The sequence below is a fragment of the Dactylosporangium sp. NPDC006015 genome (genome assembly GCF_040614215.1).
GTDB classification, from domain to species: domain Bacteria; phylum Actinomycetota; class Actinomycetes; order Mycobacteriales; family Micromonosporaceae; genus Dactylosporangium; species Dactylosporangium maewongense.
In genome coordinates this window covers 1-55,075 of the sequence record NZ_JBEXUD010000020.1, presented here as the reverse complement: position 1 = coordinate 55,075, position 55,075 = coordinate 1, and the positions used below count along the sequence as shown (strand labels likewise).

General features: G+C 71.9%; 57 protein-coding genes, 4 tRNA genes and 1 pseudogene (1 of these 62 cut by a window edge). 36 read left to right on the top strand and 26 right to left on the bottom strand.

Annotated elements, in window-relative coordinates:
- Window positions 1-717, bottom strand: the 5' portion of a protein-coding gene (locus tag ABZ321_RS31265; protein ID WP_354897957.1) for an SDR family oxidoreductase. 48 nt of this gene lie to the left of the window's left edge; 717 of the gene's 765 nt are visible here — the first part of the coding sequence; it begins with the start codon at window positions 715-717; its stop codon lies beyond the left edge, outside the window.
- 5 nt (window positions 718-722) lie between these two features.
- Window positions 723-1,211 (bottom strand): carbonic anhydrase, encoded by a 489-nt coding sequence (locus tag ABZ321_RS31260; RefSeq protein WP_344504002.1) that lies wholly within the window; start codon window positions 1,209-1,211, stop codon window positions 723-725.
- Window positions 1,212-1,305: 94 nt separating this feature from the next.
- Here ABZ321_RS31260 and ABZ321_RS31255 point away from each other — a divergent pair, with 94 nt between their 5' ends.
- Window positions 1,306-2,439 carry a geranylgeranyl reductase family protein gene (locus ABZ321_RS31255; RefSeq protein ID WP_344504003.1) on the top strand — a complete coding sequence of 378 codons (1,134 nt, stop codon included), beginning with the start codon at window positions 1,306-1,308 and terminating at the stop codon, window positions 2,437-2,439.
- 4 nt (window positions 2,440-2,443) lie between these two features.
- Window positions 2,444-2,893 (top strand): YdeI/OmpD-associated family protein, encoded by a 450-nt coding sequence (locus ABZ321_RS31250; protein WP_354897953.1) that lies wholly within the window; start codon window positions 2,444-2,446, stop codon window positions 2,891-2,893.
- Here ABZ321_RS31250 and ABZ321_RS31245 read toward each other — a convergent pair.
- Both ABZ321_RS31245 and ABZ321_RS31240 read right to left on the bottom strand, forming a co-directional pair.
- The gene (locus tag ABZ321_RS31245) at window positions 2,874-3,665 is read right to left on the bottom strand and encodes an isocitrate lyase/phosphoenolpyruvate mutase family protein (RefSeq protein WP_354897951.1); all 792 of its coding nucleotides are present in this window, start codon (window positions 3,663-3,665) and stop codon (window positions 2,874-2,876) included. The genes ABZ321_RS31250 and ABZ321_RS31245 overlap by 20 nt on opposite strands.
- Before the next feature lie 184 nt (window positions 3,666-3,849).
- Entirely contained in the window at window positions 3,850-4,260 is a 411-nt protein-coding gene (locus ABZ321_RS31240; protein WP_354897948.1) for a hypothetical protein, read from the bottom strand.
- Between the two features lie 223 nt (window positions 4,261-4,483).
- Here ABZ321_RS31240 and ABZ321_RS31235 point away from each other — a divergent pair, with 223 nt between their 5' ends.
- On the top strand, window positions 4,484-4,840 hold the full coding sequence (locus tag ABZ321_RS31235) for a hypothetical protein (protein ID WP_354897945.1): 357 nt from the start codon (window positions 4,484-4,486) through the stop codon (window positions 4,838-4,840).
- Here ABZ321_RS31235 and ABZ321_RS31230 read toward each other — a convergent pair.
- Window positions 4,837-5,256 carry a nitroreductase/quinone reductase family protein gene (locus ABZ321_RS31230; RefSeq protein ID WP_354897942.1) on the bottom strand — a complete coding sequence of 140 codons (420 nt, stop codon included), beginning with the start codon at window positions 5,254-5,256 and terminating at the stop codon, window positions 4,837-4,839. The genes ABZ321_RS31235 and ABZ321_RS31230 overlap by 4 nt on opposite strands.
- 138 nt (window positions 5,257-5,394) lie before the next feature.
- On the bottom strand, window positions 5,395-7,113 hold the full coding sequence (locus ABZ321_RS31225) for a RecQ family ATP-dependent DNA helicase (RefSeq protein WP_354897939.1): 1,719 nt from the start codon (window positions 7,111-7,113) through the stop codon (window positions 5,395-5,397).
- 200 nt (window positions 7,114-7,313) lie between these two features.
- Here ABZ321_RS31225 and ABZ321_RS31220 point away from each other — a divergent pair, with 200 nt between their 5' ends.
- Window positions 7,314-8,201 carry a sigma-70 family RNA polymerase sigma factor gene (locus tag ABZ321_RS31220; RefSeq protein ID WP_344503261.1) on the top strand — a complete coding sequence of 296 codons (888 nt, stop codon included), beginning with the start codon at window positions 7,314-7,316 and terminating at the stop codon, window positions 8,199-8,201.
- Between the two features lie 21 nt (window positions 8,202-8,222).
- Window positions 8,223-8,963 (top strand): peroxide stress protein YaaA, encoded by a 741-nt coding sequence (locus ABZ321_RS31215; protein ID WP_354897935.1) that lies wholly within the window; start codon window positions 8,223-8,225, stop codon window positions 8,961-8,963.
- Here ABZ321_RS31215 and ABZ321_RS31210 read toward each other — a convergent pair.
- A complete protein-coding gene (locus ABZ321_RS31210) occupies window positions 8,944-9,495 on the bottom strand; it encodes an HD domain-containing protein (protein ID WP_354898106.1) in 552 nt (183 codons plus the stop codon). The two genes, ABZ321_RS31215 and ABZ321_RS31210, sit on opposite strands and share 20 nt — an antisense overlap.
- Window positions 9,496-9,531: 36 nt before the next feature.
- On the opposite strand from ABZ321_RS31210, the gene ABZ321_RS31205 reads away from it, so the two are divergent.
- The gene (locus ABZ321_RS31205; RefSeq protein WP_344503263.1) at window positions 9,532-10,008 is read left to right on the top strand and encodes a DUF1707 domain-containing protein; all 477 of its coding nucleotides are present in this window, start codon (window positions 9,532-9,534) and stop codon (window positions 10,006-10,008) included.
- 9 nt (window positions 10,009-10,017) lie between these two features.
- Here ABZ321_RS31205 and ABZ321_RS31200 read toward each other — a convergent pair whose 3' ends face one another.
- The 4 genes from ABZ321_RS31200 to ABZ321_RS31185 all read right to left on the bottom strand — a co-directional run bounded on the left by ABZ321_RS31200 (window position 10,018) and on the right by ABZ321_RS31185 (window position 14,141).
- Window positions 10,018-10,680 carry a response regulator transcription factor gene (locus tag ABZ321_RS31200; RefSeq protein ID WP_344503264.1) on the bottom strand — a complete coding sequence of 221 codons (663 nt, stop codon included), beginning with the start codon at window positions 10,678-10,680 and terminating at the stop codon, window positions 10,018-10,020.
- Window positions 10,677-11,846 carry an ATP-binding protein gene (locus ABZ321_RS31195; RefSeq protein WP_344503265.1) on the bottom strand — a complete coding sequence of 390 codons (1,170 nt, stop codon included), beginning with the start codon at window positions 11,844-11,846 and terminating at the stop codon, window positions 10,677-10,679. The genes ABZ321_RS31200 and ABZ321_RS31195 overlap by 4 nt, the downstream gene beginning before the upstream one ends.
- A gap of 123 nt (window positions 11,847-11,969) precedes the next feature.
- Window positions 11,970-12,518 (bottom strand): hypothetical protein, encoded by a 549-nt coding sequence (locus ABZ321_RS31190; RefSeq protein WP_354897931.1) that lies wholly within the window; start codon window positions 12,516-12,518, stop codon window positions 11,970-11,972.
- A gap of 108 nt (window positions 12,519-12,626) precedes the next feature.
- Window positions 12,627-14,141 carry a DUF1996 domain-containing protein gene (locus ABZ321_RS31185; protein ID WP_354897928.1) on the bottom strand — a complete coding sequence of 505 codons (1,515 nt, stop codon included), beginning with the start codon at window positions 14,139-14,141 and terminating at the stop codon, window positions 12,627-12,629.
- 234 nt (window positions 14,142-14,375) lie between these two features.
- Here ABZ321_RS31185 and ABZ321_RS31180 point away from each other — a divergent pair, with 234 nt between their 5' ends.
- Window positions 14,376-15,218: a formyltransferase family protein gene (locus ABZ321_RS31180; protein WP_354897925.1), complete on the top strand. Its 843-nt coding sequence runs from the start codon at window positions 14,376-14,378 to the stop codon at window positions 15,216-15,218.
- On the opposite strand, the gene ABZ321_RS31175 is transcribed toward ABZ321_RS31180, so the two are convergent.
- From ABZ321_RS31175 to ABZ321_RS31155, 5 genes are all read right to left on the bottom strand, one after another.
- Entirely contained in the window at window positions 15,215-17,443 is a 2,229-nt protein-coding gene (locus tag ABZ321_RS31175) for a tetratricopeptide repeat protein (protein ID WP_354897922.1), read from the bottom strand. The two genes, ABZ321_RS31180 and ABZ321_RS31175, sit on opposite strands and share 4 nt — an antisense overlap.
- A gap of 187 nt (window positions 17,444-17,630) precedes the next feature.
- A complete protein-coding gene (locus ABZ321_RS31170) occupies window positions 17,631-18,239 on the bottom strand; it encodes a DUF6879 family protein (protein ID WP_354897919.1) in 609 nt (202 codons plus the stop codon).
- A complete protein-coding gene (locus ABZ321_RS31165; RefSeq protein WP_354897916.1) occupies window positions 18,232-18,666 on the bottom strand; it encodes a hypothetical protein in 435 nt (144 codons plus the stop codon). Before ABZ321_RS31165 ends, ABZ321_RS31170 begins: the two co-directional genes overlap by 8 nt.
- 127 nt (window positions 18,667-18,793) lie before the next feature.
- Window positions 18,794-19,099, bottom strand: a complete 306-nt coding sequence (locus ABZ321_RS31160) for a hypothetical protein (RefSeq protein WP_354897913.1) — start codon at window positions 19,097-19,099, stop codon at window positions 18,794-18,796.
- Between the two features lie 786 nt (window positions 19,100-19,885).
- Complete coding sequence (locus tag ABZ321_RS31155) at window positions 19,886-20,413, bottom strand: DUF4259 domain-containing protein (protein ID WP_354897910.1); 528 nt, start codon at window positions 20,411-20,413, stop codon at window positions 19,886-19,888.
- 423 nt (window positions 20,414-20,836) lie between these two features.
- Here ABZ321_RS31155 and ABZ321_RS31150 point away from each other — a divergent pair, with 423 nt between their 5' ends.
- Both ABZ321_RS31150 and ABZ321_RS31145 read left to right on the top strand, forming a co-directional pair.
- Window positions 20,837-21,346: a sigma-70 family RNA polymerase sigma factor gene (locus tag ABZ321_RS31150; RefSeq protein ID WP_344503270.1), complete on the top strand. Its 510-nt coding sequence runs from the start codon at window positions 20,837-20,839 to the stop codon at window positions 21,344-21,346.
- On the top strand, window positions 21,343-22,068 hold the full coding sequence (locus tag ABZ321_RS31145; RefSeq protein WP_354897907.1) for a zf-HC2 domain-containing protein: 726 nt from the start codon (window positions 21,343-21,345) through the stop codon (window positions 22,066-22,068). Before ABZ321_RS31150 ends, ABZ321_RS31145 begins: the two co-directional genes overlap by 4 nt.
- Before the next feature lie 154 nt (window positions 22,069-22,222).
- Here ABZ321_RS31145 and ABZ321_RS31140 read toward each other — a convergent pair whose 3' ends face one another.
- Entirely contained in the window at window positions 22,223-22,846 is a 624-nt protein-coding gene (locus ABZ321_RS31140) for a (2Fe-2S)-binding protein (protein ID WP_354897904.1), read from the bottom strand.
- Window positions 22,847-22,937: 91 nt separating this feature from the next.
- On the opposite strand from ABZ321_RS31140, the gene ABZ321_RS31135 reads away from it, so the two are divergent.
- Both ABZ321_RS31135 and ABZ321_RS31130 read left to right on the top strand, forming a co-directional pair.
- Window positions 22,938-23,540 (top strand): TetR/AcrR family transcriptional regulator, encoded by a 603-nt coding sequence (locus tag ABZ321_RS31135; protein WP_354897901.1) that lies wholly within the window; start codon window positions 22,938-22,940, stop codon window positions 23,538-23,540.
- Window positions 23,541-23,579: 39 nt separating this feature from the next.
- Window positions 23,580-23,996, top strand: coding sequence for a GntR family transcriptional regulator (locus tag ABZ321_RS31130; RefSeq protein ID WP_344503274.1), 417 nt, complete (start codon window positions 23,580-23,582; stop codon window positions 23,994-23,996).
- Between the two features lie 10 nt (window positions 23,997-24,006).
- On the opposite strand, the gene ABZ321_RS31125 is transcribed toward ABZ321_RS31130, so the two are convergent.
- Genes ABZ321_RS31125 through ABZ321_RS31115 form a run of 3 tightly spaced genes read right to left on the bottom strand, consistent with a single transcriptional unit; the run spans window position 24,007 to window position 27,174 of the window.
- The gene (locus ABZ321_RS31125) at window positions 24,007-25,701 is read right to left on the bottom strand and encodes an Hsp70 family protein (RefSeq protein WP_354897898.1); all 1,695 of its coding nucleotides are present in this window, start codon (window positions 25,699-25,701) and stop codon (window positions 24,007-24,009) included.
- Window positions 25,702-25,738: 37 nt separating this feature from the next.
- The gene (locus tag ABZ321_RS31120) at window positions 25,739-26,548 is read right to left on the bottom strand and encodes a protein phosphatase 2C domain-containing protein (protein ID WP_344503277.1); all 810 of its coding nucleotides are present in this window, start codon (window positions 26,546-26,548) and stop codon (window positions 25,739-25,741) included.
- On the bottom strand, window positions 26,545-27,174 hold the full coding sequence (locus ABZ321_RS31115) for a hypothetical protein (protein WP_344503278.1): 630 nt from the start codon (window positions 27,172-27,174) through the stop codon (window positions 26,545-26,547). The genes ABZ321_RS31120 and ABZ321_RS31115 overlap by 4 nt, the downstream gene beginning before the upstream one ends.
- A gap of 200 nt (window positions 27,175-27,374) precedes the next feature.
- On the opposite strand from ABZ321_RS31115, the gene ABZ321_RS31110 reads away from it, so the two are divergent.
- Window positions 27,375-29,072 (top strand): hypothetical protein, encoded by a 1,698-nt coding sequence (locus tag ABZ321_RS31110; protein ID WP_354897894.1) that lies wholly within the window; start codon window positions 27,375-27,377, stop codon window positions 29,070-29,072.
- A 56-nt stretch (window positions 29,073-29,128) separates the two neighbouring features.
- Here the strand turns inward: ABZ321_RS31110 and ABZ321_RS31105 are convergent.
- Window positions 29,129-29,204: transfer RNA gene (locus ABZ321_RS31105), tRNA-Gly, on the bottom strand.
- An 83-nt stretch (window positions 29,205-29,287) separates the two neighbouring features.
- Between ABZ321_RS31105 and ABZ321_RS31100 the strand changes: the two genes are divergently transcribed.
- From ABZ321_RS31100 to ABZ321_RS31085, 4 genes are all read left to right on the top strand, one after another.
- A complete protein-coding gene (locus ABZ321_RS31100; protein WP_354898103.1) occupies window positions 29,288-30,334 on the top strand; it encodes a CapA family protein in 1,047 nt (348 codons plus the stop codon).
- A 100-nt stretch (window positions 30,335-30,434) separates the two neighbouring features.
- A tRNA-Gly gene (locus ABZ321_RS31095) sits at window positions 30,435-30,507 on the top strand.
- A gap of 17 nt (window positions 30,508-30,524) precedes the next feature.
- A tRNA-Cys gene (locus ABZ321_RS31090) sits at window positions 30,525-30,595 on the top strand.
- 36 nt (window positions 30,596-30,631) lie between these two features.
- Window positions 30,632-30,706 (top strand) — tRNA-Val (locus tag ABZ321_RS31085).
- Window positions 30,707-30,877: 171 nt separating this feature from the next.
- Here the strand turns inward: ABZ321_RS31085 and ABZ321_RS31080 are convergent.
- From ABZ321_RS31080 to ABZ321_RS31065, 4 genes are all read right to left on the bottom strand, one after another.
- Entirely contained in the window at window positions 30,878-31,990 is a 1,113-nt protein-coding gene (locus tag ABZ321_RS31080; RefSeq protein WP_354897891.1) for a site-specific integrase, read from the bottom strand.
- A 116-nt stretch (window positions 31,991-32,106) separates the two neighbouring features.
- Complete coding sequence (locus ABZ321_RS31075; RefSeq protein WP_354897888.1) at window positions 32,107-32,331, bottom strand: helix-turn-helix domain-containing protein; 225 nt, start codon at window positions 32,329-32,331, stop codon at window positions 32,107-32,109.
- Complete coding sequence (locus ABZ321_RS31070) at window positions 32,328-33,296, bottom strand: DNA methyltransferase (protein ID WP_354897885.1); 969 nt, start codon at window positions 33,294-33,296, stop codon at window positions 32,328-32,330. The genes ABZ321_RS31075 and ABZ321_RS31070 overlap by 4 nt, the downstream gene beginning before the upstream one ends.
- Window positions 33,289-34,029: a hypothetical protein gene (locus ABZ321_RS31065; protein ID WP_354897882.1), complete on the bottom strand. Its 741-nt coding sequence runs from the start codon at window positions 34,027-34,029 to the stop codon at window positions 33,289-33,291. The genes ABZ321_RS31070 and ABZ321_RS31065 overlap by 8 nt, the downstream gene beginning before the upstream one ends.
- Before the next feature lie 667 nt (window positions 34,030-34,696).
- Here ABZ321_RS31065 and ABZ321_RS31060 point away from each other — a divergent pair.
- The 17 genes from ABZ321_RS31060 to ABZ321_RS30980 all read left to right on the top strand — a co-directional run bounded on the left by ABZ321_RS31060 (window position 34,697) and on the right by ABZ321_RS30980 (window position 52,780).
- Window positions 34,697-35,527, top strand: coding sequence for a hypothetical protein (locus ABZ321_RS31060; RefSeq protein ID WP_354897879.1), 831 nt, complete (start codon window positions 34,697-34,699; stop codon window positions 35,525-35,527).
- Window positions 35,528-35,812: 285 nt separating this feature from the next.
- Entirely contained in the window at window positions 35,813-36,256 is a 444-nt protein-coding gene (locus ABZ321_RS31055; RefSeq protein WP_354897877.1) for a hypothetical protein, read from the top strand.
- Window positions 36,257-36,258: 2 nt separating this feature from the next.
- Window positions 36,259-38,496 (top strand): hypothetical protein, encoded by a 2,238-nt coding sequence (locus ABZ321_RS31050; RefSeq protein WP_354897875.1) that lies wholly within the window; start codon window positions 36,259-36,261, stop codon window positions 38,494-38,496.
- Between the two features lie 6 nt (window positions 38,497-38,502).
- The gene (locus tag ABZ321_RS31045; RefSeq protein WP_354897872.1) at window positions 38,503-39,462 is read left to right on the top strand and encodes a PrgI family protein; all 960 of its coding nucleotides are present in this window, start codon (window positions 38,503-38,505) and stop codon (window positions 39,460-39,462) included.
- The gene (locus tag ABZ321_RS31040; RefSeq protein WP_354897869.1) at window positions 39,459-41,231 is read left to right on the top strand and encodes a DUF87 domain-containing protein; all 1,773 of its coding nucleotides are present in this window, start codon (window positions 39,459-39,461) and stop codon (window positions 41,229-41,231) included. The genes ABZ321_RS31045 and ABZ321_RS31040 overlap by 4 nt, the downstream gene beginning before the upstream one ends.
- A gap of 31 nt (window positions 41,232-41,262) precedes the next feature.
- Window positions 41,263-42,657 (top strand): hypothetical protein, encoded by a 1,395-nt coding sequence (locus ABZ321_RS31035; RefSeq protein WP_354897866.1) that lies wholly within the window; start codon window positions 41,263-41,265, stop codon window positions 42,655-42,657.
- Window positions 42,654-44,267 (top strand): type IV secretory system conjugative DNA transfer family protein, encoded by a 1,614-nt coding sequence (locus tag ABZ321_RS31030; protein ID WP_354897863.1) that lies wholly within the window; start codon window positions 42,654-42,656, stop codon window positions 44,265-44,267. Before ABZ321_RS31035 ends, ABZ321_RS31030 begins: the two co-directional genes overlap by 4 nt.
- Window positions 44,268-44,290: 23 nt before the next feature.
- On the top strand, window positions 44,291-45,145 hold the full coding sequence (locus ABZ321_RS31025; protein ID WP_354898100.1) for a replication-relaxation family protein: 855 nt from the start codon (window positions 44,291-44,293) through the stop codon (window positions 45,143-45,145).
- Window positions 45,133-45,819, top strand: coding sequence for a C40 family peptidase (locus tag ABZ321_RS31020; protein WP_354897861.1), 687 nt, complete (start codon window positions 45,133-45,135; stop codon window positions 45,817-45,819). The genes ABZ321_RS31025 and ABZ321_RS31020 overlap by 13 nt, the downstream gene beginning before the upstream one ends.
- Before the next feature lie 500 nt (window positions 45,820-46,319).
- A complete protein-coding gene (locus ABZ321_RS31015; RefSeq protein WP_354897858.1) occupies window positions 46,320-47,687 on the top strand; it encodes a helix-turn-helix domain-containing protein in 1,368 nt (455 codons plus the stop codon).
- Between the two features lie 88 nt (window positions 47,688-47,775).
- Window positions 47,776-48,492, top strand: coding sequence for a hypothetical protein (locus ABZ321_RS31010; RefSeq protein ID WP_354897855.1), 717 nt, complete (start codon window positions 47,776-47,778; stop codon window positions 48,490-48,492).
- Complete coding sequence (locus ABZ321_RS31005; RefSeq protein WP_354897852.1) at window positions 48,489-49,049, top strand: hypothetical protein; 561 nt, start codon at window positions 48,489-48,491, stop codon at window positions 49,047-49,049. Before ABZ321_RS31010 ends, ABZ321_RS31005 begins: the two co-directional genes overlap by 4 nt.
- 211 nt (window positions 49,050-49,260) lie before the next feature.
- Window positions 49,261-49,599 (top strand): hypothetical protein, encoded by a 339-nt coding sequence (locus ABZ321_RS31000; protein ID WP_354897849.1) that lies wholly within the window; start codon window positions 49,261-49,263, stop codon window positions 49,597-49,599.
- The gene (locus ABZ321_RS30995) at window positions 49,596-50,225 is read left to right on the top strand and encodes a hypothetical protein (RefSeq protein WP_354897846.1); all 630 of its coding nucleotides are present in this window, start codon (window positions 49,596-49,598) and stop codon (window positions 50,223-50,225) included. Before ABZ321_RS31000 ends, ABZ321_RS30995 begins: the two co-directional genes overlap by 4 nt.
- 277 nt (window positions 50,226-50,502) lie before the next feature.
- The gene (locus tag ABZ321_RS30990) at window positions 50,503-51,492 is read left to right on the top strand and encodes a DUF932 domain-containing protein (RefSeq protein ID WP_354897844.1); all 990 of its coding nucleotides are present in this window, start codon (window positions 50,503-50,505) and stop codon (window positions 51,490-51,492) included.
- 280 nt (window positions 51,493-51,772) lie between these two features.
- Entirely contained in the window at window positions 51,773-52,312 is a 540-nt protein-coding gene (locus ABZ321_RS30985; protein WP_354897841.1) for a hypothetical protein, read from the top strand.
- A gap of 69 nt (window positions 52,313-52,381) precedes the next feature.
- Window positions 52,382-52,780, top strand: a complete 399-nt coding sequence (locus ABZ321_RS30980; protein WP_354897838.1) for a hypothetical protein — start codon at window positions 52,382-52,384, stop codon at window positions 52,778-52,780.
- Here ABZ321_RS30980 and ABZ321_RS30975 read toward each other — a convergent pair.
- Entirely contained in the window at window positions 52,743-52,997 is a 255-nt protein-coding gene (locus tag ABZ321_RS30975; RefSeq protein WP_354897835.1) for a hypothetical protein, read from the bottom strand. The genes ABZ321_RS30980 and ABZ321_RS30975 overlap by 38 nt on opposite strands.
- A gap of 352 nt (window positions 52,998-53,349) precedes the next feature.
- Here ABZ321_RS30975 and ABZ321_RS30970 point away from each other — a divergent pair.
- The 3 genes and pseudogenes from ABZ321_RS30970 to ABZ321_RS30960 all read left to right on the top strand — a co-directional run.
- A pseudogene (locus tag ABZ321_RS30970) lies at window positions 53,350-53,691 on the top strand (hypothetical protein); the annotation flags it as partial.
- 49 nt (window positions 53,692-53,740) lie between these two features.
- Complete coding sequence (locus ABZ321_RS30965) at window positions 53,741-54,112, top strand: hypothetical protein (protein ID WP_354897832.1); 372 nt, start codon at window positions 53,741-53,743, stop codon at window positions 54,110-54,112.
- 209 nt (window positions 54,113-54,321) lie between these two features.
- Complete coding sequence (locus ABZ321_RS30960) at window positions 54,322-54,987, top strand: hypothetical protein (protein ID WP_354897829.1); 666 nt, start codon at window positions 54,322-54,324, stop codon at window positions 54,985-54,987.
- The last annotated feature ends 88 nt before the right edge of the window (window positions 54,988-55,075 follow it).

The window sequence follows — 55,075 nt, the reverse complement described above, 5'->3', positions numbered from 1 at the left end:
CGGGACGACCGCGCCGGAGATGAACGACGCGGCAGGTGAGAGCAGGAACGCGACCGCCTCGGCGGCCTCGGCCGCGTCGCCGGCGCGGCCGATCGGGTGCAGGTGGGCGAGCTGGTCCACGATGCGGGCGGCCTCGTCCGGTGGGCGGGCGGACAGGAAGGCCGCCGACCGTTCGGTCCCGATCGACCCGAGGGCGACGGCGTTGACCCGGATGCCGTGCGGGCCGTGGTCGACGGCGAGGGCGCGGGTCAGGCCCTCGATCGCGGCCTTGGCGGTGGTGTACGGCAGGGCGCCGCGCACGGCCCGCTGCGCCTGGTGCGAGGAGACGTTGACGATCGCGCCCCCGTGGCCCGCCGCGCGGAAGCGCCGCACGGCGGTGGCGCTGCCCGTCACGGCGGGTGCGAGGTTCGCCATGATCAGGGCGAGCACCTCGCCGGCCGGTACGGCATCCACCCAGGCGTCGCGGAAGACCGCGGCGTTGTTGACCCAGCCCGCGAGCGGGCCCCGCGCCTCGGCGAGGTCGGCGGCGCGCTCGGTGACGTCCTCGTCCCCGGCGTCACCGGTGACCCCCTCGACCCGCCCGCCCGGCGTGATCCAGGTCAGGGCATCCGCGTCGCGCTCCAGCACGACGACGGTCGTGCCGGGGTCGCGGAGCAGCCGCTCGGCGACGGCGCGGCCGACACCGCGGCCGCCGCCCGTCACGACGTAGGACCGCACCGGCGTCAGCGGACTTCTTCGATTTTGGCGCTGGCGACGTCGAAGATGAAGCCGCGCACGTCCTCGCGGTGCGGCAGCCAGGCGCACTGGCGGACCGTCTCGATCGAGGAGCGCATCGTCTCGTGCAGATCGGTGAAGCCGGGCACGTCCCAGCCCGGCGCCCGGCCCGTCTCGGCGGTGAGCGTCGCGCGGAACTCGTCGTCGTCGAAGTCCTGCATGCCGCACTCGGTGTGGTGGATCAGCACGACCTCGCGGGTGCCGAGCCGGCGCTGGCTGATCGCGAGCGAGCGCAGCACCTCCTCCGTCGGCAGGCCGCCGGCGTTGCGGATCAGGTGCGCGTCCCCGATCTCCAGGCCCAGCGCACCGAAGAGGTCCAGGCGCGAGTCCATGCAGGTGATGACGGTCAGCCGCAGCTTCGGACGCACCGGCCGGGGGCCGGGGAACGTGATCGCGTACTGCTCGTTGGCGTGGATGAGGTGGTCGATCGCCGACATTCCGCCAGTCAAACAGATCGGTCACTCATTCGGATGACGTCTGCGTCACACGAGGCCAATCTCACCTGTGAACCCCGACCTCTAGTCTGCTCGGGTGAGTGAACCCAACAGCGCAGCAAGCTGGGACGTGGTTGTCGTGGGCGGCGGGCCCGCCGGGCTGTCGGCGGCGCACGCGGCGGCGACCGCCGGCGCCCGGACGCTCGTCCTGGAGAAGGCGGTGCACCCCCGGTACAAGACCTGCGGTGGCGGGCTGATCGGCTTCACCGTCCAGTCGGTCGAGGACCGCATCGACATCCCCGCCGACGACCACATCACGCGGGTCGAGTTCACCCACGACGGGCGGCGCGCGTTCGCCCGGTCCGCGCGGCGCGGCCCGCTGCTGCAGATGGTCCGCCGGCCCAGGTTCGACGACGCGCTGCGGCTCGCCGCGGAGAAGGCCGGCGCGGTTGTGCGGCAGTCGGCGACGGCCCGGTCCCTGGAACAGACCGGCGACGCGGTCGTGGTCCGGCTCGCCGACGGCTCGACCGTCACCGGCCGCACCGCCATCGGCGCTGACGGGTCGTCGGGGATCACGGCGCGGCACGCCGGCGTCGAGTACGGCCAGGTCGACCTCGGCCTGGAGGTGGAGCTGCCCGTCGGCGCCGACGTCGCCGCGAAGTGGAAGGGGCGGCTGCTGATCGACTGGGGTCCGCTGCCCGGCTCCTACGCGTGGGTGTTCCCGAAGGACGACCTGCTCACCGTCGGCGTGATCGCGTCCCGCGGGCAGGGCGAGCGGACCAAGCGGTACCTGCGCGACTTCGTGACCCGGCTCGGCCTCGACGGCATCGAGCCCGTGCACGACTCCGGCCACCTGACCCGCTGCCGCACCGCCACGTCCCCGCTGCGCACCGGCCGCGTCCTCGTCGCCGGCGACGCGGCCGGTCTGCTCGAGCCGTGGACCCGCGAAGGGATCAGCTTCGCCGTGCGCTCCGGCGCCCTGGCCGGCGCGGCCGCGGCCGCCGGTGACCTCGACGCCTACGTCACCGCCGTCGAGCAGCGGCTCGCCCCGGCGATGACGGCCGGGCGGCGGCTGCTGGACACGTTCAGCCGCCGGCCCGGGCTCTTCCACGCGATGCTGCGCACCCCGCCGGGGTGGCGGATGTTCGAGCGGTTCTGCCTCGGGGAGATGTCGTTCGAACGTACCGTCGAGCGCCTGCCCGTCAGAACGGCGCTGAAGCTGCTCCAATGAGGGCATGAGGTTTCGCGCGACGCTGGTCCTCGGCGGGAGGACCGCCACGGGCATGACGGTCCCCGCCGAGGTCGTCGAGTCGTTCGGGCAGGGCAGGAAGCCCCAGGTGCTCGTCACGATCAACGGCTACACGTACCGCAGCACCGTCGCCGTCCGCGACGGGCAGTTCATGGTGCCCGTCTCCGCCGAGGTCCGCGCCGGGGCGGGCGTCGAGGCCGGCGACGAGATCGACGTCGACCTGGAGCCGGACACCGCGCCCCGCACCGTCGTGGTGCCGGCCGATCTCGCCGCCGCCCTGGCCGGGGATCCGACCGCGAAGGCGAGGTTCGAGGCACTTTCGTACAGTGGCCAACGCCAGCACGTGCTCGCCCTCGACGGCGCGAAGACGGACGCGACCCGGCAGCGCCGGCTGGAGAAGATTCTCGCGGCGCTGGTCAGCCCATCAGACGGTTGAGCTCCGAGTATTCGATGGCGCCGTCGAGGCTGGTGTACGTGCCGGTGGTGAACGCCTCCTCGGCGGCGCGACGGGCGACGGCGTACGCCGCCTCCGCCACCCACGAGCCGAGGCTGACCCGCGCCACGCCCAGCTTGCCGAGCTCCGCGACCGTCGGCGCGCCCGGCCCGACCAGGATGTTCAGCGGCGCCGGGATCGCGGCGGCGAGCCTGCCGATGGTGTCGGTGTCCACCACGCCCGGCACGAAGATCCCGCTCGCGCCGGCGTCGAGATAGGCGCGTGCCCGTTCGATCGTCTGCTCGAGGTCGTCGGTGCCGCGGAGGTACGTGTCGATGCGGGCGTTGATGTAGACGTCGGGTGCGGCGGCCCGGGCGGCGGCGATCCGCGCCACCTGGCCGGCCACCTCACGCAGGCCGGGCCGCTCCCCGCGGACGGTGTCCTCCAGGTTCACGCCGACCGCGCCGGCGTCCGCGACCCCGCGCAGCGTCTCCGCCACCTCGTCCGGGGTGGCGCCGAAGCCCGACTCGACGTCCGCGGTCACCGGCACGTCCACCGCGGCGACGACCCGGCGCAGGTGCGCGAGCATCGCGTCGCGGGTCAGCGCGTCACCGTCGGGCACGCCGAGCGTCCAGGCGACCCCGGCGGACGTGGTCGCCACCGCCCGGGCACCGGCGGCGGCGACGACCCGCGCCGAGGCGGCGTCCCAGGCGTTGACGAGCACGAGCGGGTCGGCGGGGTCGTGCAGGGAGCGGAACAGCGCTGCGTTGGTCATGCCCGCCATCCTGCCCGGCCCCGCACCCGGCCCGCACACCCGCCGGGCGGGCCGGACGCCGGCCCGCACACCCGCCGGGCGGGCCGGACGCCGGCTCGCACAGCCGCCAGACGGGCCGGACGCAGAACGCCGGCCCGCGGAAGGTCCGCGGGCCGGCGCCGGAGAACAGCGACAGCAGAGAAGATCAGCCGGCGGCGATCGACGGCGGGGTGTCGGTGTCGATGACGGTGGCCTCGCTGAAGGCGGAGTCGAGCTGCGCCCGGATCGCGTCGAGCTGGTGGAACTCGCTGGAGGACGCCGACTCGGAGCCCTCGGCGGCGAAGACGTGGTCCGTCTCGGCGGCGGAGTGGTCGTAGGAGGTGAAGTCCGACTCCTGGTACGTCGCGCCGCTCGCGTCGGTGTACGACACCTGGTGGCCCTGGTCGAACGAGGTCGACTCGGCCGACGCGTGGTCCTGCTCGTAGACGCCGAACTGCGAGTCGTAGTTGTTCTGGCTCGCGTCGACCTGGTGCAGCTGGTCCAGCGACTCGTGGTTCTCGCCCGCCTCGACGTGGCCGTATTCCGCGCCGGTGTCGCCGCCGTCGTACTCGCTCATGGTGGGTCCTCTCGGTATTGCGATGGGGGTGTTTGCGATTCGGTGTTCGGTGTCGCAGATGACGCTAAGGCGCCGTCGGGGGCGTCGAATCCTGGAAACGTGCCAGCCGTTCAACTGCCGTGGAACCGAGCGTATACCGTGCTCAGCGGCCTGGACTATCCTTCAAACGACAGTTGCGGGCCTGCCGGACACCCGACAGGACGCGCCCGCCATACTGCGTGCCGTGCGCAAACACTGCTGCGACGGAATGCGGGCCCAACTGGCGCTGGCCGAGTCCGAGGCCGGCGAGGACGACCCGGATGTGGTCGTCGTCCATGACGCGAGGTTCGACGAATACGGGCTGCCCGTCCGCGACGGCGGCACGTCGATGGTCGTGATCGGGTACTGCCCGTGGTGCGGCGGGCGGCTGCCGGAATCGCGGCGGGACGCGTGGTTCGACGCGGTCGAGGTGCGCGGCCTCGACCCGTGGGAGGACGAGCTGCCCGAGGAGTTCCGCGACGACTCCTGGTGGACGGGCGGGGAAGCGACGGGGACCGACCGGGAGTTCGTCGAGCCCGAGAAGGTGATCAGCCCCGCCTAGTACGAGGGGCGGACCAGCTCGACGACCGGGATCCTGCGGTCGACGCCGTTCTGGTGGTCGGTGAAGAACGGATACCGCTCGCAGATCCTGGTCCACAGCACGGGCCGGTCCTCGTCGGCGACGGGGCGGGCGGTGGCGGCGTACTCCTCGCCTTCCGCCTCGACGGTGACGGCCGGCTCGGCGACCAGGTTGCGGAACCAGTCCGGGTCGTTGACGGCGCCCGCGTTGGAGGCGATGACGTACATCTTGTCGTCGATCCGGATGAACATCATCGGGCTGGTGTGCGGCGCGCCGGACCTGCGGCCCGAGGTGGTGAGCAGCAGCAGCGGCCGGTCACCCAGCCGCCGCCCTGAGGCCCGGAACTCGGCGATGAGCTCGCGGTTGTACGCACGCTGGTCGACGGGCAGCTCGGTCATGCGACCAGCCTAAGCGGTGCCCGGCGGCGGCGCCCGCCAACCGCGGCCGACGCCGCGACGGTGCCGCGACGGTGCCGCGCCGTGGCGCCCGGCAACCGCGGCCGCCGTGGCGCCCGCCGACCAAGGCGGGCGCCGGGGTCACGCGGGCTCCAGCAGCTTCGACTTCTGCACGATCGGCACCGACAGCGTCTTGTAGCCGACCTCCTCGAACAGGATCACGACCCGGTCCTGCTCGTAGGCCATCACGGTGCCGGTGCCCCACGCGGTGTGCCGGACCTCGCTGGAGACGGGGAACGGCCGGCCGGAGTCGACGACCGTGACCTCGTCCGCCGCCACCGCCACGGCGGGGCGCCGGAACAGCCGCCGGTACCACGGCACGCGCGGCACCACGGGATCCACGACGACGGTGCCGTTGGCGCAGTTGTCGCAGTGCCCGCAGGCGCGCTCGGCCTGCTCGCCGAAGTACGCGAGCAGCGCGTTGCCGCGGCAGTTGGCGCTCTCCGCGTACTGGCGCATCATGTCGATCCGGGACCGCCGCAGCGTCTGGTGGCGTTCGAACTGCGCGAGCGCGAGCCGCGACGCCTCCGCCGGCGTGGGCGCGTAGCGGGGCGTGCCGAGCTTGTTGCCGGGCAGGACCTCGACCGCGCCGACCTGCTCGAGCAGGCTCAGCAGCGACGTCACCTTGCGCGCCGGCAGGCCGCTGCGGGTGGCGAGCGCGGTCCGGCTCACCGACCCTTCCCGCAGGGCGGCGGCGAGCTGGGTGAGCTCGTGGCCGTCGGGCGCGCCGGAGGCGAAGAACCGTTGCAGCGACACGTCCTCGGGCCGGAAGAACAGCACCGTGCGCGACGCCGCGCCGTCCCGGCCGGCGCGGCCGATCTCCTGCAGGTAGCTGTCGGGGGAGTCGGGCAGCGCCACGTGGTGCACCCAGCGGATGTTGGGCTTGTCGACGCCCATCCCGAAGGCGCTGGTCGCGACCATGACCGGGATCTTGTCGGCCATGAAGTCGGTGTACCGGCGGTTGCGTTCGCCGGCGGCGAGCCCGGCGTGGAACGCGACCGCCTCGACGCCGTGCTCGGTGAGCCGGGTCGCGTACTGCTCGGCGATCGCCCGCGTCGGCGCGTACACGATCCCGGGGTGCGGCTCCTTGCGGACCTGCGCGAGGAGCCGCTGCCAGCGCTGCTCGTCGCTGGTGCAGTGCACCGCCGACAGCTCCAGGTTGGCCCGGTCGAGGCCGGCGACGTGCGTGAACGGGTCCTGCAGCCCGAGCGTCTCGGTGATGTCCGCCCGTACGGGTGGCGACGCGGTCGCGGTCAGCGCCACGATCACCGGGCGGTGCCGCCCGTCGCCGAGCTCCCGGATGAGGTGGCCGAGCTGCAGGTAGTCGGGGCGGAAGTCGTAGCCCCACGCGGAGACGCAGTGCGCCTCGTCGACGGCGACCAGGCTCGGCCGCAGCGCCTTGACCTCCGCCAGGCGCGCCGGGTTGCCGAGCTGCTCCGGCGTGATGAACAGGAACCTGGCCGTCCCGGCCCGCAGCGCCTCGAGCGCGGCCTGCTGCTGGTTGGGCGTCTCGGCCGAGCTGATCCTGACCGCCTGCCCGGCGACCCGGCGGTTCAGTCCGGCGATCTGGTCCTGCTGCAACGCGAGGAGTGGTGAGATGACGACAGTGGGCCCGGGCAGCAGCATCGCCGGAACCTGGTAGATAGCTGATTTTCCGCCACCAGTGGGTAACACCACGAGCGCGTCCCGCCGCTTGAGCAGGGCGCGCATCGGCGGAAGCTGTCCTGCGCGCAACTGGTCCCAGCCGAAGTGCTGGCGGGCGGCGCGGCGTAGGCGGGGTGCGAGCGGCACAAGATTCATCGCGGGCGACTGTACCGGTGTTCGAATGCATCGGCGCGCTGAGCGAGTTGTCGCGACACGCCGAATCTGAGCACTCTCACCGTCTCGCAACCAAAAGGCACCCGAAAGTGACGGTGTCAGCACCCTTCGTAGTCGAAAGTTCTTCGTGTCAGCAGGTGGACCGCCTGCACGGGGTTCACCACAGACACGAGGGGGAACCGATGACAGCGACCCTTGAGGGTGCCACGCTCAAGGTCCAGTTGGAAGGCCGCGAGCTCGAGGACCTGATCCGCGAGCACCTGCCACTCGTCGGGCATCTGGTGCGCCAGACGCTCGGACGCCTACCCGCCCACGTCAGCCGCGAGGACCTCGTCTCCGCGGGCATGGCGGCCCTGGCCGGCGCCGCGAAGGCGTTCGACCCGAGCAGGGGCATCCCGTTCGGCAGCTTCGCCACGACCCGAATCCGCGGCGCGATCCTCGACGAGCTGCGCGGACTGGACTGGGCGAGCCGATCCGTGCGGGCCAGGGCCAGGCAGGCGGACGCGATGCAACAGGAGCTGACCGCGGCGCTCGGACGCACCCCGACCAACCACGAGCTGGCGGAGGCGCTCGGCGTCAGCGTCGACGAGCTCCAGGCGATCGACGACGACGTGCAGCGGGCGGCGGTGCTGTCGCTGCAGGGCTTCGCGGCCGGCAGCGCCGAGGACATGGTGCCGGAGCGGGCCGCCGGCCCGGAGGACCTGATCCTGCACCGCGAGCGGATCGGCTACCTGCACAACGCCGTCGAGGCGCTGCCGGAGCGGCTCGGGAAGGTCGTGAAGGGGTACTTCTTCCAGGAGCGGCCCATGATGGAGATCGCCCACGACCTGGGCGTCACCGAGTCGCGGGTGTCGCAGCTGCGCGCCGAGGCGCTCATGCTGCTGCGCGACGGCCTCAACACGCACCTCGACCCGGATCTGGTCTCGATCAGCGACAAACCGACGGGCTGCGTCGCCCGCCGCCGCGAGGCGTACCACGACAAGATCGCCAATGCCGGCAACCTCAACAGCCGGCTGGCCCAGACCAACCACCACGGCATGCCGTTCGTCCAGTCGGGCCGGCACGCGTAAGGACGGCTGTACCCTCGGGCGGTGCTGATCCTGCTGCCACCGTCCGAGGGCAAGGCCGCCGCCCCGCGGCGCGGCGCGGCCCTGGATCTCGACCGGCTGTCGCTGCCCGCGCTGTCCGACGCCCGCACCACCGTGGTCGACGACCTGGTGAAGCTCAGCGGCGACCCGGCGCTCGCCCTCACCACGCTCGGGCTGACCCCGGGCCTGGCCGACGAGGCCGCCCGCAACGAGGCGCTGCGCACCGCGCCGACCCTCCCGGCCGCCGCGCTGTACACCGGCGTCCTCTACGACGCGCTCGGCCTCGCGTCGCTGACCGGGCCCGCGCTGGCCCGGGCCCGCAAGCAGCTGCTCATCTTCTCCGGGCTGTGGGGCGCGGTCCGCCCGGCCGACCGGATCCCGTCGTACCGCTGCTCGATCGGCGTCCGCCTGCCGACCGCCGGGCCCCTCGCCGCCCACTGGCGCACGGCGCTGCCCCCGGTCCTCGACGAGCTCGCCGGCGACGCCCTCGTGCTGGACCTGCGCTCCTCCGCGTACGCCTCGACGTGGACCCCGCACAACGGCGTCACGGTCCGCGTCCTGCACGGCGGCAAGGTCGTCAGCCACTTCAACAAGGCCACCAAGGGCCGGATCGTCCGCGCGCTGGTGCTGGCGGGCGCCCGGCCGCGCACCCCGGCCGCCCTCGCGACGGCGCTACGGGAGCTCGGGTACACCGTCGACGCCCGCACCCCGCGCGAGCTGGACGTCACGGTCGAAGCGCTGTGAGGTCGGGCTCGCCGTACCGGGCGACCATCGCGTCGAAGCACACCACCTTGTCCACGCCGAACCGCGCGACGTCACGCCGGTAGCCGTCGGCGGTCACGAACCTCGGCGGGCTGCTCTTCGTGTGGAACTTGTCCGCGTACATGACGAGCCGCTCCTCCTCGCTCACCGCGACGTAGTCGCCGGGCGGGATCGGCAGCGCCTGCCGGGCCACGTCGGCGCGGGTGATCCCGACCCCCGTGTGGCACGAGCAGAACCGGCACAGGGCCTCCGGCAGCCCCTCCTCGCGCAGCAGCTCGTGCCCGAGGACGCCGTGCCTGATGTACGGGTCGCCGCGCAGCCGGTAGACGCCGATGTCGTGCGCCAGACAACCGGCCTTGACCAGGGCGGGGTCCACGCCGGCCGTCCTCGGCAGCAGCTGCTCGGCGATGCGCCACACGGTCACGCAGTGCGCCCACACCAGGTCGAACGTGTCCCGGTCCGGCGCGTGCCGCTCGTGCAGCGCGCGGATCTCATCCTCGGAAGGCACCCACATACCGCCTGATGCCGCCATCCCGGTCACCCTCCGTTGTTGTCCGACCGCAGTACGGTCGATGACATGTACCCGTCGCCGTCGTTCCGGGCGTCCGACGCCGACCGTGAGGCCGTCGTGGCGCACCTGGGCACCTGCCTGTCCGAGGGCCGGCTCAGCCTGTCCGAGTTCGACGCGCTCACGCGCCACACGTACGCCGCCCGCACCTGGGGCGAGCTGCTGCGGATCGTCCGCGACCTGCCCCCGCTGCCGGCGCCTGCCCAGCCGAAGGCCGACCCGCAGCCGGTGGCGCCGGTGCTCGCCCTCGTCTTCGGCATCTTCTCGCTTCCCGCGGCCGCCTGCGGCCCGGTCGGTGTGATCGCCGGGATCGTCGCCGTCGTGCTCGGCGTCGTCGCCCTGCTCGGTGCCGGCGGCGCGGGCAACCGGCGCGGCCTCGCCATCGCCGGCGTCCTCTGCGGCACCTTCGGCATCCTGTTCTCCATCGCCATGGTCATCCTGTACGCCACGGTCGACTGACGGCGCCGGCTACGGGTCGGGGGTCGTCCAGCGTACGACGGCCTCGGTGCGGCTGCGGACGTGCAGCTTGGCGAAGACGTGGTTCAGGTGGTTCTTCACGGTCTTCTCGGTGAGCAGCAGCTGCCGGGCGATCGCCGCGTTGGACAGGCCCCGGCACAGCAGGCCCATCACGTCCTCCTCGCGGTCGGTGAGCCCGAACCGGGACCGGCCGTCGCGGCGCCGGTGCTGGTCGCGGCCCACCGAGGCGACCACGGACGCGGCCACCGACGCCGCCACCGGGGACAGCCAGCCGCGCCCCCGGGCGACCTCGTGCACGGCGCGCAGCAGCTCCGCGGGGCTGAACTCGCCGTGCACGAGGTAGCCGCGGGCGCCCTGGTGCAGCATCCCGCGGATCAGGTCGGGGTGGTCGTCGCTGGTCAGCACCAGCACGGCGGAGTGCTGGGCGAGGACGCCGATCACCGACAGCCCGTCGGCGACCGGCATCCGGTGGTCGAGCAGGGTGACGGCGGGGCGCAGCCGGCGGGCCGCGGCCAGCGCCTCGCGGCCGTTGGCGGCCTCACCGAGGACGCGCAGGCCGTCGTCGCCGTCGAGGATGCCGCGGACGGCGGCGCGCACGATCGGGTTGTCGTCGACGACCAGAATCCCGACCGGGACCCCGACGGGAAATGTCATGCGGCACCCAGCGGTACATGGACGGCGACGACGCTGCCGCGGCCCGGGGCGGAGTCGAGGTGCAGGCGGCCGCCCGCCATCCGGGCCCGCTCCGCCATGCCGACGATGCCGAAGTGGCTCGCGGACTGCAGCCGGGACAGGTCGTCGGGGACGGTGAACCCGACCCCGTCGTCGCTGATCTCCAGCAGCGCGCCCCGCCGGACCGGCGCCAGGCGGACGACGACGTGCCGCGCGGACGCGTGCCGGGCTACGTTGGCGAGGGCCTCCCGCAGGATCCGGATCAGCTCGTACGCCACCATGATCGGCGGCTGGACGGAGCCGAGCTCGGTCCGCACCGGGATGCCGGACGTGGCGCTCCACGCGGCGCACACCTCCGCCACGCTCGTGGTGAGATCCTGGTCGGGCACGTCGAAGCGCATCTCCCGCAGCAGCTCGCGGGCCTGCCGGGCGGCCGCGGTCGCGCCCGCGGCGACGGTGGTGGCGAGGTGCTCGGCGAGCGCCGGCTGCCGGCGCAGCGACGACGGCAGCGCCAGCGCCGCCAGGGACACCCCGCGCAGCGTCTTGGCCACCGAGTCGTGCAGCTCGCGGGCGAGCCGGGCCCGCTCCGACGCGGCCGCCGAGCGCTGCGCGGCCACCAGGAGGCTGGTCGACAGCTCCAGGTGGCGGGCCAGGGCGTTGGTCGCGACGACCGCGCCGAGCCCGGCAAGGGCGCCGGCCATCGGGAACGCGACGACGAACGCGGCGATCTCCGCCGGCGGGTCGCTGCGGCGTAGCACCTCGGCGGTGACCGCGAAGCTGAGCGCGGCGTGGCCGACCCACACCGGCAGCGCCCGCATGCCGAGCACGACCCCGGCGAGCCCGCCGGCGCCGGCGGCGTAACAGAAGTACGCGATGCCGCCGCGGCTCACCGCCAGGACCGTGAACACCAGGGCGAGGTCGGCGGCGACGACCACGACCGGCCGGGCGACCAGCCCCGGCCACCGGGCCAGGACGCCGAGCTGGGCGGCGGTGGCGACGGCGACGAGCGTGAGGACCGCGATCACCGGGCCCGGGTCGTCGACGAGCAGCAGTCCGGCGGCGGCCGCGCTCATCGTCGCCGCGGCCCGCGCGATGAGCACCGCCCGGGTCAACGCCGCAGCGGCGATCTCCCGGCCCGCCGATTGCATCACTGGACACCCGCCTGTGCTGGAAGCGATCGCGACAGCGAACGCTACCCGCCGTGCCGCGGCCGCCGAACCCCCGGCAAGGCGCCTAAGCCGGATTTCAGCCCATGTTGATCAGCCGATAAGTCAGGTGATCGTCACGACGTCGATGTCCGGCGCGGGCGTGTCGTCGTTGAAGAGCGTCAGCCGCAGCTCCCCGGCCGGCAGGTCGGCGGTGAACTGGAACGACCGCGGGACCGTCCACGCCGGGCCGGTCACCTGGAACGTGCGCGGCGCCGCCCCGTTCACCCGGACCTTCACCGCGCGCGGGCCGTCCACCTCGTACCCGACCGTGACCGTCCGCGACCCCGCCGTGGGCAGGACGGCACGCACCTCCAGCACGCAGGTGAAGCACAGGTAACGGACCCGGGCGCCACCGTGGCAGGTGCCGCACGCGGTGACGGCGGCGCCGCCGGTCAGCCGGTTGCCCGGGTCCTCGGCCTCCACGACGATCGGGGCGAAGCTCGCCGGCGCGCTGCCGGGCACGGCCGCCGAACCCCGTACAGGAGGCGCTGAAACGACAGGCTTCCCGCCGTCGGTGTCCCGGTCCGGGGCGATCAGCGGCGGCACGAGCACCGTCGCCGCGGCCATCCCGGCCGCGACCACCGTCACACCCAGCCACTGCCGCCGGCTCAACCGCACTCCTTCACCCGTCCCGGACGGACCCTACGGCACATGTCTGGACAGACGGCGGCGCCGCCGTCCTCTGCCTTGGACGGCGGCGCCGGGTGCCCTGTGGGGGGGTCAGGGCAGCAGGTAGTTCTCGTTCAGCACGTACGGGGCCGGCTGCTGGTCGTCGCGGCCGTCGTGGCCCCGCGGGTCGCACTGCCGGGCCGCCACGATGCACCCGTCGACCATCGCGGCCAGGGTCCGCTCGTCCCACGCGTTCATGAAGTCGTAGTGGAACGTGGGGCCGGCGCCGCTGGCGAAGCGCACCTTCGACATGTCACCGTTGACCGGCCAGGCCATCTTGAACTCCAGCTTCGGCACCGCGACCGGGTGGCTGTCGGGGCAGACCCAGCCCGACGCGGTGTGGCTGTCCACCGGGTACACGATGTGGCTCTGGTGGTCCGGCGAGTCCAGGTGCCGCCCGTCCCAGCAGCTGGGTGCCTGGTACCGGATGTTGAGCTTCACGTCCCGCGCCGACGAGCAGGTCAGCGGGATGTTCTTGTTCTTGTAGCTGTTGCCGCACTCGAAGCCTTCCTCGGTCGCGGCGAGGAACTTGTCGGCGTCGGTGTTCTTCGCGTTGCCGACCACGAACCGCAGCCCCTTCGGGAACGGCCGGACGCTGCGGTAGTCGGTCACGCCGGCCTTGTAGTAGATGACCTGCAGGCCTTCGGGGTTGACCGGGGTGTCGCCGTTGAACAGCGTCGGCATCCAGTACGCGGACAGGTCGCCCTTGGCCTTGCAGGTCGTCTGGCCCTTCGCCAGCGACTCGATGGTCGTGCCGGCGTTCGTGGTGGTGTTGCCCATGAACGTGTGCAGGTGCGAGGCTCCGGGCAGGCCCGGGAACACGATCGGGTCGTCGCCGAGGTTGGTCCGGCTGACCGAGCAGTTCGCCTGGAACTCGTGGAACCCGCCCTTGTTCGGCGGCACCTCGTGCGACGCCTTCACGTTCGTCACCGGGTTGGGCGCGTCGATCCAGCCGGTGCCGCCGGTGCCCCCGTTGCCCCCGTTGCCCCCGGGGCTCACCGGGGGGCTGGTCGGGGGTGCCGTCGTCGGCGGGTTCACGGTCGCGGTGGCCGGGGCCGAGCCCGACCCGTACACCTGGAACTCCCACAGCGAGAAGCCGTATCCGCTGGACCGTTTGGTCCCGAACATCCGCACGTAGCGCGCGAGGCCGCTCGCCGCGAGGCTCTGCACACCTCCGGTGCCGGTCGTCGTGGCGTACGTCGTGCGCCAGCTCGCCCCGTCGACGGACACCTGCACCTCGAACGCCGTCGCGTAGGCCCGCTCCCAGGTGAGCACCACCTTGCCGATGGCCACCGGAGCGCCGAGATCGACCTGGATCCACTGCGGGTCGCTGAACGCGCTGGACCACCGGGTCTTCGGATCACCGTCGAACGCGGCCTTCGCCGGATAGCCCTGCCCCTCCAGCGACGAGGCCGTCGCCGGCTTCCCCTGCGACAGCGGCGTGTCGCCCGCGCTCGCCAGGTGCAGCGGCCCGGTCGCGAACCAGCCGAGGAACCCGGCCAGCGCGACCGCGATACCAGCCAGGACGAACAGCCGCGACCGCGGCGCGCGTCGAAGGGATGTCATGCACGTCTCCTGCGTCGGCCCGGGGCACCGCCGCCCGGCACCCACCGGCCAGGACGCTAACGGCGCACCCGCCCCCGCGCCTGGGCCCAAAGACCCAGACGGGACCCAGCCCCCTGGGCCGGCAACTGACCGCCGCCTGACATCAACCACAACGGATCAGCGCTGACCGCCTCCTACGCCACCAGCGCGGACACGACCGCCCGATATGGTGAACCGATGCCCCAACCTATGCGCGTGGTGCTCGCCGCCAGCGGGGCTGAGCAGTTCGACCTGCTGCGCGACACGTGCCTGGCGGCGGGCCATGAACCGGTTGCATACGTGGTATCGAGGTCGATGCGTCCCCGTTCATCAGTTGACGCGTGGATGGCTGAATCGCTTTCAAAGATCGTGACCCAACTGCCGGACGACATTGACCTTCTGGTGCCGGCGAGCGGCGATGGACTGGCCCGTCAACTCGTCGGTTACCGGCCGGATCTGGTGGTTGTGCACGGCTTCAACTGGCGGCTGCCCGTGCGAGTACTGGAGATGGCGACATATGGGGCGATCAATGCCCATCCGTCGCTGTTGCCGAAGTATCGTGGACCTGCGCCGGTGTTGGCGGCGATCCGTGCGGGGGACCCGAGCATCGGATTGACGGTGCATCGGATGGATGAGGGGTTCGACACCGGCCCGACCCTCGTGCAACGTGATGGAATCGTCCTTGATGAGTGGGTCACGCCGGCGCTGCTGTGGTCGCGTCTGGGACCTGTGCTGGCGGAGGCGCTCACGGAATCCCTCACGATGATTGCCGATGGGGCGCCCGGCAAGCCGCAGGGTGACGCCGGAGCGAGCTACGCCGGGTTCATCGAGCCGGAGTTCTCCAACATCGACTGGGGCCGTACCGCCGCGCAGATTCACCACCAGGTGCGGATGTTCGCGTACATGGGACGGGCGCCGGTCGGAGTGGTCGACGGTGTACGCCTGCGCGTGGTTCGCACTTCGCTGGCTGAGGCCGACGGGCTGCGCATGGAGTGCGCCGACACGCCGATCTGGATCGTCGAGTCCGCCCCGGAGGCGGATCGGCCGTCCCGGGCTTAACCCTGCAACCGGTCGCGCAGCGCCGTCGCAGCAGGGTCATGGAAGTGCTCCAACAACACCAGGGCTTCTGCGCGGCGGGCCACCGCACCCTCAGTGTCGCCAAGTCGCTGGCTGGCGTCGGCCCAGGACGCGAGCGTGCACGCATGGTGCCATCGGCTCCGCATGTCGCGCTGGGCAGCTGCGGCGACGGTGTAGAAGTCGACCGCCTCTTCCAACCGGCCGAGATCCTGGTACACATCACCCGCGGCGGCAATGGCGATGGATTCACGCATCCGGTCGCCGACGCGTCGCTGGAGTGTGGCGGAGCGCTGGTACGACTCCAGTGCCAGGCCGGGTTCGCCGGCGGCGCGTTGGATGTGGCCGAGCTCGACGAGCCAGTGCCCGAGCCACATCTGGTTGTCAGCATTCTCGGCGATGGCGATCGCGGCGCCGATGTTGACGTGGGCGCCGACGAGATCGCCGGTCTCCCGTTGCAGCCGGCTTAGGAGATACAGGGCGTTGCCCTCGCCGAAACGATCGCCGGACCGGCGCAGCGTCTCCAGCGCGTCCTCCAGCGGGAGGGCGGCCTCGGTGTGCCGATGCAGTTCCAGAAGCGCTTGGGCTCGGTTGGCGTCGAGGTTCCCGATCCAGTATCCGTCGTCGAGGTCGGCGGCGATGTGTCGTCCCTCAACGAAGGCCGCCACAGCGGCGTCGAGGTGCCGGTCACCCAGCGCGACCAGCCCAAGCGCGTTGTGGGACATCGCCTCACCGCGACGGTCGCCGAGGTGTTGCCTGATCTCCAGCGCCGACCGGTGGCTCGTCGCGGCGTCGTCGAGGCGGCCGGACTGTAAGCACGCGGCGCCGAGATTCGCGTGCGTCCACGCCTGACCGGCAAGGTCACCGGCCGCGATGGCGCTGGTGAGGCCGATGCGGCCAGTGACGAGCCAGTCGTCGAAGGCGTTCTGCAGAGCGCAGATCCGGCCAAGGACCACGGCGAGCCGCCACGCGAGTGGGTGCAGATCCGCGTCGGCGGCCGCGCGGGTCGCGGCAGCGAGGTTGTCGCATTCGGTGGTGTACCAATGCTGCGCGGCATTGGGCGTCGCCAACATCGGCAGCAGCGGGTCGGCTTCGGCTGGGACGGAATGGAGCAGCGCGCTGGTGTCGAACCCGGTCAGGTGGCGCAGTACAGCGGCCGCCGCTTGTAGGTACCAGCTGACGATTCGCCGCAGCGCGGCTCCCTGCTCCGTCTGGTCTTCGGTGTCGCGAGCCTGGTCGTGGGCATAGGCGCGCAGCAGATCGTGAAACTCGTACCGGCCTGGTGCACGCTGGTCGAGCAGGTGCGCGCCGACGAGGACGTCGAGGTGTCGGCGGGCGGTGCGCAGATCGTGTCTGCCGAGCGCGGCCGCGGCTTCGGCGCTGAACTGGTTGCCCGGATGCAGGCCCAGTAACCGGAACAGGCGGGCGGCAGATTCGGGCAATGCCCGGTATGACCAGGCGAAGACCGTGCGTACGGCATCGCTGTCGTCAGTGTCGCCGGGGGTGAGCGCCTCCCACAGAGCTGACTCGTCGCGGAGATCGGCGATCAGCTCATCGAGGCGCATCATTGGCCGGCTCGCCGCGCGTTCGGCGGCGACACGCAGCGCGAGGGGCAGACGCGCGCAAAGCCGTGCCAGTTCGACGAGTTCGTGGCGCCGGTCGTCGGTACGGTAGCGGCCGGTCATGATGCCCAGTAAATCAACGGCATCGTCCTCGTGCAGCACGTTGAGTCCGATGCGGACGGCGCCGTCGCGGGCGACAAGTGCGGACATTCGGTCCCGGCTGGTAACGACCGTAAGACAGGTGTTTGTACCAGGCAACAACGGGCGCACCTGGGCAGAAGTCGCGGCGTTGTCGAGGACGATCAGGACACGCCGGGCGGCGACCACCGACCGATACAGGGCCGCTCGGTCGTCAACCTCAGAAGGGATCGCCGCCGAGGGGACGCCCAGGTCACGCAGGAACCGGGCGAGGACCTGACCGCCTACGACGGGCAATCCCGGGTCGTAGCCACGCAGGTTGACGTACAGCTGGCCGTCCGGGAACAAATGCCGGACGGAGTGCGACCACCGCAGTGCCAGAGACGTCTTGCCGACCCCTGCGGTACCGGTAATGACCGCGATAACCATCGCGTGGGATTCGTGCCGTTCAGCGGTGAGCGCCTCGTCGAGCGTGGCCAGTTCGATGCGCCGATTGACGAACGCGGACACGTCACCGGGCAGCTGTGACGGGATGACCGCAAAGCCCTCTGGCCCAGGGTGGCGGACGTGTCCGCCGCCGTGAATGTGACCGGGCTGCACGATGGCGCCTGAAGATTGATCGGCATTCAGTCGGTGGAGATGACCTGGTGGCTCCGCTGAAGGACCCGGGGATGTGGCAGTCATGCAACGACGGGGGTCAGGGTGTCGGTGGGGGCAATGGGGAGATCTCCCTTTCGAAGAATGAGGCCAGGGGTTCGCCCTCGGCATAGAGTGTTTGAGTAAGCCGCCGGCAGCGATCGACCAGGCCGCGGTCGCGGAATCTGCGGCCCGCGCACAGGACTCCGTGCTCGTCGTAGACGGGCTGGTACAGCATCGTCGAGCCGAGCGTGGCGAACTCCGGCAACAATCCGTCTGATTCCAGTTCAGCGATCTTGTCGGGGCCGATGACCCGGATCAACGCGCCGGTCCGCTCACGGGCGTGCAGCAGGTGCAGTTCCCACTGCAGGTACGGGATGATCGGCTGCTCAACGACCCGGACCCGATAGGTGGCGAAGCCGTGTGCGGCAATCTTTCGGTAGTAGTCGGCGAAGTCGTCGCGACGAGCATCCAGCAGCCGCAGCGCCTCGCTCCAGTTGCCGTCGGCGAACGCTTGCCAGCTGTCATCGCCCGGTTCGCGAAAGTGCTGTTGGCGTTCCAGCTTCCAGAAATCCCCCTCTTTGATCGACCAAAAGTCCCGATCGAAAGCGGAGAAGTAGTCGCCTAGCGGCAACAGCTCGCTGTTGACGCCATCAAGAAGGTCAGACATCTGGGATGTCGGTACGCGCGGCCAGCATTGTGCGGCGTGGGATGATCACTACCCGCTCACCCGGTCCGACAGTTGCATCGGCAGGCAACAGTGGTCGGTAGTGGTCAGTCAGGTCACGGCCGACAATCGCAATGTCGCCGTTGTCGAGTTCCCAGATGTCGGGGCAGCCGTTGTCCCCACCGGTCGCGTCCAACTCTTCGGGGGACCTGCCCCAGCGACGCAAGAATCTTGCCGCGGTATCCGGCTCCCAGCCGACGCCCACAGCCACCTCCGAGGATTCGCCAGAACGGCATTGACCTTCGGTAATGCTACTAGCCGCTCGCTGTACGCGGAACGATAGGACATGGACCCATAGATAAGGATCTGGACGCCCGTCGCCCTGGTGGAACGCAGTGGTCTTGTCATAGCGGGTGGCGACGGGTCGCATCGCGGTGATTGTGGCGGACCGTCGAAGACCGGTGGGCGACCACCGCGGCTGCCTCGCCGGCGGTGGTTGGCCCGCTGGTCGGTGCGTTCAGGGATGCTCATGCGGAGACCAGTGACGCTGTGCAGCGTCAGACCTGATGCCACTCCACCCCGAAGGTCGGGTCCGGCTCCGGCAGCCACTTGCCGTACATGCACGGCACTGCACCGTCCATGGCGCCGGCGACGTCCTCGAGCAGGTGCGCGGTGCTGGCCCACACCGGTTCGTCGTGGTTCTCCTCGCCGGAGCAGTAGCCGACGCCGCCTCGACGTGGGTCGTCCCGGAGGTCTACGTACAGGTAGACGCCGCAGTGGTCCTTGGCGATCGTGAGGAACAGGTCGAGGTAGGCCAGCGACGGCTCCCCGGCGGGACCGTCAGAGGCCGTGCTCTCGCCCACCCTGCGCCAACCGTCCAGGCGCATCCGCCTGTCGCGCAGGGCCCCGGTGGTCGAACGTGGCGTGCACCCGGAGGCAGGCACAGGAGCGTGCCGCTGATGCCGTCGGCCAGCAGCCACCACCGCCTGAGATCGTCGGGAAGCGGCACCCCAAGGCCCGCTCGACGGCCTCGACCGCCCGCGGACCGGCCGGAGCCCCGATGGCATCGACGTGCTCCGCCGCGTTGGCCGACAGCCACCGCACGATGCGTGCCCAGGAGCGCTCCACGCTCGCCACCACGGTCGCATTCTGCGCCACACCCCACCCACCGCGAGGTGCTCCTCATGGTCACCGTGGCATCGGCGCCTTCCCGGAGTCGGCCTGCATGAACGTCACGTTGACGCCGCTCGTGTACTGCGCCCTGCCGGGTCACCATCACAGGCGCGCTCATCCATACGCGTCGTCGCGGCGGATCGACGCTGCCAGCCGCAAGCGGGACCAGTCGCACTGGCGGACGTGCGTCGCGCCGCGGTGGTCAGGCTCGTCCTGCGGTCGCTCGGCGGGAAGGTCTCGTCGGGCCCGTCCTGAAACCCGAGGTACGGACCCAGGTCAACGCACTGGTGCTCATCCTGTTTACCCTGCTCAGAGCGTTGGCGCCGGTCGGTCTCCGTGGGCGTTCTCGGGATCAATCTGCAAGATCGTCTCCCAGACTTCTCCCAGAGTCGGGCAGGGGTGGCATCTGCCGACGCGACCCGAACGACCGCCTGGGAGTCGCCACCACCTTGCCGGCCGACGAGGAACGTCCGGTGTCAGTCACCGGCACGCTCAAGGACGGACCGGATGGGTGCAAGCACGCCGACGAGTTCCTCGAAACGGCTGTTCTCTTCCCAGAGCGAGCGCCACTCGGAGTTCTCGGCGACGACTCGGTCCAATGCGCGCAATGCGAGGGGCGGAAGATCGGTCGGTACGTCGAACCCGCCATCTGCGGTGATGAAGTCGGCACCCAACGACGCCGTCGTCGGTCCGCCAGGCAGTTGCGACGCGAGAATTGCGGCTGCCGCGATGGCCTCGACTGCGAAGTCGCTGTCAAGGTACGCGACGGACCTGGCGCAGTCCGGTGCGGCGGCCGGCCGCAGCCTCCCGCTCCGTCGGCAATGGCAGCAAGGTCTGACGCACGTTCGTAACCGTGCTCGACGTTGCCCCGGTCCCTCGCGGTGAGGATGGCCGGGGCTTCGGTGTGCCCGCTGGACCTCGCGCAGCCGGGGTCGCCGCGCCGGGAGCGAAGCGGCAAGGTGCGGCGTGCCCCGAGCGGCGCGCAGCGGCCCGTCAGGCGACATCTTCTCCCTTGACTCGACGCCGGATCGCGAACAAGTCAATGACGGCATGCACCTGCACGATCGACAGTGTGCTGTGGCGGCTTGTGTGGTGCCGAACGGTGGGACGCAATGAACGGGACGATGGAACCGACTGACTTTGCCTGACGATCGGTGGACGGCGGACGACTGTGCGCGCTTTCTCGGTGTCACTCGGAGCACCTGGGCTGCATACGTGACGCGGCAGCAGGCGCCGCAGCCTGAGCGGAAGTTCGGGAGGTCGTCGACGTCGCCGCGCTGGGCGACGATGAGCGCGAGGCCGGCAAGAGCCAGCACCCGCCAGCCTCCCGGGGCGGCCTTGAGGCGGAATGCGGCAGGTGGTTGAACCCGCAACCGTTTGGTGGTGTACACCTCTCAAGGACCGGCGCGGACGAGGGGAGTACCCGGTTGACCAGGGACGAGGAGCTGATGACCGCGCTGTACACCGAGCATTACGGTGTGCTGCTCGGCTTCGTGTCACGGTACGAGCGCGACCGCCACCGTGCCGAGGACCTCGTCCAGGAGACGCTGCTGCGGGCGTGGAAGCACATCGGGAGGATCGACGTCAGCCGGGACACCACGCGGGCGTACCTGCTGACGATCGCCCGCAACGTAGTCAGCAACGCGTGGCGGGCCGACCAGCGCCGGCCCCGGCTCGTCGACGACCCCGACGCGATCGCCGCGGTCGCCGACGCCGACAACGTCGACGAGCTCGTCGAGGGCTGGCTCGTCCGTGCCGCCCTGGACCGGCTGTCCGTGGAGCACCGGCAGGTGGTGGAGTCGGTCTACTACGACGGGCGGACCGTCGCCGACACCGCCCGCCACCTGTCCGTGCCCGAGGGGACCGTCAAGTCGCGTGCCTACTATGCGGTCCGGGCGCTGCGCGCGGTGTTCGAGGAGATGGGGGTGCTGCGATGAGTGGGGAACATGACGCGGTGCGTCCGTTGCTCGGCGGGTACGTCCTCGGCGGCCTCGACGACGCCGACCAGGCTCTCGTCGACGCGCACCTGAGCGGCTGCGCCGGGTGCCGCGCGGAGGTCGACCGGCTCGCCCCCGTGCCCGAGCTGCTGCAACGGCTGCCGGTCGGACCGTCGCCGGTGCCGCTGGAGGCCCCGACCCGCGACGGCCTCGACGCGTTCCTGCGCCGGGCCGCGCTGCCGGAGCGCCGCCGGAGGGCGCGGCTGGTCGCGGGGGTCGCCACGGCCGCCGTCGTGCTGGCAGCCGTCGCCTTCGCCGTTTGGCCGGAGTCGTCGCCGGTACCGACGGCGACACCACGGACGGTCCCGCAGTCGGTGACGCAGCTGTCGACGCAGCCGTCCCCGTCATCGTCGCCCGCCGCCGGGACGGTGGTCCAGTTCGTCGCGGCCGCGGGCAGCGCCATGTCGGGCCGGGCGACGCTGACGCCGCGGCAGTGGGGCGTGTCGGTGGCTCTGGAGCTGACCGACCTGCCGGGCGAGGGGCCGTTCGTGCTGCGGGTCGTGGGCCGCGGCGGCCAGGAGGAGCAGGCCGCGTGCTGGGGCCGCACCACGTCGGCCTCGGCCCGCGTGACGGGCGCCAGCTCGATCCAGCTGCCCAACGTCGACAAGGTCACCGTCTCCGACCACGACGGCCACCTGCTGGGCACCGCCGCCAAGGACTGAGCCGTCTCCGACCACGACGGCTACCTGCTGGGCGCCGCCGCCAAGGACTGAGCCGGCCCCGACCACTACCTGCTGGGCGCCGCCGCCAAGGACTGAGCCGGCCCCGACCACGACGGCCATCTGCTGGGCACCGCCGCCGAGGACTGAGCCGGGTTCAGGGCCGTCGCAGGACGCAGTCGCCGCAGGTGCCGCCGCCGGGGATGCGGTAGTACAGGCAGCAGTTGCGGCGGCGCAGCGCGCGGCCGTGCAGGTCGGCGGTGCCGGCGAGCGGGTCGGCGGTCAGCAGGTCGGCGACCAACGCCCAGACGGCGGGGTCGTCGAGCTGGCCGGCGGCACCGGCGAGGGCCGAGCTGACGTTGCCCCACAGGACCTTCGGCGACAGCCGGAACTCGGCCCGGAACACCTCGAGCAACGGCGCGACCAGCCCCAGCAGGATCCGCTCGCGGAAGGCGTCGCGCGCCAGAGGGCCGCCGCCGGCCGGGGCGGTGCACGCGATCGGCCAGGGCCCGGCGGGCACAGGCTTCCAGAACAGCTGCCCCGGATCCGGATAGCGGGGGGCGAGCAGCGGCGGGGCGAGCAACCGCGACGCGACACCGAGGAACGTCACCGACGCGACGACCCGCACCGGCACCACCGCGGGGTCGAGCCCGAACATCGTCAGGAGCGTCTCGCGCGCCACCCCGACCCGCTCCGCCGCGACTGCCGGGGTGAGCAGGTCGGTGAACGGCCGCCAGCCGTCCGCCGCCGTGTGGTCCTCCCAGACGAAGTACGGGTTCACGAGGCGCAGCGTAATCCAGCGACACGGGCCGATGGCGCGTTCACCGCACGATGACCGGATCGCGCCGTGGCGCAGGCGATACCATGGGCTGATGTCCGTGACCGCAGACACCGGCGAGCGTTCGCGGATCATCGAGGCCGCGCACCGCTGCCTGGTCGACACCGGCGGCGAAGGCCTGTCCGTCACCGGGGTCCTCACCGCCGCAGGCCTGTCCACCAGGGCGTTCTACCGGCACTTCGGATCCAAGGACGCGCTGCTGCTGGCGATGTTCCGCCGCGACAGCGACCGGGTCCACGCGGAGCTGACCGCGGTCGCCGACTCCGCCGCCACGCCGCCGGACGCGTTGCGGGCGTGGATCTCCGGGTTCCTGTCGCTGACCGCCGACAGCCGGCGCCGGCGGGGCGTCCTCGTCATGTCGTGCGGCGAGCTGATGGGCACCGCCGGCTATGCGGCGGAGCGGGCGCGCCAGCTCGGCGCGCACCGTTGTGCGATCGCCGCGATCCTGGAGCGGGGGCGCGTGGACGGGTCGCTGCCGTGGGCCGACCCCGAGGCGGACGCGCGGACGATCACTTCGGCGCTGTCCGCGGCGTTCCAGGAGCGGATGGCCGCCAGCCCGTCGCCCGAGGCCGCCGAGGCCGCCGCCGGGCAGGTCACCGACTTCGCGCTGCGCGCCCTCGGCGCCGCCGCGAACTGACGCTTCCCCCACCTGTGGCCTAGTGGCTACAGTCAGCGCATGCCGCCACGGTACGAGCTGGTCGCCGACGCCCTCCGGGCCCAGATCATGGCCGGGACGCTGCGCCCGGGGTCGCTGATCCCCAGTGCCGGTGCGCTCGCCCACGAGCACGGCGTCGGCCGGGACACGGCGTTGAAGGGCATCGCCGTCCTCCGACGGGAGGGGCTGCTGTTCCTGGCCCCGGACAAGTCGATCCGGGTCGGTCCGGTCGCGGGCCGGGCCACGCGCGGGCCGCTGAGCATCCCCGACGACGTGCTCGACGTGCCGCCGGGCGGGGTCGTGTCGGCCCGGATGCCGACGCGGCGCGAGCGGGAGCGCTTCGACCTGCCGGAAGGGGTGCCGGTGCTGGTCGTGCGCACCGGCGCCGCGGAGGAGGAGGTCCATCCCGCCGACCGGTACGGACTGCGGCTGCCGTAAGCCCCCGCGGTCAGTCGGACCAGGCGGCGACGCCGTCCAGGCGGGCGGCGATGGCGTGCCAGGTGGCGCGGACCGTGTCGGCGTCGACGGTCGCGAGGCGGCGGCGGGTGGATCGGGCGGTGAAGGGCTGGTCGGCGGTGCGGAGCAGGTCGTCGACGGTGTCGAGGAGCGTGCCGGGGGCGAGGAGGGCGCCGATGTCGTGCAGGTCGAACGCGTCGGCCAGCTCGACGGCGACGTCCCGGGCGCCGATCAGCAGGTCGGGCAGCCACTGCTGCGGCGGGTGGCCGAGGTTGTACTGCACCAGGTCCAGGTCGATCACGTCCTCGTCGCCGGGGTGGCCGACGAGCGTCACGAACCGGTCGCGGGCGGCGTCCCAGCCCGGGACGGCGGCGAGCTCGTGGGTGTCGTCGTCCAGCAGGTACTCCGTGAGCCCTTCGACGCTGCGGAACAGCAGCGGGCCGCCGGCCCGGGCGAGGAACACGGTCCGCTCGGGTTCGGTGAGGCGGGCGCGGATCGTCCAGCCGCTGCCGGAGGGCAGGCCGAGGTGCAGCGGGTGGACCGGCGCGTCCCGCCACACGTCGCCGGGCACCACCGCCCAGGGGTCCGGCAGCCAGCTCCACAGGTGCGCGCCGTCGCGGCCCGGCCGTCTCGGCGCCGGCTGCGCGGGGGCGGGGGCGGCCGCCTGCCGGGGGAACCCGCTCAGGACCGCCAGGCTGCCCTCGGCGGCGGCGAGCTTCGGGTGCTCGGCGGCGACCGGCTCGATGCCGGTGACGCGGTGGAGCAGGGTCGCGACGAGCGGCAGGAGGGTGGCGCCGCCGGCCAGGTACACGCCTTCGACCGACGTCTCGTCGACGCCGGCGGCCCGCATGGTGCGCAGGGTCAGCTCGGCGGTGGGGCGCAGCAGGGGCGTCGCGATCCGCTCCAGGTCGGCCGGGGTCAGGGTCACGTCGACGCCGGCGGCGACGCGGACGGTGACGGGCACCCCTGTGGCGAGGAGCTCCTTCGCGCGCCGTGCCTGGTCCAGAAGCCTGCGCCAGGCGCCGGAGTCGCCGCCCGGAGCCGCCGCGCGCAGGTGGGCGGCGATCGCCGCGTCGAGGTCCAGGCCGCCGGCGCCCGCCAGGCCCGCGGAGGCGACGATCCGTGGGACGTCGGCGGAGGGTTGGACGACGGCGGTCTCGAAGGTGGCGGCGCCCAGCTCGTACGTGATGAAACTCCGCCCTGACGTGACCGGCACCCGCGCGGCGAGGGCGCCGGCGAGCGCGACCGGCGCCGGCACGAGCCTGGCGGCCGGCAACCCCGCCATGGACGCGGCGGTCAGCAGCGCGCCGCGGGCGTGGGCGTCCCAGGACGCGGGGTGGGTGAGGGCGACCTCCTGCAGCGCGGCCCCGCCGGTGACCCGCAGCGCCTCGGCGTGCACGGCCCACAGGATCGCCGCGAACAGGTGCACGACCGGGACGTCCACCCCGCCGAGCCGCACGCTCTCCGCGGCGGCGTGCGACTTCGGATGCGGCTCGAACCGCTCGGGATCCCCGGCCCCGCCCCGGAGCGCGGCGGCGCCGACCGCCAGGACCCCCTCGGCCACGTCGAGGTGCACCGCCGACGGCAGCAGCGGCGACCCGTCGAACAGCAGCGGCGCCACCCGCCCGTCGGTGTCCTTGAGGACCGCGACCGTGCTGCCGGTGCCGACATCGATGCCGAGATGCATCGCCCGATGGTGCCAGCCCGCCCGCCGCGGCGGGCGGTCAGGGGCGTGTGGGGATGCCGAGCGGGTCGGTGTCCAGGCCGAGATAGGTGATGAGGCCCGGGTCGGTGTCCTCGTCCTCGGGGGCGGCGTGCGCGCCACGGGTGCGCGGCCCGGCGTCCGGACCGGTCGCGAGGTGGTCCACGACGACGACGGTGACGTTGTCGCGGCCGCCGGCGAGGACGGCCCGGTGCACGAGGAGGTCGGCGGCGGCCTGGGCGACCGGTTCGGCCCGCAGGGCGGCGGCGATCTCGTCGTCGGTCAGCTCCAGGGGCAGGCCGTCGGAGCAGACGACGAAGCGCTCGCCCGGCACCGGCGACAGGACCCACAGGTCGGCGGGGGGTGCGGGTCTGGTGCCGAGCGCCCGCGTGATCACGCCGCGGCGGCGGGTGACGCTCTGGGGTGCGGTGTGGTCGACGGTGAGCTGGGTGAGGACCTCGCCGTCGTAGCGGTACACGCGGGAGTCGCCGACGTTGAACACCGCCCAGCGCTCGGCGTCGCCGTCGAGCACGAGGCTGAGACCGGTGACCGTGGTGCCCATGCCGGTGCGGACGGGGTGTTCGACGGCGGAGGCGAGGATGTCGGCGTTGGCGCGGGCGATCTCGTCGTGCACATCCTGCGGGGTGCGGTCCGGCAGGTCCGCGAGCCGCCGCAGCGCCGCGACGGCGAGCTCGCTGGCGACGTCACCGGCGGCGTGCCCGCCCATGCCGTCGGCGACGGCATACACCCCGTCGACGACCAGCGCGCTGTCTTCGTTGCGCTGGCGCACCCGGCCGACGTCACTGGCGGCGCCGGCCCGGACCGTCGTCACGAGGCACCGGCCCGCACCGTGGTGCCGCCGAACCGCGACACCAGCGCGGCGACGACATCGTCCCGCCCGACCGGCGACAGCGGCCCCGAGCCGTCGTCCGCCGACAGCATCCAGGTCCCGTCGGCGTCGCGGGCGATCGCGACCCCCGCGCCGTCCGACGCGATCGCCACGGCCGCCTCGCCCTCGCCGGCCGTGCACCGGTCGACGAACCTGGCCAGCGGCGACGCGAGCGGCTCGGCCGGGTCGAGGACCTCGATCCCGAACAGCCCGAACGGCCCCGGGTAGGTCGCGACACGGCCGGCGGTGCCGCTGAACACGTGCATCGCGATGGTCTTGTCGCCGGTCGACCCGGCCGCCTCTGTCGTCGTGTGCAGCGTCGCCAGGGCCGCGACCGCGCCCAGGACCAGCGGGCCCGGCACGACATCGCCGCCCTCGTCGGTGCACAGGCCGCGGGCCAGCAGCGACGCGACCCCGGCAGCGGTGACGATGTCGGTGGCCGCCTCGGGCTGCAGGGCGAGACGGCGCCGGACGCCATCCATCGCGGCCGTGCGCTCACCGTGCGGGCCGGCGGCGGAGCGGAGGAGAAACTCCAGCTCCGCGAACGTGCACAAGGTCGTGTCCGCCATGCTCCTCCTTCACGTATGCGCCGCGAGAAGCCAGGAAAGCCGAAGGAAGAACGGCCCGATGAGACTATCAGGAGCCGAACCGTCGCCGTTCGCCGCGGCCCGGTCGACCGTCCCGCCCTCAAATCGTACAAATGACGCATAACACAGATGTTTCGCTGTTCACCTGCGGGTGAGGGCGGCGGCGGGGCAACGTCAACGGAGTGGATCACGCAGCGGGGCTGAGCCGGCGCGCGGTGCTGCTCGCGGCCGCCTGCGCGGGCGCGGGAGTCGCCACTGACGCCTCGGCGGCACCCTCGGCCGGCGCGCTGCTGCCGGTCAGCATGGCTACGCACATTCACGGGCCGTTCAGCGAAGGCCTCGCCAGTTACGCCGCGCACCTGGAGCAGGCCCGCAAGCACAAGGTCGACGTGGTCTGGTGGACCGACCACGACTTCCGGATCGCGGCGGCCGAGCACCGCCGGGCCGTGCACTTCGACGGCGCCTCCGAGCCCGAGCACGGCCTCGGCTGGACGTGGAGACAGCACCTCGCCGGCAAGCCCCGCGGTCACGCCGCCGACTTCGTCGCCTCGCCGCACTCCCCACGCGACGGTGCCGGCAAGGCGCTGCGCCTGAGCGCCACCGGCGGCGGCACGCTGCGCATGGAGGGCATCGCCTGGAACGCGATGGCGAACGCCTGCGTCGCCGACACCACCCTCACCCTGGACGTGCTGCCCGAGCAGCTCGCCGGGGGGTCGCTGACGCTGGAGATCCAGCTGTCCGACCAGCCGGGCAAGGGGGTGCTGCGGCTGCGGTACGACATCGGCGGCGCGACCTTGGTCACGCACAAGGCCGACAAGGCGGTCGGCACGGTGACGCGCCCCGTGAAGGCGGGCGTGTGGCAGTCGCTGACGTTCGACCTGTGCGACGACATCGCGGCGCTGTGGCCCGACATCACCGCCGGCGACAACGCCCTCACGGGGCTGGCGCTGGAGGTCCGGCAGGCCCGGTTCGTGGTCGACCGGCTCACCTTCGACCGCGCCCGCCGCGCCGGGCAGGCCGGCGAGCAGCTGCGCGCCGAGGTCATCGCCGCGGTCGCGAAACGCTACCCGGACGTCACCCAGTTCCGGGCCCTCGAGGTCTCGATGGTCAGGCACCTGAACTGGTTCGGCGGCGACCTGACCCTCCCGCCGTTCCCGAGCCCGCCGCTGCGCGACAACGACCCCGACCTGACCGGGTCCATGGTCCGCCGCCTGCACGCCCACGGCGGCCTCGTCTGCTGGAACCATCCGATGGACGTGGCGAAGCGCGACGAGCTGGCGAAGCTGATCGTGACGCGGGGTGCCCTGGGCGCCGACCTCGTCGAGATCGGCCGTGACCCGGTCGAGGATCTGCTCTGGGTGTACGACGTCGCCGCCCGCAACTGCGTCTTCTTCACCGCGCTGGGCAGCAGCGATGACCATGACGCCACCGACTGGGCCGCCAACGAGGACCACTTCGTCAGCCACGTCTGGTCCCCGTCGAAGAGCCGCGCCGACCTGCTGCGCGCCCTGTCGGCCGGGGCGGCCTGGTTCACCGACCTCGTCTCGTTCCGCGGCGCCCTCGACCTCCGCGTCGGCGGTGTCTCCTACATGGGCGCGGTCCTGGTGGGCGCGGCGCCCGTGAAGGTCGACGTGACGGCGACGAAGCTGCCGAAGGGCGCGAAGCTGGAGGTCGTCACCGGCAAGCTCGGCAGCGGCCTCACACCGTCCACGAAGATCACGGCCGACACGTCGGTGCTGCTGCAGCCCGGCACCTATGTGCGCTCGCAGGTCCGGCTCAAGAACGGCACGGTCGCGGGCGTCTCGAACCCGCTGTGGCTGCTGGCGAAGGCGCCTTCCACACCGATTCCGGTGGCCCGGCGGAGGGCGTTGCCCTACTGAAAAACCGCCTTCGTTGGACCGTGGTCCATCGAAGGCGGTGCTTGAATCCTGTTCCTTGGAGCGGACGACGAGATTCGAACTCGCGACCCTCACCTTGGCAAGGTGATGCGCTACCAGCTGCGCTACGTCCGCGTTGCTGGTGAAGACTCTAGCGCATCGTCGCGCGGCGTTCACCGAGGGGGGCGGTCACCCGATAGCGTGACTCCGTGAGACGCATGATGTTCGCGGCGCCGTTGCTGCTCATCGCCGGTTGCACGGCCACCGCGGCGCCCTCCGCCCCGGCGCCGTCGTCCGCCCCGGCGACCGCCGCGCCGGCTTCGGCCTCCCCGTCGCCCACCCCGGTCGACCTGACGCTCGCCTTCGCCGGCGACGTGCACTTCATGGACCGGACCGCCAAGCTGCTCGCGGACCCGGCGACCGCCTTCGGCCCGATCGCGTCGCAGCTGTCCTCGGCCGACCTCACGATCGTCAACCTGGAGACGGCGATCACGTCCCGCGGGACCGAGGAGCCGAAGACGTACCACTTCCGCACCACACCCGTCGCGATCGAGGCCCTCAAGGCGGCCGGGATCGACGCGGTCAGCATCGCCAACAACCACACCCTCGACTACGGCCGGGTCGGGCTGCTCGACACCCTGGACGCCGTCCACAAGGCCGGCTATCCGGCGTTCGGGGCCGGCGCCACCATCGACGAGGCGTACCGGCCCTGGCTGACCACCGTCCGCGGCGTGAAGATCGCCGTGCTCGGCTTCAACCAGGTCAGCGAGCTCGCCTCCAGCTGGGCCGCCGGCCCCGCCAAGCCCGGCATCGCCATGGCGTTCGACACCGCCCGCGCCACCGCCGCGGTCGCCGCCGCCCGCGCCCAGGCCGACCTCGTCATCGTCTTCAACCACTGGGGTGACGAAGGCAACAGCTGCGCCAACAGCGCCCAGAAGACCTTCGCGGCCAAGCTCTCCACCGCCGGCGCCGACCTGATCATCGGCTCCCACGCTCACACCCTGCAGGGATCGGGCTGGCTGGGCTCCACGTTCGTCGCCTACGGGATGGCCAACTTCCTCTGGTACGGCACCTCCAAGAGCACCGACACTGGCGTCCTGCGCCTGACCGTCCGGGACCGCAAGGTCACCAAACGGGAGTTCCTGCCCGCCGTCGTCTCCGACACCGGCCAGCCCAAGCTGCTCACCGGCGCCGCCGCCACCAAGCTCAGCCAGCGGTACGACAGCCTCCAGACCTGCGCCGGCCTCACCGCACAACCCGGCTGACCCCACCCCGACGCGCCGGATCCGGATACCGGTTTGGCATGACGGTTGGCGGTCGGCTAGAGTTTGCATCCGTCGCCGGGTGCAAGACAGGCCAGGCGGTGCGGACGTAGCGCAGCTGGTAGCGCATCACCTTGCCAAGGTGAGGGTCGCGAGTTCGAATCTCGTCGTCCGCTCGGGAACAAGTGACCACGGTGGGGTGGCCGAGAGGCGAGGCAACGGCCTGCAAAGCCGTGTACACGGGTTCAAATCCCGTTCCCACCTCGGAAAGGCCACACCACGGTGAGGCACCCCAAGCTAGGGCGATTGGCGCAGTGGGAGCGCGCTTCCTTGACACGGAAGAGGTCACTGGTTCAAACCCAGTATCGCCCACCAGCTATACATGCAGGTCAGAAGGCCCGTTATCGGTTCACCGGTAGCGGGTCAACTGCTGTCTGGTCCTTACGTTGGGAGCATTTGGGGAGCATGGTCGCTCCCCAAGGCTGACAACTTCCGTTCGACGGTTGTCCCGCTCCCACGGTGAGCACTTCCTGGCTGCAAATGTTGTCACGTTCCGGACGGTCGTTGGGGTGGGGGAGTCTGCTCCCACCGCAGCTGCAACCCGTCAACGAGGCGTTGCTCGACGACAGCGCTGACGTGGCTGTAGATCCCGCGGACGCCGGGTAGGCGGTGCCCGAGTCGTTTGGCTTGGGCGACCTCCGGTACGCCGTCTTCGATGAGCCAGGTTTTGTGGCTGTGTCGGAGGTCGTGGAAGTGCAGCCCGCGCACGACAGCGGGGATGCCGTTGTCGGGGTCGCCGTCGGTGGCTGGTCGCCAGTGGCGGCGGTGGAAGCTGGAGCGGCGGTGAAGGCCGCCGTCACGTCCGGTGAAGACATGGTCGTGGTCGTGACTGTCGAGGTGGCTGCGGAGCAGTTCGATGAGGAACGGCGGCAGGAGAACGTCCCGCACAGCGGCGGGGGTTTTCGGCGGGCCGAGTTCCAAGTGACCGCCTACCTCGTGCAAGGCGCCTTCGTCGGGATCGACGAAGATCCGGCCCTCGCCGAGTTTGCAGTTGGGCCGGCGTAGTCCGGCCAGTTCGCCCCAGCGCAGACCGGTGTACGCGGCCGTGATGATCATTACCCGGTTCGGGATGGTGACGCGCCCGGCGATCTCGTTGACTTGGGCGGCGGTGGCCCACGGCCGTTCTGGGCGATGGGCTGAGGTGTTGCGCAGCCGCCGGCACGGGTTCATTGCGATGCGCCGCTCTTCAACCGCCTCGCCCATGATCATGGACAGCAGGCTGAGGATGCTGGCAACGGTGGAGTCGGCCCGGCTGCGGCTGAGGTCTTTGACCCACCGTTTGACGGCCATCCGAGTGATGGAGTTGAGCGGGGTGTCGCCGAAGCGGGGCAGGATGTGGATGTCGAGGTGCGAGCGGTACCGCTCGAATGTCGATGCTCCGACGTCGTGGGCATCGAGCCATTCCTCGACCCACGCGCCGAGTGTGATCTTGCCCTGTTCCGGGTTGATGAACACGTCGCGCTGCTGGTCGGTTTCGATCGCGTTGGCGCGTGCGTTGGCCGCTGTTTTGGTGGGGTGGCTGCTGTCGGTGGCGACGGTGCCGTCTGCGTTGCGGAATCGTACCCGCCACATGTCGCCGCGTTTTTCGGCCCAGGCCATGGTGGCTTTCCTCCTGTTGCTGGTGGGTGGTCCGGCCCTGCGGTCGGGGCCGGACCACCATGGACGCTCCCCGTGTCAGTGCGGGTCAAGGCTCACGGGTCGACAGACTGCGATGATCATTGATGGCGCTGGTCGGCGGGGGAATGGGCGCCCGCCGCGATGATCGACGCTAGGTCGTTGGCGGAGAACCGCAGATGCTTCCCGACGAAGGTGCACGGGATCGCACGGGCTGTCGCCTTCCTGCGCAGCCATGATGGGCTGACCTGTAGGAGGGCCGCGGCCTGGGCTGCGGTGTAGAGCAGCGGCGTGTTGGTCGGCTCGTCGGTACCGCTTCTGGTCACCAGCGCGTCTCGTTCCCGGTGGACGCTGGTACGGCCGGGCCGAGCCGGAACACGAGGAGATCCTCATGCTGGATGAGCCATTGCGGGTCGCCGGCGGCGACCGCCTCCGTGACGTTCTTGCGCTGGAAGAACGAGGCCCGCGGCACCAGCACGCCGTCACGCACTCCCGCGATCAAGGCGACCAGTTCCTCAACGAGGGTCAGTCCGGCGGCGAGACCGGCCGCCGCGACCATGCCCGGGATGTCGATCAGCTCTCCACGATGCCGGTACGGCCTGGCGGTCACCGCGACGTGTCCGCCGGGTCGCAGCAGCGCGGCGCAGCCGGTGAGGATTTGGATGAATCCGTCGATCAGCTCGTCGTGTCCGGCGTAGGCGAGGTTCCCGGCGTCGGCGCCGTACCGGTTGTTGATCTTTCGGACTTTCCCGCGACCGGGGCCGGGGGTGATGGCCCGGCCGTGGGTGGAGTCCCCGTACGGTGGGGAGGTCACCACCAGGGCGATCCGGCCGTGCATCTCGTGCGGGAGGAGCGCGGGTAGCCGGCGGGCATCGCCGGTGTAGATCTCGCCAGTACCGGTCGCGCCTTGGCTGGTGGCGAGGCGGATGTTGTCGGCGGCGTGGTTGGCCCACCGGTGCTCGTACTCGATGCCAACGCCGTGCCGGCCGAGATGCATCGCCTCCACGATGGTGGTACCGACGCCGGCCATCGGGTCGGCGACCAGGTCGCCCTCGTCGGTGTAGGTGGCGATGAGGTAGCGGGGGATGGCTGGGAGCATCTTGGCCGGGTGCGCGGTCGAGTCCGGGGTGTAGCGGCCGCTGCGCTGCCCACGAAACGACGTCTGCCCGGTCAGTAGCACCGACCCTTGCACGCCCGCGGCGATCAGCTCGAACAGCCGGGCGAGGTCCGGGCCGCCGTCGGCTGGCAAAACGCTGAGGACGTGTCCGGTGGAGGGGGTGAGCTCATGCATGGGTGGCCTCCTGATCGGTGGTGGTCGACGCGAAGGTCAGGAGGTCGAGGTGGACGGGGAGGTGCCGGCCGTCGAGGAGCGCGGGCCGGGTGCTCGCGGCGGTGGCTGGGTCGCTGCGCGGATCGGTCTCCGGCAGTGGGACCAGCAGTACCGGGAGGTGCTGGTGGTAGCGCAGCCCGGCGGCGCGGGCGGCGGTGATGACGAGGCTGCGCATGGAGATCCGCCCTGGTTCCGGGCTTCGCGCGGGCAGCCTCGTGAGCAGGAACCCGTCGGGGCGCAGCAGCTTTCGCCACTGGTCCATGGCCTCGGTCAGGGCACGCAGGCCGAGGTGGTCACCGCCGGGCCGGGGCAGTCCGGCCAGCAGCAGCGAGACGCCGCGATCGGTGAGGTGCCGGATGCGCTCGGGCCGGGCACGGACGTCGGTGAGCCGGACCCGGCTGGCGTCGCCATCGGGGTTGAGGATCGCCGGGTGGCGGTGCAGGTAGCGGGTCGCGCGGGCGACGGTCGGGTGTGCGTCGAGGTCGAGCACGACGTCGCCGGGCTTGGTGTAGTGCCGGATCAGCCAGGCGAGACGATGCGGGTCGACGCCGTGCCAGGCGTCCGCGTCGACTAGCGGGACGCGCCGCCGGTGCGTCGGGACGAGGAACAGCCCGACGCGCGGGCGTTCGGGGCCGGGTTCGGGAGTGTGCTGGGGCGTCTGCGGCATGGATGGTGTGGCCACGTCCGCCGACAAGCGCTGACACTAAGGGAATACAAATTCGGGCCTTGGTTTGGAATCCCGCCCGCCCGCGAAACCTCGCCGAGCGGCGTGTTCAACTCCCATGAACAAGATCCGTGAACGGTTGAACATGCAGGTCAGACGTTGAACACCAGCGCGGCGCCAGTGCAGGACAGAACGACGAAGATGACTTCGTGCCGAATGGCACGTCATCGTTGCTCCGCCTCGTTGACAGCGCCCCGTCAGCACCTTGAACAAGATCGACACTGTCGGGGTTGAGCACCTCCAGTTCGACCCTGGAGCGGTCTGAACAAGATCAGGTGCCGGGGAAATCTCACCGATGACCATGAACACCTCCGGTCCACGCCGCCCGGCGCGGCCCTTTTGCGTCCACGCCGCCGAAGGTGTTTATCCGCCTCAGGCTGGGACGTCCATCCCCGAAGCTGGCGGGGTTGAACGGGCTGCCACGACGTTGCACAGGCCCGCCGGCGCGGGCTTCGCAGGGCTCGACCTTCGCATTGACGGCCGTCCGCGTCGCCCTCATTGAACAGGCCGTGTTCAGTCTGCAACAAGATCATCAGTGTTCACGATCTGTTCAAAGGCCCTGGTGGCGTAGGTGCTGCACCGCCGACCGGACCCCGGTCGCGGTTCGGCATCCACCTCACCATCAGGGAGTACCTGCATGTCTGCGAACACTCGCCCGGCCGCCGGCCAGCTCGCCGAGCACCCGGGCGCCCTGCCCGGCGCCGCACTGCTCGACGCGATCGAGTACCGGCTCCGGCTGCGTGCGGAAGGCCCGCAGCCGCAGGCGGTCGACGGCCGCCAGCTCGGCCACGGCCTGCCCAACCGGCGCATCCCGCTGCCCGAGCTGGCGGCGATCCTCATGCACCCTTCGTACGGCACCGCGGCCCAGGACGCCGCGTGGAGGTTCCTCGTCATCCAGTCCCGCACCGGGGCTGAGCGGTGGGTCGTTGGCGCGGTCGGCGTGGCCCTGCCGGGGCTGCGGCACCGGGCGCACCTGCTGTCGAAGCTGTCCTCCGGGGACTTGCACGCCGCGCTCGTCGAGGCGTTCCTGAAGGCGTTGAACAAGGTCGACATCGACCAGCCGGGGATCGTGAACGCCCTGCTCAACGCGGCGTTCTCCGGTGCCCGCGCCGCGTTGCGCGAGCAGGAGCCGGCCGCGTCCGGGGAGGCGAACTTCGCGCCCGGCTCGGCGCTGCCGCCGGCCCCGTACGGGCACCCCGACCTGGTCCTCGCTCGTGCGGTGCGGCTGGGTGTGCTCACCGTCGCGGAGGCCGACCTGATCGGCGGCACGTACCTGGAGGACGTCAGCGTCGCGGACTACGCCGAGCGGATTGGCCTGCCGCGCTGGGGTGTCTACAAGCGGCGCACCGCCGCCGTCGAGCGGCTCGTCGCAGCGATCCGGGCCGGTGCCCTCAGCGACTCGACCGCCGACGTTATCGCCGAGGCCACCCTGCGCACCGTGCCCGAGGTGGCGCCCGGTCGCCCTTGACGTACCGGCGTTGGGCTGCGCTTTTCCAAAACGACCCTCGGATTTGTATTCCCTTGATGCGGGACTTCCCGCGTAGGTGACCCCGGCCGGCCCCGCTGACGGCGCTGACACCCCGTTCGCCCGGCCCCATCTGACCTCTGTGAGGAGGACGGCCCCCGCGCCGGTCGGAAATCCCAGGTCACCACGTGCGGATCGTCTGCTCCCGCCTCTGCCACCCACGCGCCGCATCCGAGCCCCGCCATGCCCGGGGCCGGTCGCGGCCTGCGCCCGGAGGTGCCAAATCCCATGACCACCACGCCCAACCGAGTGCGCCGACTGCGGCGCAAGCCCTCCCGGCGGCTGCGCCGGCCACGGATGCACCCCTCGAACTGGGTGCTCTACCAGGCGACCCGCCTCGTCCCGATCTGCATCGTCCTGGCCGGTGTGCTGGCGTCTGCGGCGGTCCTCGGCGACACCGCCGTTGCCGCCGCCGAGACCGGTGCGCCGGTGCCGCTGGCGGCCGACTCGATCCAGGCGGTCGTCAACAACATCCGGCTCTGGCTTCTCGGCATCATCGCCGCCGTCGCCACCTTGTTCCTCACTGTTGGCAGCTTGCGGCTCATGGCCGCCAACGGTGACCCCGGCCAGGCGGAGAAGGCCAAACTGGAGCTGAAGTCGGCGTTGCTCGGGTACGCCCTCGCGCTGCTGGCGCCGCTGTTCGTCACCATCGTCGGGCAGTGGGTGGCCTAGCCATGACCCGCACTCCGACGCACGCCGGGCGGGGCCTCGGCCGCCCCGCCCGGCTGGTCCTCGCGCTGCTGCTCGGCGCCGGTCTGGTTACGGGTATCGCCGTGGCGTTGACCGCCCCGGCGATGGCCGACCCGTCACCGATGCCCGGACCTGGGCAGACAACCTCCCCACCGCCCGGCATCCCGGACACCGGCAGCCGTCCGAGCCCGAGCGGGACCGTGGTCATGCCCGGCCAGAACCCGACGACCAACCCCAACCCGACGCCAACACCGATCGAGCCACCACCGACCGGCAACCCGAACCCGAGCCCGACCGGGACACCCCAACCGAACCCGACGCCCGGCAGCAACCCGAGCACGCCGCCCGCCACGTCGAGCGGTGACGATCCTGCCTGGTACGACATCCCCGGCCAGATCCGCAAGGCGATCAACGACTTCTTCGCCTGGATGATCGAGGCAAGCCTCACCCCGATCATGAACACACTCGGCACGACCGTCCTGTCGACCCCGGACCTGACGAACAACCCGCAGGTCAAGGCGATCTGGACCACGTGCCTCGTCATCGCCAACGCCGTCTTCGTGCTGTTCGTGGTCATCGGCGGGTTCATCGTCACGTCACGGGAAACCCTGCAGACCCGGCACGGCCTCAAAGAAATCCTGCCGCGCCTGATCATCGGCGGGGTCGGCGCGAACATGTCACTCGTCCTGATCCGCGAGATCCTCCAGGCCGTCAACGCCTTGACTGCCGCAATTGCCGGTGAAGGCGTCGACGGCCACGCGGCGGCGAGCGCGATTACCCAGGCGCTCACCGGCGCGATCATGGGTCACGGCTTCCTGTTCCTGTTGATGATCGTCGCCGTGCTGGTGATGGCCATCTTTGTGCTGTTCACCTTCATCGTGCGAGTGGCTTGCCTGATCCTGCTGGTCGGCGTGGCACCGCTCGCGCTGATCTGCCACAGCACGCCGCAGACCGAGGGCCTCGCCTACACGTGGTGGCGAGCGTTCGGTGCGTGCCTCGGCATGCAGCTCGCCCATGCCGTGATCATGCTGGCCACGATCCGGGTGTTCCTCACCCCGTCCAGCGGCGCCGTCCTCGGCCTGCCGGTCGGCGAAGACGGGCTCCTCGGCATCCTGGTCTGCCTCACGATGCTCTGGGTCCAGATCAAACTGCCGGGCTGGATGAAGATGTTCATCCTCGGGCCGCTCGGCCAGTCCAAGGGCCGAGGTCTGCTCGGCCAGCTCATCACCACCGTCCTGACCGTCAAGACCCTCGGGGCGGCGGCCGGCATCCTGGGCGGGGCGAAGGCGGCGAACGGCCTCGCGGGGACGGCCGCCCGGCGAGGGCCCGGGGCGGCGCCCCGTCCCCGTCCCGGCGGTCCCGGCCGTCCCGGTCCCGGGCGGGCGCCCCGTCCCGGACCGCCTCGCCCGTCCCGGCCGGGACCGTCCCGGCCGTCCCCGGCGCCCGCCGGACCGGCCGCGTTCAGCAACGCCCCGGTGACGCATACGCCCTTGGCGCAGCCCGCCGCGACGACGGCCGCCCCGGCGTTCAGCAACGCGGCCCCGCCCGCCACGCCGAGCCCCTCCCCGGCGGGCGCGGCCCCGCCCGCCGCGTTCTCGGCGGCGCCCGGCACAACACCGGGCACAGCACAGTCGGCGCCGCCGCCGAGCGTGACGCCGTTCAGTCACGCGCCGAGCACCTCGACGCCGGGAACCGCGGTGACCGGCTCCGCGCCGCCCTCTACCAGGGCGCCGGCGGTGACGTTCTCGGCGGCGCCGAAGGCGCAGGCCGTGCCGAAGCGGCCTCCGGGACCGGTCACGCCGGCGTTCTCGGCGGCTCCGGCGACGCCGCCTCGGCCGCGTCCGACGGCGGCGAAGCGAGCTCCGGCGACGCCCCCACGGGCGCACCGGCCGACCGGTGCCACCCGGGCACCGACCCCGGCGCCCCGCCCGTCCCCGCCGGTTCGTCCGTCCGTCCGGTCCCCTGCGCTCCGTCCCGTCCCGGCCCCCGAGTCGGTTCCGGTGACCGGTCCGTCCCCGACCGCCCGGCCGTCTCCGCCGGATCGTCCGTCCCCACCGCCCCTCCGGTCCCCGTCGGTTCGTCCGGCGGTCCCGTTCCCGGCCCGCCGTCCCGTCCCCGGCCCGGCTCCGTCTTCGGTCCCGGCGCCGTCCGCCCGTCCGGTGCGCCCGGCGGCGCCGAGCGTCCCGCCGCGTCCCGTCCGTCGCCGTCCCCGAGGGGAGTGAGCACCGATGCCCCGTCGTACCCCTGATGAGCCGCTGCGGGCACGAGTACCCGCAGACGTGGAACGGGCTGACCGGATCGTGTTCGGTCTGACCCTGCGGCAGGTCGTCATTCTGTCCGTTACCGCGCTGATCCTGTACGCGGTGTGGACCGCTCTCGCCACGGTGGTCAATCCGCTGTACTTCATCGCCGGGTCGATCCCCGTGGCTGGGGCGGCGTTCTTCCTGGCGGTCGGCCGCCGCGACGGCGTCAGCCTCGACGGGTGGCTCCTCGCCGCGATCCGGCACCGCCGCGCTCCGCACCGCCTGGTCCCGGCCGACGAACCGATCCGCGCCGCGCCGCCCTGGGTGACCACGACCAACGGACCCGGTGACAAGCTGCCGCTCCCGGCGCCGCTGCGGCTGCCTGCGAAGGGCATCACCGTCGACGGGCTGATCGACCTCGGCCCGGACGGCACGACCGCGCTCGTGTCGGCGTCCACGGTGGCGTTCGGGCTGCGTTCCCCCGGCGAGCAGAACGGTCTCGTGGCCGGGTTCGCCCGCTGGCTGAACAGCCTCGCCGGGCCGACACAGATCCTCGTGCGGGCGCAACGCGTCGACCTGACCCATGTTGCCGACCGCATCGAGCACCGCGCCCCGGCCCTGCCACACCCGGCGCTGGAGGATGCGGCCCGCTCGCACGTCGCGTTCCTCGATGATCTCGCCAGCCAACGCGAGTTGCTGCACCGGAAGGTCACCGTCGCCGTGCGGGGACGGCGCGGTCCGACCCACACCGCCCATCAGGCGCGGGAGGCGGTGCGGGCCCTGGCCGGGTGCGAGGTCGCCGCGACGGTCCTGGACGGCTACGACGCGCAGGCGGCGCTCGCCGCCTGCCTCGACCCGGCCGCCCCGATCACCGGCTGGGCGGCCGACATCGCAGACCCGGCGGCCGAGCCGCCGGCCGATCTGGAAGACGGTGACCTCGCATGAAGCTGATCGCCCGCTTTCGTAGCCGCCGCTCCGCGACTGCGACGGCCGGGAGGCCCGGCGTGCTGCCGGGCAGCCCGGACGCTGTCGAGGTCGGTGGCCGGTCGGTCCGCGTCGGTGACGACCACTCCGCGACCCTGGCCGTGGTCGGCTACCCGGCCGAGGTCGGCGCCGGGTGGCTGGAGCCGATCCTGTCCTACCCGGGCCGGGTCGACGTCGCCCTGCACATCGAACCCGTCCCGCCGGTCGTCGCGTCCGACCGGCTGCGCAAGCAGCGCGGCCGACTCGAATCGTCGCGCCGGTCCGACGCCGGCAAGGGCCGACTCGACGACCCCGAGCTCGACTCCGCCGCAGCGGACGCCGCCGACCTCGCTGCCCGCGTCGCCCGCGGCGAGGCCCGGCTGTTCCGCCTCGGCCTGTACCTGACCGTGCACGGCTCCAGCCCGGAGGACCTCGCCGACCGGGTCGCCGAGGTCCGCGGCCTGGCGTCGTCGCTGCTGCTCGACGTCGCCCCGGTGACGTGGCGACAGTTGCAGGGCTGGATCACCAGCCTGCCCCTGGCCTTCGACGCGCTCGGCATGCGCAGGGTCTTCGACACCGACGCCCTGGCGGCAAGCTTCCCATTCACCAGCCCGGACCTGCCGATCACGGCCGGGGACACCGGGATGGGCGTGCTCTACGGCCTCAACCTGGCCTCGGCCGGGATCGTCGTCTGGGACCGGTGGGCACAGTCGAACTTCAACGCCGTCATCCTCGCCCGCTCCGGTGAAGGCAAGTCCTACCTGGCCAAACTCGACCTGCTCCGCAACCTGTACCTCGGGGTTGAGGCGTTCGTCGTCGACCCCGAAGACGAGTACATCCGCCTTGCTGAGGCGGTCGGCGGGACGATCATCCGACCCGGAGCCCCAGGCGTGCGGATCAACCCCCTCGACCTGTCCGCCGCCGACGGGGCCGATGCGCTGTTCCGACGGACGTTGTTCATGCAGACGTTCGTCGCGGTCCTCACGGCAGGTGACAACGCCGCCGCCGCGCTCGATCCGGTGGAGGTGCCGGTCCTCGATGCGGCCGTCCTGGCGGTATACCGGGCGAAGGGCATCACCGCCGACCCGCGCACCTGGCGGCGCCCCGCACCGCTCCTCGCCGATGTCGCGCAGGCCCTGACCGAGATCGGCGACGCAGGGAAGACCCTCGCCGCCAGGTTACACCCCTACGTGGCCGGGTCGTTCGCGGGGCTCTTCGACGGCCCGACGACCACCGCCCCGGAAGGGCACCTGGTCGTGTACGCGATCAAGGACCTCCCCGACGAGCTCAAGCCGGTCGGCACACTCCTGACCCTCGATGCGATCTGGCGCAAGGTCGCCAACACGGCCTCACCAGACGTGCGGCGCATGGTGCTAGTCGATGAGGCGTGGCTGATGCTGCGCGCCGGGCTCGGCGCCAAGTTCCTGTTCCGCCTCGCCAAGTCCGCCCGCAAGCACGGGGCCGGGCTGACCGTCGTCACCCAAGACGCCGCCGACGTGCTCGGCACCGAGATCGGCCGCGCCGTGGTGTCCAACGCGGCCACACAGGTCCTGCTGCGGCAGGCACCGCAGGCGATCGACGCGGTCACCGAGGCGTTCGGGCTCACCGACGGGGAGCGGGCGTTCCTGCTGTCCGCGGCACGCGGAGATGCGCTTCTGGCCTGCGGAAACAGCAGGGTCGCGTTTCACAGTCTCGCATCCGACGTCGAACACGATCTTGTCGTGACCGGCCCGGCCGCCGGCCGCCGCTGACGAGCCTCAGCCGAACCCGATGGAGTGTCCCATGCCGCTGGCGATGACCCTGCTCGTCCCGCCGTCTCCAACCCCCACCCTGGCGCCCGTTGTGCCGCCGCCCGCCACCTGTGTCCCCGGGCAGGACGGCATTCCGGGTTCGGTGTTCGGGCGCGTGATGTGCGGCACCTGGGTCGACAACGCCCCGGACACCGTCTCCGTATTCGTCCGGGCGTCCTGGCCGCAGCTCGTCTGCGTGCTCCTGTTCCTGATCGCGGCCCGGGTCGGGTGGGGGTGGTGGCGGCGGAGCGTGTGGCGCCGCCACGCGGCCCGCGCCCGCTGGCTGGAGATCGTCCCGCCGGTGTCCGCGACCCCCGCCGCGACCGTGGGCCTGTGGCGGCTCCTCGCTACCGCGCTGCCCGCCTCGAGCGGGTCGGTGTGGCGTCCGCACCGCCTCATCTGGGAGGTGCACGCCACCCCGCAGGGCATGCGGTGCGGGCTGTGGCTGCCGCCCGGCGTGAACCCGACCGCCGTGCTGCGGCTGCTGCAACGCGCCTGGCCCGGTGCCCGCGCCGAACAGACCCGCACCCCCGCCTTCGCCTCCGGCGTCCCGGTCGTCGCGGTCGCGGTGCAGCCGACACAAGCGGAGTGGCTGCCCCTCGTCGACGACGCAGCACCGTCGCGGGGACAGCGGTGGGAGGCCGGGGCACCACCGGAAGAGGACCGGCTCCGGGCCGTCTACGACGGGCTCGCCGCCGCCGGGCGCACCGGCGGAGGACTGCTGCAGGTCCACGTCACCCGCGCCCCCGCCTGCCGGGTCGCCGGACTGCGCCGCGCCAGCACCAATCCCGACCGTGCCCGCCGACCCCGCACCGGCGCGTCCCGGGCGATCGGGCTGCTCGCTGACGGGCTCCGCACGCTGGTCATCGGCATCCTCGACGTGGTCACGCCGGGCCCGGGCAGCCGGAAGCACACGGCCAGCCGATCGGACCCGTACCTCAACGAGCTGGCCCGGCAGGCCCGGGGGAAGCTGGCCGCCGCGCCGCACCTGCTCGTCGTGGTGCACGCCACCGCGACCGGGCCGACCACCGCGGCGGCGCGGGCCGCCGCCGCCGACATCACCTCCGGGTTCGGGCTCCTGTCGGCGCACTTCACCCGCCGCCGGCTCCGCCGAGCGCACGCTGCCGCAACGTGGCGGTGGGTGCCCACGTCGCGGATGACCCTCGCCTCGGTCGAGGAGACCGCCGCCCTGGCCGGGCTGCCCGCCGAACCGTCCGCGTACGGCATGCCCGCCGCCGCGTCCCGCCGCCGCCCAGCCAGCCCCGAAGTGTTCACCGCCGGACCTGCGGTCAGCAGCACACCGAAGCACCGCCCGGTATCCAGCCGGGCCACCGCGACCGCCGATCCGGGCGAGGCAAACCCACCGGCCGCGCGGAGCACACGATGACGGCCACCAGAACCCCCGGGCACTCCACCAACCCCGCCGCGCCGAGCACCCACGGGCAGCGTCGCCTCAACCTCGTCCCGCCGTCGCAGCGGCGCGGACTCAGCGGGAAGGTGATCGGCGTCGCCAACGCCGGCCCCGCCGTCCGAGTGGGGATCTCCCTCGAAGACTGCCGCCACCACCTGCACGTCTGCGGCCCGACCGGCACCGGCAAGACATCGCTGTTGCTGCGGATGATCCTCGACGACGTCGAGGCCGGACGTGGCGTCGCCGCGTTCGACCCAGCCAAAGGCGACCTGATCCGCGACCTCCTCGACGTGCTCCCGCGCGACTGCGGGGACCGGCTTGTCATCGTCGACCCGGACGAGCGCACCGCCCCGCCGGCCATCAACCTCCTCGACCCCGAGGTCCACGGCGGCACCGCGCACGACGTGGCCGCCGCCGTCACCTCCGTCATGTCGAAGGTATGGGCGCGGTGGTGGGGGCACCGCACCGCCGACATCTGCTACCACGCACTGCTCACCCTGGCACACCTGCCGGGCTCGACCCTGGCACAACTCCCACGCCTGCTGTCCGACGCGAAGTGGCGGGCCGGGCGCGTCCGGGCGGTCATCACCAGTCTGGGCGCTTGGGAGGGCAACACCCTCGCCGAGTTCTGGGAAGGCTTCGACGCCCTACCCGCTGGACAGCGGGCCGCATCCGTGGCGCCGCTGCTGTCCCGGCTCCGTCTGGTCCTCGCCCACCCCCTCGCCAGCGGCCTGTTCGGGGTACCGTCCACGACGTTCCGGTCCGCCGACATCCTCGACGGCGGCGTTCTCCTCGCCCGGCTGCCGAAAGGCGTCATCGGCGAGGACGGCACCCGACTGATCGGGTCGCTCCTCCTCGCAGGGTTGTGGCAGGCCACCGCCGCCCGCGCCCGCATCGCCGAAGCCGACCGCCGCGACGCCATGATCGTGCTGGACGAGTGCCACAACTTCCTGCACCTGCCGATAGGCATCGATGACGCCCTCGCCGAGGCCCGCGGCCTCCACACCTCGTTCGTCCTCGCCCACCAGTACCTCGGACAGCTGTCCGGAGACATGGCCGAGGCCCTCGACGCCAACGCCCGCAACAAGGTGTATTTCGCGCTCGCCCCGAAGGACGCCGTCGACCAGTCCCACCACGTCCGCCCCTACCTCGACCAGGGCGACCTGATGCGGCTCGGCGGCTTCGAGGTCGTCCTCCGGCCGGTAACCGGCGGGCGGGTCGCTCCACCGGTCACCGCAGACACCATCGCACCCCCGAAGCCGATCAAAGGCCGAGCCACCGAACTGCGGCGCCTCGCCCGGCACCACACCGGCCTGCCGGCCGGTAAACGTCGCCAGCTGCTCGGCGACGCGGCCACCGACCAAGTCGGTGCTGAAGCCGACGTAGATGCCGACTGCGGTGGTGAGGGTTCGCTGGTGGGGCGCAACACCTTCGCTGGTCATGGGGCGGGCTCACTAGAGGGTTCCAACGAGCGTTCCAACGAGGAATCCAACGACCTGGAACGCTCGCCTGAACCCTCGCCCATGAACACGTCATCCCTGCTGGTCGACGACGGTGAGGAGGACTGGTGGACCGGAACCGACTGATAAGAACTATCACTCCTATCGGTATCCAACCTGCCAGCAGCTCCCGCCTCACGGCGTCCGTCGTCGCCGCCGAACTCGCCAGAGTCACCCCCCGAGACCGGCTCCTGCTGGACCTGCTCGACGAACACCAGACGTTCACCACCGAGCACCTGGTCCAACTGGCGTTCGGGTCAACCGGCCGTGCCCGCAACCGGCTCAACGTCCTGCTGTCGCGGGACATCCTCGACCGGTTCCGCCTCTATCAGCGTCCCGGTTCGCAGTCGTGGCGGTGGACCCTCGGCCCGATCGGTGCGGCCATCGTCGCGGCCGGACAGGGCGATGCGATGCCCCGCCCGGCCGCCGTACGCGACACCACAGCCCGATTGGCGATGTCGCCCCGGTTGAACCATCTCCTCGCCACGAACGGGTTTTTCGTCGCGTTGAACGGTCACGCCCGGACCCGGCCCGGGGTCCGGCTCGGGCGGTGGTGGAACGAGGCACGGTGCCGCGACGCCACCGGCAGCCTCGTCCGCCCAGACGGTCACGGCGTGTGGATCGCCGGCGGGCGGGCGGTGCCGTTCTGGCTGGAAATGGACCTCGGCACCGAGGCGTTGCAACGGGTCGCGGACAAGCTCAGCGGGTACGCCGCCCTCGGCCCCCGCCGCGCCTACCCAGTGCTGTTCTGGCTGCCGACCGCCGCCAGGGAGGCGAATCTCCACGCCTACCTGTCGCGCGCCGGGGTGCCCGGTGAGGTGACCGTCGCGACCGCCGCCGACGACTACGCCGCCACCAACGGTGGCCCCGCCGGGGTGGTGTGGCGCCGTCCCGGCGACCCGGCACGGGTCACCCTGACCGACCTGCCCGGCACCACCGGGGACGGTGCGGCATGGGACGGGTGATCGCATGGGCCGTCGGCGGAGTGGTCGCCGTGCTCGTGCTCATCATCGCCGCCGGGGTGGGTGCTGTGGTCGCGTTGTTCGGCGGTGGTGGGGGTGGTGCCGCGTCCGGATGCCACGCCACCGTGACCACCCCTGGCGCGGCCCCTGCCGGGCTCACGGCCGAGCAGGCCGGCTACACCGGCGGTGTCGTATGCGACGGGGGCGACGGGCTCCCGCCGGACGTGGCGGCCTCGCTGCCTGTGGGTTTCACCCTTCCAGCGGGCACCCCGCCGCCGGTGGTGACCGCGATCGGGTGGGCACTGGCACAGGTGGGTACTCCGTACACGTTCGGCGGTGACTGCACCGCCGCCCATTCCGGGGTGCCCTGGCGGCAGTGCGACTGTTCCTCGCTCATGCAACAGGCGTACCGGGCGTCCGGAATCACCATCCCGCGTACCACCCACGATCAGGTCCACGCGGGCACCGCCGTGCCCGATGCCGACGCCCTGCGACCCGGTGACTTGATCCTCATTCCCGGCAGTGGCGGCACCCGCACCGACCCCGGTCACGTCGGCATGTTCATCGGGTCCGGGCTCATTGTGCAAGCGCCGAAAACTGGCGATGTCGTGAAGGTTAGCAAACTATCCGGGTGGGTTTCTCAGATAGCGGCGATTCGGCGCATCGTACCGAGCTGAATAGAGCTTTCGAGGCGCCGGAAGAGTTACGGAATGGCGATTTGTCCCGCTGGCCGACGAAGTGATTCTTCCCACATTCATCACGGCCGCCGCGATTATCGGCTGACCGCCGATCGCGCCGCCCCCATCCCGCGCGCCCGGCCAACTGGTCGGGCGCGCGGCATGTCCGCACCTGGAACCGGCCACCCGCACCGCGCCCGCACGGCATCGCAGACACCGGCACCTATACCGACCTACCCAATGCGGGGCGTCGTGCGCCCACGTCGCGCACAACGCCCGCAATGGCGATGTCACGCCGCCACGGGACCCGTAACGAGGTGCGCGACCGGACCCGAAACGGGTTTCCGAAAGAGTCATGAACATCGGGGTTGACAATGCGCCCGTGCAGAGGGTCCATGGACGGGGGCAACAACAAACGCCCCGGCGACACCGCAACAAACAATGCGCGACGCGCGTAGCGGAATCGTCATTTCCACCATTCTGTCCGGAGGTAATTCGTCATGACCACGCCCGCCACCGCCCCGAAGGCCACCACCGCCGACACCGTCGCTCGGACGCTGGCCGACCACCCGACCGGTATCACTGTCCGCGACCTCGCCGAGGCCGCCGGGGTCGGTGCCTCCACCGCCAGTAAGGCGCTGACCGTGATGGAGGCCGCTGGCGCCGCCACCCGCACCCCTGGCCCCGCCAACGGCAGCCGCAAGGGCGCCGACGTGTGGCACCCCGTCACTGCCGCCGCCGCCAACGCCGAGGACCCCACGCCCGAGGCCGACACCGACCCGGCCGACGTGCCGAATGAGGCGACCGGCACCGCCAACACCGGCACCGCCGACGAGGTGACCGACACGGACACGACCGCCACCGATGACGACGACGAGCTCACCGTGCCCACCACCGACACCGCGAACGAGGCCGCCGTGCCCGCCGACGACACCGCCACCCCGGCCACGACGGCGAACACCGGCATCGACATCGATGAGGCGACTGTGAACGACGACCCGGCCACCGTGGTACCGGTCAGCATCGGCGAGCCCACCGCCGACACCGAGGCGGCGGTCCCGGCCGCGCCGGTGGCGCCGCGTAAGCCGGACCTGAAGGTGATGCTCATGGCCGGGGTGCTCGGTGATCACCCGGACGGCGTGAGCGCCGTTGACGCCATCAACAAGAGCGGCCTCGCCGTGGGGGTCGCGGACACGATCCTCGCCGCGATGGAGGTTGCCGGTGCCGCTGTGCGTCGTGTCGCCGACGACGGGACCGAGACGTGGGTGTTGGGTGAGGCCGACCTCGCCACGGTGGACCCGGCCAACGCCCCGACGCACGTCACCTGCGCCGCGTGCGGGCACACCCGGCGCATCCGCCGTGCCTCCGCTGCCGTGACGCCCCGCCGTGCGGGCACCGGCCGCATTGCCCCGGAGTCGAACAGCGACGGGTCGGAGCGGCTGATGAAGAACGGGCTGCGCAACCGGGTCGAGGCGTTCATGCGGGACCTCGGCCCCGGGCACCGGCTGACCCCGGGCACGGTCGCGCGTGAGTTGGGGCGCAGCTCCGGCGCGGTCGGCAACGCGATGGAGAAGCTCGAACAGGCCGATGTGCTGCTGTTGGTCAACGAGGCGCCGGTGACCTACGAGGTGAACCCCGACGCCCCGGCCCCGACCGCGCCGGTTGCCGCCCTGATGACCGCCCCGGCGCTGGCCGTCCCGGCCGCACCCGACGCCCCGGCGACCGATGCCACGACGACCAACGGCGACACGGCGACCGGCAGCGCGCCGACCGGCGACACCGCGGCCACCGACCCGACGGCCACGGTGGACCCGGCCACGCCCGCTGCCGCGCCGACGACCGCCCCCGGTGAGTTGATCGCCGCGTGACCGCTGACCGCCGGGGTCGGGCACCGCGCCCGGCCCCGGCGGGCGTGTATCCATCCCGGACCCCACGACTCACCATTGGAGGCACCGCATGACCACGACACCACTGCACCGGCCCGACCCCGACGGCGCGCACACCACCGACCCGGCCCCGACCGACCCGCCGGCCGATCACCCCTGGCGCCCGGCCGTGACCGGCGTACCCGCTGCACTGTGCTGCCCCGAATGCCGGGAGCCGGTGCACGCCGTCCCGCCGACCGAATGGCCCCTCGCCGGGTGGGCACCCCGACCCGCGCATTCCCACCTCGACGGCACCGCGTTGTGTCCTGTGTCCGGACCGGGTGGGTCGGGACCGGCCGAACCGGTCACCGTGCCCGCCCGGTTGACCGTCTGGCAGGCGGTCCGGCAGTCGTGGCTGATCCACCCGGCTTGGACGGTCATCGATCATCTCGGGTGGCTCGATGACGAGGCGTACGACTTGGAGGCGTTGCGCGGCGACCCGGCAACGGTGGTCGCCGGGTGGCTGGCCGAGCACCGCCGCACCACCCCCGACACCACGGCCGGCCCAACCTCGCCGAACCCGGCGGCGCCGCCGGAGACCGTGTATGTGGTGGCGGGCGGCTCCATGGTTGCCGCCTTCGCCGATGAGGTGTCGGCCGGCATCCAAGACGACGTGATGACCCTCGCCGGACTCGACACGGCGGCCTACCGGCTCACGTGGGCGCGATGGGTGCAGGTCCGTACCGAGCTGCGCACCCGGTACCCGGAAACCGAGATCATCGACGTGAGCGGCGGTGACCGGTCGTGACCCGGCCCGACCCGGCGGAGGTGCCCGACATCCCGGCGACCCTCGCCGCACGCCCACGCGACCCCCGGCGCGGCCTGCCGATCCCACCGGTGAACCTGCACCCCGGGCCGGACGGCACACCGTCCGCCGTGGACTTCACCACCATCAACACGACCACCTCCACCGACCTCGCCGCCGCCCGGCGGTGCTCGCTGTGCGGGGAGCCGATGGGGTACTGGGTGGCGTTCCTCGGCACCCCGCGTGCGGCCGAACTGTTGCGCTACACCGACCCGCCCGGCCACTCCGAGTGCATGACCGCCGCCCTCATGCTGTGCCCGCACATCGCTAACGCCCGGCACCGGCGCGCCCGCGCTGACCGGCCCGGCGGCGGCATCATGCCGCCCGGCACGCACGGCACCAAACCCGACGGGTGGACCCTCGGCATCACCCGGACCTACCGGTCGGTGTTCGTGCCCGCATACGGGTTCACCGTGTACCTACCGGCCCCGTTCCGCACCGTGCGCGCGTACGTGTACGGCCCGGACGGGCGCCTGTACGACCGCACCGGCGCCGCGTAGCCGGATGCCGGCGGCGGCGCCAGATCCGCCGCAGAAACCTCGATCGACTCCAACCGATCACCTTGATCGGACCACGGAGGTAGGAAACATTGTTTGTGACGACAACGCCGGGGCCGCAAACCCCGGCGCTGCCGCCCAACCCGACCGGCACCCGATCCGAAAGGCAACACCAGCCATGCCACGACCCCGACACCACGCGGGCGGGCAAGTCATGACCCGCACGCAGCCGAGCCTCGATGCACCTGCGAACCCCCGCGAGACGTGCACCTTGCGGATCACCACGCCGACCTTCAACGCGGAGTTCATCACCGAAGTCGACGCCGGCCCCTGCACCCGACCAGCCGTCGCACGGCTGACGACTCGGCATGACGGCACCTCGTGCGACTGCAACGGACGTTGCCTCGTCATCGATCCCGACTCGCCGGACACTGCACTGTCCGCGCCGTGGACCGAGATCGTGCTCATGTGCACCGACCACGCCCACGAGTACGAATCCACCTGCGGCGCCGACATGACGTGTCCGGCCTCGACCTACGAGGTGCTGGCGTGACCGGCGCAGGCATCGGCGCCGCTGGCCCACGGTCCGGCGGCGACGGGCCCGGCGTTGCGGTCTTTTGCGCCCTCTGTCGGCGGGCGCTCAACGTCCGGTATGCCGGTGGGCGACTCGCCTATCTGCACGCGGAAGAGCTGCGCGGTGGTACCTGCGAGCATCCCGCCCGTCCGGTGCCGCTCGCCGATTTGCCCGATGCGGTACTGGAGTGCGACTTCTGTTCGCGGCCGGAGCCGATGTGGGCCTACCGCTGCGCCGACCGGTACACCGAGACTAGGACGGTTACGGCGACGGTGGTCGACGCCCGCGACTACCGCCACCGGCACCGGGCCGCGCGAGTCCGGCGCACCGAGTCCACGCCGGGCATGACGGCGGCGTGGGGCCAGCGGTGGGCCGCATGTGAGGGCTGCGCCGAGCTCATCGAGCGGCGCGACCTATACGGATTGATGGCTCGCGTCACCGACGCCATGCCGCCAAAACTCACCCGGGGCAAGCGCCTCGTACGCGTGCGCGGGGAACTGCACGCGCTGTACAGCGACGTCCTCGCCACCCTCGAACCTGGACGCGACCCAATTGCACCAACCCCACGCCTCGACGATCCGGCAACACCGGACTCCACCGCGTAGCGCGACACCCCGGGTCGGATCCGTCCGCCGGCGTATCGCCGTGTCTCGCCACACCGGTCCGGTTGCTCCACCACGCCCGACCCGTTACGGCCGGACGGGCGCCTGGACCGGCAGATGATCGGGCCCAGATTCGTCACAGAAACCTCGATCGACTCCAGTCGATCGCCTTGATCGACCCATGGAGGTAGGAAACATTGTTTGTGACGGCGATGCCGGGGCGCGAACCCCCGGCGTCGCCGCCCCACCCATCAGCACACGACCGGAAGGAACGCCAGCCATGGCACACGAACTGGAAACACTCGCCAACGGTCAGACCGCCTTCGCCTCCGCGAGGCTGTCCGCGTGGCACCAGCTCGGCACCGTCACCGACGAGGGCATGACCGCTGAGGACGTCATGACGAAGGCGTGGCTCGGCGGCTGGGAAGTCCGCAAGATCGCCATCCAGGGCATCGAGGTCACGAAGGTCGGCGGCATCACGAAGGTCGACTGCCCCGACAAGTTCATGACGGTGCGGACCAACCCCGTCACGGGCGAGACCGAGTACCTCGGCATCGTCGGTGACGACTACACCACCGTGCAGAACGAGCAGGTCACCGAGCTGCTCAACCTCCTGGTCGACGAGTCCGGTGCGCACTTCGAAACGGCCGGCTCGATGCGTGAAGGCCGACGGGTCTTCGTCACCATGAAACTGCCCTCCGCGATGCAGATCGCCGGGGTCGACGACATCGACCTCTACCTGGCGTGCAACACCAGCCACGACGGAAGCTCCGGGATCCGCCTCGACGCGACCCCGGTCCGCATCGTCTGCGCCAACACGCAGCGACTCGCCTACGAACGGTCGCGCAGCTCCTACACGTTCCGGCACACCTCGAACGTCACCACGAAGATCAGCGAGGCGCGTGCGGCGCTGGGCCTGATGTGGAAGCACTTCGAGACGTTCGAGACCGAGGCCGAGCGGATGATCAACGAGGCGCTGACCATGGGTCAGTTCGAGAAGATCGTCGCCGAGCTGTGGCCGGTCGCCGACGACGCCTCCGACACCACCCGCAACAACGCCAAACAGCGGACCAACACGTTGCGCTACCTCATCCGCGACGCCGACACGCAGAAGGCGATCAAGGGCACCCGGTGGGCCGGATACCAGGCGATCACCGAGTACATCGACCACTTCGCCCCGGCGGCCAGCGACGCGGCGCGGGCGACCCGGGCACTGACCGGCACCGGCGCGGACCTGAAGGCCCGCGCGTTCGAGCTGCTGGCGGTCTGACGTGCGCCGATTCCTTCGCCGGTACTGGGGTCGGCACCGGGACACATCCGGCCCGGCCCCGGCACCGGCGGGCGTCACGGTGGCCGACCGCCGCACCCCGGCATCCCCAGCCCCGACGCGCCCGCCGCAGTCCACCGGCCCGCACCGCCCACCCGGCCCGCCCCCGGCCCGATCCGGGCCGGGGGCACCGGCCCGGCCCGGGGCATCCGTCACCGCACAGCCGGCGCCTCGACCTTCGGCCCCGACTCGATCCGTTCCAGCATCGAGGGAGATCACCACCGTGAACGGCGACACCATCATGCGCGCCATGAACGAGCTGTGCGTGTCCTACGCCAAGTCGCAGGTGGCGCACGCGATGGCCGAGCACGCGGCCGACCCCGACGAACGAGCCCGGCACGTTCAGGCCGTGAAGTACTGGGACGCCGCGGTGAGCCGCCAGCATCGGGCGCTCGCCGAGATGCTCGATGACGCATTCACCGCCGAGGCCGAAGTGGAGTCGTTCCTGCCGGTGCAGCCGCTGCCCACAGGTGACGTCGTGGTCCGTGCGCGGGATGAACGGACCCGACCCGTCGTGGTCCGGCTCACCTGCCAGCAGGCACTCGCCGTCGGTGCGCACCTCACCGCGTACGCCGCGATCGGCCTCGACCGCAGCAGCGGCAAAGTCGCCGAGGTACTCCCGAAGGTCGACGCGGCCCCGCCGTTCATCTCCCCACGGTTCGTCGCCGCACAGATCACGGCCTCACCGGACGCGGCCCCGGCCGTGCCATCCCCGACCATGCAGCCCGGCACCACCGCCGCAACCGGACCGGTCGCGCGCTGACCGATGGCGGGCGGGCGGAGCCGTTTGGTCACCGCCCGCCCCTGCATCCCGAGCACCGGAGGTAGCCCGATGCCCACCATCGAGGTCAACGACCACACGTTCAGCGAGCTGCACCGCCTCGCCACCGCCCGAGGCATCACCCCGGCCGAGATGATCGACCGCCTCATCGATAACCTCATCCACCGCACCGACGAGATCCCGCTCCACGCCATCGTCGGCGACGTCCCCACCGAGGCGACCTACTTCCTCACCGACGGCACCCTGCGCATCACCGCCGGCCCCTTCGCCGGGCACACCTTCACCCGACCCGGCCTCGCCCGCGACGCGGTATGCAGCATGGCGCTGCCCAGGGACCGGGACCGAGGCGACGGCTGGGACTTCTGGATCATCACCGACACCGGCGAACCGCTGTCCAGCATGCGCGACACCATCACGTCGCCCGGCTGGGGTGACCGTCGTGTCCGCTGAGCACCTGTTCACCCTCGCCGCCATGGTCGCCGAGGCGCACGGCACGGCCCAACGTCACCGCGCCCTCGCCGAGACCGACCCGGCGCGGCACACCGAACACGAGGCGCCGGCCGCCCGGCGGCGCGCCGCCGTCGCCGGCCTCCGCGCACAGCTGCACACCGCACTCCGCGAAGCCCTGCCCGGCGTACCGACCACCGCACCGGACAGCGACGGACACGCCCACCCACCCGCCCGGCACCAGGCATCCCGCGCCAGGTGGCCTGCCCGGGACTCGCCGACTCCTGCCGCACCGACCGCACCATGCCGGCATCCTCGACCGCCTGAACCTGCGGGTGTATCCGCCGGAGTCCGCGGCCGGGTCCACCGAGTACGTCGTCCCCGACGTGTACGGCGTCTCCGTCGGCGTCCAGCGCCGCACACGCGACCTCTACCTGCACGTCGACATCACCGAGACACCTGACGAGGTGATCGCCGTCGAGGTCAACGGCCACGGCGAGACCGACCACCCCCACCAACCGCCAGCCAACCGCCAGCGAACCGCCAGCGAGCCGCCAGCGAACGGAGCACCGATGGACCTGCACGACACCGCCCGGGTACGCCACCCGGTCGAGTACCGTCTCGGCACCGTCACCGACGTCACGCCCGCCCCGTACAGCACATATATCGAGCGGTACCGACTGCGGTTCCCGACCGGCGAGGAACGCACCTACGCCGCCGCCGAGGTCGTCGCCTGCACCCGCGACGACGACCGCGCCGCACTCAACGCGGCCGTCACCGACGCCTACCAACGGCTCCGTGACGCCTGCCGCATTGCGCATGACCACGACGACCAGCTGAGCGCAGAGATCGTCTTCCTGTTGAGCCTGCTCCCCGGCACGGCAGGCGCCCGCCTCGGTATCACCCTCGACCCGCCACCACCGCGCCGGCCATGGTCGAGGACCGCGACCGCGAGGCCCGCCCATGAGCCCCAGGCTCGTGCACGCGAAGGCGACCCGCAGCCTCGGCGCGGTCTGCGGCGCCGACGACGGACCGATCACGCGCATCACTGACGACCCGCACCAGGTCACCTGCCTCGACTGCCCGGACCTGGCCGAGATCGAAGCCATGCCCGACGACGCCACCAGCGGCACCCCGGCCATCATCGCGACCCTCCGCGAAGCCCGCGCCGGAGCCTGGCGCAAGGTCGACGGTGTGGTCCTGGACATGAGCACCGCCAACGTCATCCTCGCCGTGTGCGAGGCCACCAACGACAGAGGCAAAGCCAAGCTCATCGCGATGCCGATCGCCACGATGGCCGCCGTCTGCTGGCGGCTCGCCGGCCGCTACTCCTGACCAGGGGACAGTGACCGGTCCGGACGCACCTCGAACGGTGCGCGCGAACCCGGACCGGTCACCTCGCCTGCACACAAGGCCACCCACGGCGCACACGCGGCCGTATCCTCCCCGGGCAGGCGTGCGCCCGATGCTACCGGCCCACCTCGACCCCACGAGCCAACGCGAGACCGAAGCGCTTCGCCGCTACCCGAACCGCATGAGGGAGGATGACCGACGTGGCTCGACGCACCTTCAACCGACGTGCCGCCCTCGACCGCGACGGCGTCGCCACCCACACCGGCGCGGCCCGGACCACCGTCAATCACTGGCACCTCCACCGTGCCAGGGTCGGCTTCCCGGACGGCTTCACCGACGCCTCCGGCGCTGAATGGTTCTGGCTCGATGAGATCACCGCGTTCCATGCCGCGCACCGCGCCGCGAAACTCGCCGAACTGACCGAGATCGACCGCAGCGGCGACCCGAACGAACTCGTCGGCTCCGGCACCGCCGCGAAGATCCTGCGGTACAGCTCCTACCGCAACCTGCCAGACGGATTGCTCGGCCGGCCCGACGACATCGAGATCCTGTCCGACGGACGCAAACGGCGATGGTGGTACCGGCGCACCGTGTGGGCCGTCGCCGACGCCCGCACCGGCCGGCAGTCCACCGGCCGCACGCCCGGCAGCGTGACCGGCCCGCGCAAACCCCACCCGTACGCCGATGACCCCCGCCTGACCGCCGCCCTTCACCTCCTTGCCACCGCCCGTACCGAGGGCCGCAGCACCCGGGGCCTCGGCGTCGAGCTGGCCACCCAACTCGGCATCACCTCGCGCACCGCGCAACGCCTCCTTGCCGCCGCCGGCGCGGGTGAGGCCGACGACCAGGCCGCGTGAGCCGAGCGCGGCAGAAGTAGAACAGCGCGGCGCAGAACTCGGCGGTGTCGGCCAAGGAGGGGTCGATCGGAGCGACGAAGATTTCCGG

Coding starts and splice junctions, on each gene's coding strand:
- ABZ321_RS31125 (WP_354897898.1), bottom strand. CDS start 25,701: ATGCATCTCGGCATCGATGTCGGCACCGGCAGCACGGTCGCGGTCCTC.
- ABZ321_RS30980 (WP_354897838.1), top strand. CDS start 52,382: ATGCCCACCATCGAGGTCAACGACCACACGTTCAGCGAGCTGCACCGC.
- ABZ321_RS31170 (WP_354897919.1), bottom strand. CDS start 18,239: ATGTCTGACCTTCTTGATGGCGTCAACAGCGAGCTGTTGCCGCTAGGC.
- ABZ321_RS31100 (WP_354898103.1), top strand. CDS start 29,288: ATGATGTTCGCGGCGCCGTTGCTGCTCATCGCCGGTTGCACGGCCACC.
- ABZ321_RS31260 (WP_344504002.1), bottom strand. CDS start 1,211: ATGTCGGCGATCGACCACCTCATCCACGCCAACGAGCAGTACGCGATC.
- ABZ321_RS31145 (WP_354897907.1), top strand. CDS start 21,343: ATGAGTGGGGAACATGACGCGGTGCGTCCGTTGCTCGGCGGGTACGTC.
- ABZ321_RS31220 (WP_344503261.1), top strand. CDS start 7,314: ATGACAGCGACCCTTGAGGGTGCCACGCTCAAGGTCCAGTTGGAAGGC.
- ABZ321_RS31185 (WP_354897928.1), bottom strand. CDS start 14,141: ATGACATCCCTTCGACGCGCGCCGCGGTCGCGGCTGTTCGTCCTGGCT.
- ABZ321_RS31080 (WP_354897891.1), bottom strand. CDS start 31,990: ATGGCCTGGGCCGAAAAACGCGGCGACATGTGGCGGGTACGATTCCGC.
- ABZ321_RS31020 (WP_354897861.1), top strand. CDS start 45,133: ATGGGACGGGTGATCGCATGGGCCGTCGGCGGAGTGGTCGCCGTGCTC.
- ABZ321_RS31130 (WP_344503274.1), top strand. CDS start 23,580: ATGCCGCCACGGTACGAGCTGGTCGCCGACGCCCTCCGGGCCCAGATC.
- ABZ321_RS31045 (WP_354897872.1), top strand. CDS start 38,503: ATGCCCCGTCGTACCCCTGATGAGCCGCTGCGGGCACGAGTACCCGCA.
- ABZ321_RS31050 (WP_354897875.1), top strand. CDS start 36,259: ATGACCCGCACTCCGACGCACGCCGGGCGGGGCCTCGGCCGCCCCGCC.
- ABZ321_RS31010 (WP_354897855.1), top strand. CDS start 47,776: ATGACCACGACACCACTGCACCGGCCCGACCCCGACGGCGCGCACACC.
- ABZ321_RS31210 (WP_354898106.1), bottom strand. CDS start 9,495: ATGTGGGTGCCTTCCGAGGATGAGATCCGCGCGCTGCACGAGCGGCAC.
- ABZ321_RS31195 (WP_344503265.1), bottom strand. CDS start 11,846: ATGCAATCGGCGGGCCGGGAGATCGCCGCTGCGGCGTTGACCCGGGCG.
- ABZ321_RS31015 (WP_354897858.1), top strand. CDS start 46,320: ATGACCACGCCCGCCACCGCCCCGAAGGCCACCACCGCCGACACCGTC.
- ABZ321_RS31070 (WP_354897885.1), bottom strand. CDS start 33,296: ATGCATGAGCTCACCCCCTCCACCGGACACGTCCTCAGCGTTTTGCCA.
- ABZ321_RS31230 (WP_354897942.1), bottom strand. CDS start 5,256: ATGACCGAGCTGCCCGTCGACCAGCGTGCGTACAACCGCGAGCTCATC.
- ABZ321_RS31040 (WP_354897869.1), top strand. CDS start 39,459: ATGAAGCTGATCGCCCGCTTTCGTAGCCGCCGCTCCGCGACTGCGACG.
- ABZ321_RS31135 (WP_354897901.1), top strand. CDS start 22,938: ATGTCCGTGACCGCAGACACCGGCGAGCGTTCGCGGATCATCGAGGCC.
- ABZ321_RS31245 (WP_354897951.1), bottom strand. CDS start 3,665: ATGACCAACGCAGCGCTGTTCCGCTCCCTGCACGACCCCGCCGACCCG.
- ABZ321_RS30960 (WP_354897829.1), top strand. CDS start 54,322: ATGACCGACGTGGCTCGACGCACCTTCAACCGACGTGCCGCCCTCGAC.
- ABZ321_RS31165 (WP_354897916.1), bottom strand. CDS start 18,666: ATGCGACCCGTCGCCACCCGCTATGACAAGACCACTGCGTTCCACCAG.
- ABZ321_RS31035 (WP_354897866.1), top strand. CDS start 41,263: ATGCCGCTGGCGATGACCCTGCTCGTCCCGCCGTCTCCAACCCCCACC.
- ABZ321_RS31030 (WP_354897863.1), top strand. CDS start 42,654: ATGACGGCCACCAGAACCCCCGGGCACTCCACCAACCCCGCCGCGCCG.
- ABZ321_RS31055 (WP_354897877.1), top strand. CDS start 35,813: ATGACCACCACGCCCAACCGAGTGCGCCGACTGCGGCGCAAGCCCTCC.
- ABZ321_RS31250 (WP_354897953.1), top strand. CDS start 2,444: ATGAGGTTTCGCGCGACGCTGGTCCTCGGCGGGAGGACCGCCACGGGC.
- ABZ321_RS31060 (WP_354897879.1), top strand. CDS start 34,697: ATGTCTGCGAACACTCGCCCGGCCGCCGGCCAGCTCGCCGAGCACCCG.
- ABZ321_RS30965 (WP_354897832.1), top strand. CDS start 53,741: ATGAGCCCCAGGCTCGTGCACGCGAAGGCGACCCGCAGCCTCGGCGCG.
- ABZ321_RS31225 (WP_354897939.1), bottom strand. CDS start 7,113: ATGAATCTTGTGCCGCTCGCACCCCGCCTACGCCGCGCCGCCCGCCAG.
- ABZ321_RS31200 (WP_344503264.1), bottom strand. CDS start 10,680: ATGACATTTCCCGTCGGGGTCCCGGTCGGGATTCTGGTCGTCGACGAC.
- ABZ321_RS31115 (WP_344503278.1), bottom strand. CDS start 27,174: ATGGCGGACACGACCTTGTGCACGTTCGCGGAGCTGGAGTTTCTCCTC.
- ABZ321_RS31155 (WP_354897910.1), bottom strand. CDS start 20,413: ATGTCGCCTGACGGGCCGCTGCGCGCCGCTCGGGGCACGCCGCACCTT.
- ABZ321_RS31000 (WP_354897849.1), top strand. CDS start 49,261: ATGACCCGCACGCAGCCGAGCCTCGATGCACCTGCGAACCCCCGCGAG.
- ABZ321_RS30990 (WP_354897844.1), top strand. CDS start 50,503: ATGGCACACGAACTGGAAACACTCGCCAACGGTCAGACCGCCTTCGCC.
- ABZ321_RS31240 (WP_354897948.1), bottom strand. CDS start 4,260: ATGAGCGAGTACGACGGCGGCGACACCGGCGCGGAATACGGCCACGTC.